Origin of the sequence: Microbispora triticiradicis, from assembly GCF_005864065.1 — a bacterium.
GTDB lineage: Bacteria > Actinomycetota > Actinomycetes > Streptosporangiales > Streptosporangiaceae > Microbispora > Microbispora triticiradicis.
In genome coordinates, this window is record NZ_VANP01000003.1 from 459149 (window position 1) to 514353 (window position 55205).

Annotated in this window: 64 protein-coding genes (2 of these 64 running past the window's edge); 12 read left to right on the plus strand and 52 right to left on the minus strand. The window is 69.9% G+C overall.

What is annotated here, in order from left to right; all coding sequences use genetic code 11:
* The 8 genes from tsaB to FED44_RS10135 form a co-directional block, all read right to left on the minus strand.
* On the minus strand, window positions 1–300 hold the start of the coding sequence (gene tsaB / locus FED44_RS10100) for a tRNA (adenosine(37)-N6)-threonylcarbamoyltransferase complex dimerization subunit type 1 TsaB (RefSeq protein ID WP_111699975.1). The gene continues 423 nt to the left of window position 1, outside the view; only the first 300 of its 723 coding nucleotides appear in the window; its start codon is at window positions 298–300; its stop codon lies beyond the left edge, outside the window.
* A 43-nt stretch (window positions 301–343) separates the two neighbouring features.
* A complete protein-coding gene (locus FED44_RS10105) occupies window positions 344–898 on the minus strand; it encodes a class F sortase (protein WP_111699868.1) in 555 nt (184 codons plus the stop codon).
* Between the two features lie 2 nt (window positions 899–900).
* The gene (locus tag FED44_RS10110; protein WP_138460489.1) at window positions 901–1548 is read right to left on the minus strand and encodes a hypothetical protein; all 648 of its coding nucleotides are present in this window, start codon (window positions 1546–1548) and stop codon (window positions 901–903) included.
* Between the two features lie 237 nt (window positions 1549–1785).
* The gene (gene tsaE / locus FED44_RS10115; RefSeq protein ID WP_396699477.1) at window positions 1786–2292 is read right to left on the minus strand and encodes a tRNA (adenosine(37)-N6)-threonylcarbamoyltransferase complex ATPase subunit type 1 TsaE; all 507 of its coding nucleotides are present in this window, start codon (window positions 2290–2292) and stop codon (window positions 1786–1788) included.
* The gene (locus FED44_RS10120; RefSeq protein ID WP_111699870.1) at window positions 2289–3341 is read right to left on the minus strand and encodes an alpha/beta fold hydrolase; all 1053 of its coding nucleotides are present in this window, start codon (window positions 3339–3341) and stop codon (window positions 2289–2291) included. Before FED44_RS10120 ends, tsaE begins: the two co-directional genes overlap by 4 nt.
* A 26-nt stretch (window positions 3342–3367) precedes the next feature.
* Window positions 3368–4513 carry an alanine racemase gene (gene alr / locus FED44_RS10125; RefSeq protein WP_138460490.1) on the minus strand — a complete coding sequence of 382 codons (1146 nt, stop codon included), beginning with the start codon at window positions 4511–4513 and terminating at the stop codon, window positions 3368–3370.
* A gap of 52 nt (window positions 4514–4565) precedes the next feature.
* A complete protein-coding gene (locus FED44_RS10130) occupies window positions 4566–6080 on the minus strand; it encodes an NAD(P)H-hydrate dehydratase (RefSeq protein ID WP_138460491.1) in 1515 nt (504 codons plus the stop codon).
* Window positions 6081–6238: 158 nt separating this feature from the next.
* Window positions 6239–7099, minus strand: a complete 861-nt coding sequence (locus tag FED44_RS10135; RefSeq protein ID WP_138460492.1) for a haloalkane dehalogenase — start codon at window positions 7097–7099, stop codon at window positions 6239–6241.
* Between the two features lie 92 nt (window positions 7100–7191).
* On the opposite strand from FED44_RS10135, the gene FED44_RS10140 reads away from it, so the two are divergent.
* A complete protein-coding gene (locus FED44_RS10140; RefSeq protein ID WP_138460493.1) occupies window positions 7192–7689 on the plus strand; it encodes a MarR family winged helix-turn-helix transcriptional regulator in 498 nt (165 codons plus the stop codon).
* Window positions 7690–7808: 119 nt separating this feature from the next.
* On the opposite strand, the gene FED44_RS10145 is transcribed toward FED44_RS10140, so the two are convergent.
* On the minus strand, window positions 7809–8159 hold the full coding sequence (locus FED44_RS10145) for a holo-ACP synthase (protein ID WP_111699875.1): 351 nt from the start codon (window positions 8157–8159) through the stop codon (window positions 7809–7811).
* A 124-nt stretch (window positions 8160–8283) separates the two neighbouring features.
* Between FED44_RS10145 and coaA the strand changes: the two genes are divergently transcribed.
* The 8 genes from coaA to FED44_RS10185 all read left to right on the plus strand — a co-directional run bounded on the left by coaA (window position 8284) and on the right by FED44_RS10185 (window position 14636).
* Window positions 8284–9207, plus strand: a complete 924-nt coding sequence (gene coaA / locus FED44_RS10150) for a type I pantothenate kinase (protein WP_167521440.1) — start codon at window positions 8284–8286, stop codon at window positions 9205–9207.
* A gap of 10 nt (window positions 9208–9217) precedes the next feature.
* Window positions 9218–10147 carry a DUF389 domain-containing protein gene (locus tag FED44_RS10155; protein WP_111699877.1) on the plus strand — a complete coding sequence of 310 codons (930 nt, stop codon included), beginning with the start codon at window positions 9218–9220 and terminating at the stop codon, window positions 10145–10147.
* A 78-nt stretch (window positions 10148–10225) separates the two neighbouring features.
* The gene (locus tag FED44_RS10160; RefSeq protein WP_111699878.1) at window positions 10226–11167 is read left to right on the plus strand and encodes an ABC transporter ATP-binding protein; all 942 of its coding nucleotides are present in this window, start codon (window positions 10226–10228) and stop codon (window positions 11165–11167) included.
* A complete protein-coding gene (locus FED44_RS10165) occupies window positions 11164–12030 on the plus strand; it encodes an ABC transporter permease (RefSeq protein ID WP_111699879.1) in 867 nt (288 codons plus the stop codon). Before FED44_RS10160 ends, FED44_RS10165 begins: the two co-directional genes overlap by 4 nt.
* Window positions 12027–12980, plus strand: coding sequence for an ABC transporter ATP-binding protein (locus FED44_RS10170; RefSeq protein ID WP_244301823.1), 954 nt, complete (start codon window positions 12027–12029; stop codon window positions 12978–12980). The genes FED44_RS10165 and FED44_RS10170 overlap by 4 nt, the downstream gene beginning before the upstream one ends.
* Complete coding sequence (locus FED44_RS10175; protein ID WP_111699880.1) at window positions 12977–13693, plus strand: ABC transporter permease; 717 nt, start codon at window positions 12977–12979, stop codon at window positions 13691–13693. The genes FED44_RS10170 and FED44_RS10175 overlap by 4 nt, the downstream gene beginning before the upstream one ends.
* A gap of 41 nt (window positions 13694–13734) precedes the next feature.
* The gene (locus FED44_RS10180; RefSeq protein ID WP_138460495.1) at window positions 13735–14016 is read left to right on the plus strand and encodes an AAA family ATPase; all 282 of its coding nucleotides are present in this window, start codon (window positions 13735–13737) and stop codon (window positions 14014–14016) included.
* Between the two features lie 47 nt (window positions 14017–14063).
* Window positions 14064–14636, plus strand: a complete 573-nt coding sequence (locus FED44_RS10185) for an AAA family ATPase (RefSeq protein WP_138460496.1) — start codon at window positions 14064–14066, stop codon at window positions 14634–14636.
* Window positions 14637–14980: 344 nt separating this feature from the next.
* On the opposite strand, the gene glmM is transcribed toward FED44_RS10185, so the two are convergent.
* Genes glmM through rplM form a run of 3 tightly spaced genes read right to left on the minus strand, consistent with a single transcriptional unit; the run spans window position 14981 to window position 17363 of the window.
* On the minus strand, window positions 14981–16366 hold the full coding sequence (gene glmM, locus FED44_RS10195) for a phosphoglucosamine mutase (RefSeq protein WP_138460497.1): 1386 nt from the start codon (window positions 16364–16366) through the stop codon (window positions 14981–14983).
* Between the two features lies 1 nt (window position 16367).
* A complete protein-coding gene (gene rpsI / locus FED44_RS10200; protein WP_111699884.1) occupies window positions 16368–16889 on the minus strand; it encodes a 30S ribosomal protein S9 in 522 nt (173 codons plus the stop codon).
* Window positions 16890–16919: 30 nt separating this feature from the next.
* A complete protein-coding gene (rplM, locus tag FED44_RS10205) occupies window positions 16920–17363 on the minus strand; it encodes a 50S ribosomal protein L13 (protein ID WP_111699885.1) in 444 nt (147 codons plus the stop codon).
* Window positions 17364–17701: 338 nt separating this feature from the next.
* On the opposite strand from rplM, the gene FED44_RS10210 reads away from it, so the two are divergent.
* The 3 genes from FED44_RS10210 to FED44_RS10220 all read left to right on the plus strand — a co-directional run bounded on the left by FED44_RS10210 (window position 17702) and on the right by FED44_RS10220 (window position 23413).
* Window positions 17702–18430 (plus strand): CAP domain-containing protein, encoded by a 729-nt coding sequence (locus FED44_RS10210; protein ID WP_111699886.1) that lies wholly within the window; start codon window positions 17702–17704, stop codon window positions 18428–18430.
* A gap of 41 nt (window positions 18431–18471) precedes the next feature.
* Complete coding sequence (locus FED44_RS10215) at window positions 18472–19641, plus strand: chromosomal replication initiator protein DnaA (RefSeq protein ID WP_138460498.1); 1170 nt, start codon at window positions 18472–18474, stop codon at window positions 19639–19641.
* A gap of 922 nt (window positions 19642–20563) precedes the next feature.
* Window positions 20564–23413, plus strand: a complete 2850-nt coding sequence (locus tag FED44_RS10220; RefSeq protein WP_138460499.1) for a hypothetical protein — start codon at window positions 20564–20566, stop codon at window positions 23411–23413.
* 8 nt (window positions 23414–23421) lie between these two features.
* Here the strand turns inward: FED44_RS10220 and truA are convergent, their stop codons facing one another.
* The 40 genes from truA to FED44_RS10420 form a co-directional block, all read right to left on the minus strand.
* Window positions 23422–24312 carry a tRNA pseudouridine(38-40) synthase TruA gene (gene truA, locus FED44_RS10225; protein WP_138460500.1) on the minus strand — a complete coding sequence of 297 codons (891 nt, stop codon included), beginning with the start codon at window positions 24310–24312 and terminating at the stop codon, window positions 23422–23424.
* An 87-nt stretch (window positions 24313–24399) separates the two neighbouring features.
* Window positions 24400–24936 carry a 50S ribosomal protein L17 gene (gene rplQ / locus FED44_RS10230; protein WP_111699891.1) on the minus strand — a complete coding sequence of 179 codons (537 nt, stop codon included), beginning with the start codon at window positions 24934–24936 and terminating at the stop codon, window positions 24400–24402.
* A gap of 146 nt (window positions 24937–25082) precedes the next feature.
* On the minus strand, window positions 25083–26099 hold the full coding sequence (locus FED44_RS10235; RefSeq protein WP_030508347.1) for a DNA-directed RNA polymerase subunit alpha: 1017 nt from the start codon (window positions 26097–26099) through the stop codon (window positions 25083–25085).
* 157 nt (window positions 26100–26256) lie between these two features.
* Window positions 26257–26883 carry a 30S ribosomal protein S4 gene (gene rpsD / locus FED44_RS10240; RefSeq protein ID WP_111699892.1) on the minus strand — a complete coding sequence of 209 codons (627 nt, stop codon included), beginning with the start codon at window positions 26881–26883 and terminating at the stop codon, window positions 26257–26259.
* 20 nt (window positions 26884–26903) lie between these two features.
* A complete protein-coding gene (gene rpsK, locus FED44_RS10245; RefSeq protein WP_020542285.1) occupies window positions 26904–27308 on the minus strand; it encodes a 30S ribosomal protein S11 in 405 nt (134 codons plus the stop codon).
* Window positions 27309–27402: 94 nt separating this feature from the next.
* Window positions 27403–27783 carry a 30S ribosomal protein S13 gene (gene rpsM / locus FED44_RS10250; protein WP_111699893.1) on the minus strand — a complete coding sequence of 127 codons (381 nt, stop codon included), beginning with the start codon at window positions 27781–27783 and terminating at the stop codon, window positions 27403–27405.
* 224 nt (window positions 27784–28007) lie between these two features.
* A complete protein-coding gene (gene rpmJ / locus FED44_RS10255; RefSeq protein WP_003956441.1) occupies window positions 28008–28121 on the minus strand; it encodes a 50S ribosomal protein L36 in 114 nt (37 codons plus the stop codon).
* 46 nt (window positions 28122–28167) lie between these two features.
* On the minus strand, window positions 28168–28389 hold the full coding sequence (gene infA, locus FED44_RS10260; protein ID WP_030508344.1) for a translation initiation factor IF-1: 222 nt from the start codon (window positions 28387–28389) through the stop codon (window positions 28168–28170).
* A gap of 249 nt (window positions 28390–28638) precedes the next feature.
* Window positions 28639–29091: a DUF1707 SHOCT-like domain-containing protein gene (locus tag FED44_RS10265; protein ID WP_111699894.1), complete on the minus strand. Its 453-nt coding sequence runs from the start codon at window positions 29089–29091 to the stop codon at window positions 28639–28641.
* Window positions 29092–29156: 65 nt separating this feature from the next.
* Window positions 29157–29999 (minus strand): type I methionyl aminopeptidase, encoded by an 843-nt coding sequence (gene map, locus FED44_RS10270; protein ID WP_111699978.1) that lies wholly within the window; start codon window positions 29997–29999, stop codon window positions 29157–29159.
* Window positions 30000–30085: 86 nt separating this feature from the next.
* A complete protein-coding gene (locus tag FED44_RS10275) occupies window positions 30086–30739 on the minus strand; it encodes an adenylate kinase (protein WP_111699895.1) in 654 nt (217 codons plus the stop codon).
* Window positions 30739–32046 carry a preprotein translocase subunit SecY gene (gene secY / locus FED44_RS10280; protein ID WP_138460501.1) on the minus strand — a complete coding sequence of 436 codons (1308 nt, stop codon included), beginning with the start codon at window positions 32044–32046 and terminating at the stop codon, window positions 30739–30741. Before secY ends, FED44_RS10275 begins: the two co-directional genes overlap by 1 nt.
* A 181-nt stretch (window positions 32047–32227) precedes the next feature.
* Window positions 32228–32683, minus strand: coding sequence for a 50S ribosomal protein L15 (gene rplO / locus FED44_RS10285; protein WP_111699898.1), 456 nt, complete (start codon window positions 32681–32683; stop codon window positions 32228–32230).
* Window positions 32684–32685: 2 nt separating this feature from the next.
* Window positions 32686–32868, minus strand: a complete 183-nt coding sequence (rpmD, locus tag FED44_RS10290; RefSeq protein WP_111699899.1) for a 50S ribosomal protein L30 — start codon at window positions 32866–32868, stop codon at window positions 32686–32688.
* Window positions 32869–32870: 2 nt separating this feature from the next.
* Complete coding sequence (rpsE, locus tag FED44_RS10295) at window positions 32871–33503, minus strand: 30S ribosomal protein S5 (protein ID WP_030508336.1); 633 nt, start codon at window positions 33501–33503, stop codon at window positions 32871–32873.
* 64 nt (window positions 33504–33567) lie between these two features.
* Window positions 33568–33951 (minus strand): 50S ribosomal protein L18, encoded by a 384-nt coding sequence (gene rplR, locus FED44_RS10300; RefSeq protein WP_111699900.1) that lies wholly within the window; start codon window positions 33949–33951, stop codon window positions 33568–33570.
* A gap of 2 nt (window positions 33952–33953) precedes the next feature.
* Entirely contained in the window at window positions 33954–34496 is a 543-nt protein-coding gene (gene rplF / locus FED44_RS10305; protein WP_111699901.1) for a 50S ribosomal protein L6, read from the minus strand.
* Between the two features lie 18 nt (window positions 34497–34514).
* Complete coding sequence (gene rpsH / locus FED44_RS10310; protein ID WP_111699902.1) at window positions 34515–34913, minus strand: 30S ribosomal protein S8; 399 nt, start codon at window positions 34911–34913, stop codon at window positions 34515–34517.
* 111 nt (window positions 34914–35024) lie between these two features.
* Complete coding sequence (locus tag FED44_RS10315) at window positions 35025–35210, minus strand: type Z 30S ribosomal protein S14 (protein ID WP_030451489.1); 186 nt, start codon at window positions 35208–35210, stop codon at window positions 35025–35027.
* A 2-nt stretch (window positions 35211–35212) separates the two neighbouring features.
* Entirely contained in the window at window positions 35213–35782 is a 570-nt protein-coding gene (rplE, locus tag FED44_RS10320; RefSeq protein ID WP_111699903.1) for a 50S ribosomal protein L5, read from the minus strand.
* Window positions 35782–36081 carry a 50S ribosomal protein L24 gene (rplX, locus tag FED44_RS10325; RefSeq protein ID WP_133305957.1) on the minus strand — a complete coding sequence of 100 codons (300 nt, stop codon included), beginning with the start codon at window positions 36079–36081 and terminating at the stop codon, window positions 35782–35784. Before rplX ends, rplE begins: the two co-directional genes overlap by 1 nt.
* 8 nt (window positions 36082–36089) lie before the next feature.
* Window positions 36090–36458, minus strand: a complete 369-nt coding sequence (gene rplN, locus FED44_RS10330; protein WP_030508330.1) for a 50S ribosomal protein L14 — start codon at window positions 36456–36458, stop codon at window positions 36090–36092.
* 187 nt (window positions 36459–36645) lie between these two features.
* Complete coding sequence (gene rpsQ / locus FED44_RS10335) at window positions 36646–36951, minus strand: 30S ribosomal protein S17 (protein ID WP_111699905.1); 306 nt, start codon at window positions 36949–36951, stop codon at window positions 36646–36648.
* The gene (rpmC, locus tag FED44_RS10340; protein WP_030508328.1) at window positions 36944–37180 is read right to left on the minus strand and encodes a 50S ribosomal protein L29; all 237 of its coding nucleotides are present in this window, start codon (window positions 37178–37180) and stop codon (window positions 36944–36946) included. Before rpmC ends, rpsQ begins: the two co-directional genes overlap by 8 nt.
* Window positions 37180–37599, minus strand: a complete 420-nt coding sequence (rplP, locus tag FED44_RS10345) for a 50S ribosomal protein L16 (RefSeq protein ID WP_030508327.1) — start codon at window positions 37597–37599, stop codon at window positions 37180–37182. Before rplP ends, rpmC begins: the two co-directional genes overlap by 1 nt.
* A gap of 2 nt (window positions 37600–37601) precedes the next feature.
* Complete coding sequence (gene rpsC / locus FED44_RS10350) at window positions 37602–38450, minus strand: 30S ribosomal protein S3 (protein WP_111699906.1); 849 nt, start codon at window positions 38448–38450, stop codon at window positions 37602–37604.
* Window positions 38450–38803, minus strand: a complete 354-nt coding sequence (gene rplV / locus FED44_RS10355) for a 50S ribosomal protein L22 (RefSeq protein ID WP_111699907.1) — start codon at window positions 38801–38803, stop codon at window positions 38450–38452. Before rplV ends, rpsC begins: the two co-directional genes overlap by 1 nt.
* 33 nt (window positions 38804–38836) lie before the next feature.
* Window positions 38837–39115: a 30S ribosomal protein S19 gene (gene rpsS / locus FED44_RS10360; RefSeq protein ID WP_055506384.1), complete on the minus strand. Its 279-nt coding sequence runs from the start codon at window positions 39113–39115 to the stop codon at window positions 38837–38839.
* A gap of 11 nt (window positions 39116–39126) precedes the next feature.
* Entirely contained in the window at window positions 39127–39963 is an 837-nt protein-coding gene (gene rplB, locus FED44_RS10365) for a 50S ribosomal protein L2 (protein ID WP_111699908.1), read from the minus strand.
* Window positions 39964–40093: 130 nt separating this feature from the next.
* A complete protein-coding gene (gene rplW, locus FED44_RS10370; protein ID WP_111699909.1) occupies window positions 40094–40396 on the minus strand; it encodes a 50S ribosomal protein L23 in 303 nt (100 codons plus the stop codon).
* A complete protein-coding gene (gene rplD, locus FED44_RS10375) occupies window positions 40396–41046 on the minus strand; it encodes a 50S ribosomal protein L4 (RefSeq protein WP_111699910.1) in 651 nt (216 codons plus the stop codon). Before rplD ends, rplW begins: the two co-directional genes overlap by 1 nt.
* Entirely contained in the window at window positions 41043–41699 is a 657-nt protein-coding gene (rplC, locus tag FED44_RS10380; protein ID WP_111699911.1) for a 50S ribosomal protein L3, read from the minus strand. The genes rplD and rplC overlap by 4 nt, the downstream gene beginning before the upstream one ends.
* 13 nt (window positions 41700–41712) lie before the next feature.
* Window positions 41713–42021: a 30S ribosomal protein S10 gene (gene rpsJ / locus FED44_RS10385; RefSeq protein WP_012887830.1), complete on the minus strand. Its 309-nt coding sequence runs from the start codon at window positions 42019–42021 to the stop codon at window positions 41713–41715.
* 244 nt (window positions 42022–42265) lie between these two features.
* Window positions 42266–43459 carry an elongation factor Tu gene (gene tuf / locus FED44_RS10390; protein ID WP_036328531.1) on the minus strand — a complete coding sequence of 398 codons (1194 nt, stop codon included), beginning with the start codon at window positions 43457–43459 and terminating at the stop codon, window positions 42266–42268.
* A 97-nt stretch (window positions 43460–43556) separates the two neighbouring features.
* Complete coding sequence (gene fusA, locus FED44_RS10395; protein WP_244301837.1) at window positions 43557–45605, minus strand: elongation factor G; 2049 nt, start codon at window positions 45603–45605, stop codon at window positions 43557–43559.
* Between the two features lie 84 nt (window positions 45606–45689).
* Window positions 45690–46160: a 30S ribosomal protein S7 gene (gene rpsG / locus FED44_RS10400; RefSeq protein WP_030508317.1), complete on the minus strand. Its 471-nt coding sequence runs from the start codon at window positions 46158–46160 to the stop codon at window positions 45690–45692.
* A gap of 1 nt (window position 46161) precedes the next feature.
* Window positions 46162–46536, minus strand: a complete 375-nt coding sequence (rpsL, locus tag FED44_RS10405; protein ID WP_030508316.1) for a 30S ribosomal protein S12 — start codon at window positions 46534–46536, stop codon at window positions 46162–46164.
* A gap of 548 nt (window positions 46537–47084) precedes the next feature.
* Entirely contained in the window at window positions 47085–50960 is a 3876-nt protein-coding gene (locus tag FED44_RS10410; protein ID WP_138460502.1) for a DNA-directed RNA polymerase subunit beta', read from the minus strand.
* A gap of 19 nt (window positions 50961–50979) precedes the next feature.
* Window positions 50980–54453, minus strand: coding sequence for a DNA-directed RNA polymerase subunit beta (rpoB, locus tag FED44_RS10415; RefSeq protein ID WP_111699914.1), 3474 nt, complete (start codon window positions 54451–54453; stop codon window positions 50980–50982).
* A 422-nt stretch (window positions 54454–54875) separates the two neighbouring features.
* On the minus strand, window positions 54876–55205 hold the 3' portion of the coding sequence (locus FED44_RS10420) for a hypothetical protein (protein WP_138460503.1). 177 nt of this gene lie beyond the right edge of the window; the window shows 330 of its 507 coding nt (coding positions 178–507); its start codon lies beyond the right edge, outside the window; it ends in the stop codon at window positions 54876–54878.

Here is a 55205-nt window from a genome sequence, read left to right on the forward strand (position 1 = left end):
CGCGAGGGCGTCGAGCGTGCACACCCCGAACGCCGGGACGCCCGCGGTCAGCGCCAGCGCCGTCGCCGTCATCAGGCCGACCCGCAGGCCGGTGTACGGCCCGGGCCCGGTCCCCGCGACGATGGCGGTGACGTCCCTGAGCGTCGCCCCTGACTCACTCAGGACCTGCTCGACGGCGGGCGCGAGAAGCTCCCCGTGCCGGCGCGCGTCGATCGTCGTCGACTCTGCCACCACACGCTCGCCGTCGTGCAGCGCGGCGGTGACGGCGGGAGTGGCGGTGTCGAAGGCCAAGACAAGCACGAAGGTCAAGCGTAGTCGCTCTGCGCAGGCGCCCGGACACCCGTCAGGCGGAGCGGACCAGGGAGGCGTAGACGATGACGTTGTCGCGGTACTCGTGCTGTTTCCAGTCGAAGTCGCCGCCGCAGGTGATCAGGCGCAGGCCGTCCTCGGTGTAGACGCGCTCGGCCGGGAAGTCGTTCTTGGGCACGCGCTCCACGGAGTCCACGCGGTAGGACGCGGTCTTGCCGTCGCTGCGCACCACCTTGACGACCGCGCCCTCGCGCAGGTCGCGCAGGCGGTAGAAGACGGCGGGAGCGGTCTTGGTGTCCACATGGCCGATGATCACGGAGGCGCCGGGGTCGCCCGGCACGGCGCTGCCGGTGTACCACCCCGCCGTGGCCGGCTTGTCGAACGGCGGCAGCTCCACGTCGCCCTCGTCGGAGAGGCCGAGCTTCATCAGCGGCGCCTTGAGGCGCAGCGCCGGGATGTCGATCCGCTTGGGGACGACGGAGGTCCTGACCTCCGCCTGGTCGCCCGTGTCCCCGCCCCCGGTGATCACGGCGAAGACGAGCCCGGTGACCACCCCGGCGACGATCACCCCCCGGGTGGACAGCGCCAACGTCAGGCTCCGGAGCGCCTGCGGGCCACCCCGACGCCGACGCCCAGCGCGGCCAGCAGCACGACGACGGTGACGCCCACCGGCGGACCGGACGCGTCCTCGGGGCCTCCGGCGGCCGTGCCGCCGCCGCCCGCGTGCGGGGCCCTGGTGGGAATCCTCGTGTGGTCCTCGGTGCGGTCGGGCTCCTCCTGCGGCGCCACGATCCGGAACGACGCCTCGCCGACGTCGTTGGTGGCCTCGCAGCGGACCTGCACGCGGTAGCCGCCCGGCTTCGCGCCGGACCGTACGGTGGCGCTGCCGGTCACCAGCGGCATGGCGGTGGCCGAGGCCGGGGTGCCGGACTTCGCCGGCGGCGGCACCAGCGTGACGAGCCCCGTGAACGCGTCGGAACGCGCGGTCGCGCGGTATTCCGGACCGCCCTCCGACAGGGGGCAGCGGGCGGTGACGCGGACGCTCCTGGTCGCGCCTCCGGTGATCCGCTTCGGCTCGATCGTCACCCGGATGTCCTGCCGCGCGATCGAGACGAGCGGCGTCGGCAGGGCCGGGGTCAGCGTCATGGTCGGTTCGGCCTGCACCGCGGCCTGCGCGGTGCAGCCCATCGCCCCGACCATGAGGGCTCCGGCGACGGCGACCTGCGTGACCCTGCTCAACGGCACACCTCTTCCACCCAGGTCCCTTACCCAGAAAATCCTGACCGATTCATGACCGAGGATCTTCCGTCGCCCCGATGATCCACAGGATCGCGGACGGGCGTCAAGGACTGCGTGGCGGACCGGTCTGAATCGCGCACGGACGACGCCCGGCTTGTCCCCGGGCGTCCTTGTCGCACGTCAGAGTCTGGGTTGCGGTCGTTTGTGGTGAGAACGGCCGTGCTCGGCGGAGGCGGCTCAGGCGAGGGAGACGGCGGACCACCGCGGGCCCACGCCGGACAGCCGTACGAGCCGCTCCTCGCCCTCGGCGCCGCGCTCGATGTGGACCTCCAGGCGGTCCTCCGACAACCCCTCGACCAGGCCCTCGCCCCACTCGACCACGGTGACCGACTCCTCCAGCGAGGCGTCGAGATCGAGGTCGTCCACCTCAGGGAAGCCGCCGAGCCGGTAGGCGTCCACGTGCACCAGCGCCGGCCCGCCCGACAGGGACGGGTGGACCCTGGCGATCACGAAGGTGGGCGAGGTGATCGGCCCGCGCACCTTGAGGCCCTCGGCGAGGCCCTGCACCAGGGTGGTCTTCCCCGCGCCGAGCGGCCCGCTCAGCACGACCAGGTCTCCCGGCCCGAGCAGCGCGGACAGCCGCGCGCCCAGCGTCCGCGTCTCCTCGGCGGTCACGGCCCGGAACTCAGCGGTCCGGAGCTCGTCAACCCCGGACGCGGCGGCCCGGGACTCACCCGTCGTCACGTGTTCTCCCTCTCGGCTCGCTTCAGCAGCTCGCGCAGCGCCTCGTTCACGGCGTCGGGCCGTTCGAGCTGCACGAGATGCGACGTCTCCGGCACCGTCGTGAGCTGGGCGGTCGGCACCGCGGCCGCGATCGCCCTGCTGTGGTCGAGCGGCGTCAGCCAGTCGCCCTCACCGACGATTATGGCGGTCGGCACCTTGTTCAGCACGTCGAGCGCGGTCAGCTTGTCGTGCGACATGAGGGCCGGGTAGAAGTCGGCGATCACCTCGGAGGGAGTGGCCCGGATCATCGACTCGACGAAGTCCACGACGGTCGGGCTGACGCTCTTGGAATCGCCGAACGCGAGGTGGCGCAGCGCGAGGAACGACAGGTCGGTGCCTGCCTGCCGGCCTCGGTCGACGAGCGCGCCGCTCCGGCGCATGACCGAGACGGCCGGCGGCACCGCGAGGTTGACCACCTTGGAGACCAGGGCGGGCAGGCCCAGGGTGATCTCGGCGAGCTTGCCGGCCGAGGTCGCGATCAGGGACACACCGCGGATCTTGTCGCCGAACAGCTCGGGCCGCCGCTCCGCCAGAGCCATGATCGTCATGCCGCCCATCGAGTGGCCGACCACCACGCAGGGCCCGGGGACGAGCTCGTCGAGCACCAGCGCGAGGTCCTCACCGAGCCGCTCGATCGTGCAGTCGCTCGCGGGCGCGCGCGCCGACAGCCCGTGGCAGCGCTGGTCCCACACCACCAGGCGGTAGGAGTCGCGCAGGACGCGCCGCTGGTAGTGCCAGGAGTCGGAGGACAGGCAGTAGCCGTGGCACAGCACCACGGTCAGCGGCGCGTCCTCCACGCCGTCGACCTCGGCGTGGATCTGGAGGCCGTCGGAGGTGGTGAGCGTCACCGGCCGTCCGCGCAGCTCGCCGAAGGGCTCGCCCGCCTCCAGGTCAGGCCGCAGGCGGATGCGGCCCACGGCGTACCTCTTGGCGAGCGTGGCCGCCGCCACCCCCGCCGACGCCGCGCCGAAGACCGCGCCGGCGATCCCGACCTTGCGACGTGTTCTCATGCCTGCCCTCCTCGCAGCCGCGTTGCTCAGCGTCCGTCCGTGTGGACGCGAGGCACGCGGGATCCGATCCTCGTCACGATCTCATGAGTAATCGTGCCCAGGGAATCCGCCCACTCCTGACAAGTCGGCTCGCCGTCGTCCCCGGGACCGAAAAGGATCACTTCGTCCCCCGATTCCGCCGCGTCGTCGCCCAGGTCGATGACGAACTGGTCCATGCACACCCGGCCGGCGATCCGCCGTCGCCGGCCCGCCGCCAGCACCTCCGCCCGGTTGGTCCCGTTCCGCAGAATGCCGTCCGCATACCCGAGAGGAACGAGGCCAAGCGTGGTTTGCCGGTCGGTGACGTACAGGTGCCCGTACGACACGCCCGTCCCGGGGGTGACCCGCTTCACGCTCGCGAGCCTGGCCGTGAGGGTCATCGCGGGCCGGAGCCCGAAGTCGCCGAGCTCGGGGATCGGGCTCAGCCCGTAGATCGCGATGCCGGGGCGGACCATGTCGTACCTCGCCTGCGGCAGCGTGACGGCCGCGGCGGAGTTGGCGATGTGCCGAACGGCGTCGCCCGGCACCCCTGCCTTGTCCGCGACGGCGAGCGCCTCGTCGAACGTGGCGAGCTGGGCGTCGACGGAGGGATGGCCGGGGATGTCGGCGCACGCGAGGTGCGACCAGACGCCCGCGATCTCGACGGCGCCGCTCGCCCGCGCGGCGAGGGCGTGCTCGACCAGCCACGGCCAGTCGGCGACGGTGGCGCCGCCCCGGGAGATGCCGGTGTCGATCTTCAGGTGCACCCGGGCGGTGCGCCCCGTCCGGCGGGCGGCCGCGACGATCTCGTCCACGACCCAGGGGGCGCCGGCGGACAGGTCGACGTCCGCGAGCAGCGCCGCGTCCAGCGGCTCGCCCGGTGTGATGAGCCACGACATGACCGGCGCCGTGATCCCCGCCTCGCGCAGCGCCAGCGCCTCGCGGACGAAGGCGGTGCCGAGCCGGGCCGCGCCCGCCTCCAGGCACGCCTTCGCGACCGGCACCAGGCCGTGCCCGTACGCGTCGGCCTTGACCACGGCCATCATCTCGGCGCCGCCCGCACGCTCGGCCAGCAGCCGCACGTTGTGCCTGATCGCGGACAGATCGACCCGTGCCTCAGCCGGGGTGGCCGCACCCGCCGTCGAGAAGCTCATTTTCCCAGTGTGTCAGGTGGACCCGGGTGGATGCGCCGATGGACACCGCACGTCAGAGCATGCGCAGGGCCTCGGGGACCGCCTCGGCGACGTCGAGGGCGGCGATCGGAGCCTCCCCGCGCCTCCCGTCGCCTCCGCCCGCGGCGCCGCCCCTGGCGGCGATCCGCGCGGCCAGGCCGTGGACGTACGCGGCGCACGAGGCCGCGTCGTATCCGGAGAGGCCGGCGGCGAGCAGGGCGCCCGTGATCCCGGACAGGACGTCGCCGGTGCCGCCCGTGGCGAGCCAGGGCGTTCCGGTGGTGTTGACCCGCACCGGCCGGTGCTCCTCCGCGACGAGGGTGGTGGAGCCCTTCAGGAGCACCGTCGCCCCCAGCTCCGCGGCGGCCCGCCGCACGTGGTCGAGCCGCGCGGCCTCGATGCGCTCCCTCGGCACGCCGAGCAGCCGCGACAGCTCGCCGGCGTGCGGCGTGAGCACCGTGGGGGCGGCCCTGCGCAGCAGCGTCCGGTCCTTGGCGACCAGCGTGAGCCCGTCGGCGTCCACCAGCACCGGCACGTCGGCCGCGAGCACGGCGCGGGCCACGGCGTGCGCCTCCGGGCCGGTGCCGAGCCCGGGCCCGAGCACCCACGCCTGCACCCTGCCCACCTCGTCCAGCAGGCCCTCCGGCGCCGAGGGGTCGAGCACGGTCGTGACCGCCTCGGGCCAGCGGGCCCTGACCAGCCGCACCGGCTCGACCGTGCTCGCGAAGCGGACCATGCCCGCGCCGGCGCGCACCGCGCCGCCGGCCGAGAGCACGGCGGCCCCCGTGTACGTGTCGCTGCCCGCGGCGATCCCGACGACCCCCCGGCGGTACTTGTCGCTCTCCGCGCCAGGCCGGGGCAGCAGACCGGCCACGTCGTCGCCGGTCGGCGCGGCCACCTCGGGATCCGGCAGGTGCGGCCCGAGGCCGATGTCCACCAGCTCGACCGATCCCGTGTGGGAGGCTCCCGGATCGACGAGCAGACCGGCCTTGTAGGCACCGAACGTCACCGTCAGGTGCGCGCGGACCGCCGGTCCCTCGACCCGTCCGCTGCTCGCGTCCACCCCGCTCGGCACGTCGACCGCCACGACGAGACCGGCGGCCCCGGCGGTCAGCTCGGCGAGCGTGCCGTACGGCTCCCGCAGCGCCCCGCCGCCCCCGATGCCGACGAGGCCGTCGAGCACGATGTCGGCCCGCGCGAGCAGGTCACCGGCCCGCGCGGCGTCGAAGGGGCGCGCCCGGCCGCCGGCCGCGAGCAGCGCGGCGAGGCCGCCCTCGTGGGCGCGTGAGCCGGCCAGCACGGCCTCCACCCGGGCTCCCCTGCTCGCCAGGCGGGCCCCGGCGTACAGGGTGTCGCCGCCGTTGTCCCCGCCGCCGACCAGCAGCGCCACGTGGGAGCCGTACACCCGGCCGCGCACGCCCTGGAGCAGGTTGGCGCAGACCATGGCGAGCCCGGCGGCGGCCCGGCTCATGAGGGTCCCCTCGGGGAGCCCCGCCATCAGCGCCGTCTCGGCGGTCCGGATCTGGTCGGAGGTGTAGGCGGTCCGCATGCGTCCGACCGTAGCCTCCCGCGACCCCGATCGCGATCACCGGTCGAGCCACCGCACGCCCGGGACGGCTGGCACGGACAGCGGGACGGCTGGCACGGACAGCCGGACGGCTGGCACGGACAGCGAGAACGGGCCGCCACCGCACGGGCGGCGGTCTCTCAGACGGTCAGGCCGTGCCGCTCGGCCCATGCGCCGATCGCCGCGGCGATGGCCTCGGGCCGGTCCTCCGGCGCGTGATGGCCGGCCGGGCCGCAGTGCTCGACCTCCAGCCCCGCGATGTTCTCCGCACACCAGGCGGCCGTCTCCGGCCCGATGAGCAGGGTCGGGGAGGAGTCGAAGGTGAGCAGCAGCTTGGGGACGTCGTGGCTGCTCGCGAGCCACCCTCCGTACTTCTCGACGCGCTCGGCGACGTCGGCCGGCTCGCCGTTGAGCGGCATCGAGCGCGCCCACTCCAGCAGCGGGCGGCGGCTCTCCCGCGTGGGATAGGGCTCCAGGTAGGGCCGCATCTCCTCCGCGCCGAGGGGCGTCAGCACTCCTCCGGTGAAGGCGGTCTCCACCAAGAAGTTCCGGTCGAGCACCAGCGACTCGCCCCCGGGGCCGCGGATGGTCTCCGCGCGGGCGCGGGGCGCCTCGCCGAGCTCGCTCCACGACATCGGCCGCACGATCGTCTCGAAGAAGGCGACGCCGCGGACGCGGCCAGGGTGGCGGGCCGCCCAGTCGAAGGCGAGCGACCCGCCCCAGTCGTGCCCGACGAGTATCACGTCCTCCAGCCCCAGCCGCTCGAACCACGCGTCGAGGTAACGGGCGTGGTCCGCGAACCGGTACGGCACAGCGGGCTTGCCCGAGCGGCCCATGCCGATGAGGTCGGGGGCGAGCAGGCGGGAGCCGGCGCGGATCCGGGGCAGGACCTCGCGCCACAGGTGGGACGAGGAGGGGTTGCCGTGCAGGAAGACGATGTGAACGCCACTGCCGGTCTCCTCGAAGTACATCTCCGAATCGAGCACCTTGATCGAAGGCATGGAGGTCCTCAAATTTCGTTCGTCTGACTAACGTTAGTTACACGAACAGATTGGACTGTTAGTCGGACTAACACAACCGGTAGGATGGCCGCATGAGCAGCAGCGAGTCCGACCCGGCCTTCCCCACGGCCCCGCCCATGGACGGGAGGACCGGACCGGCCCGGTTGCGGAGCCTGCCGACCCGCCTTCTGTCGCTGGCGGCGACGCACTCGGACCGGCTCGTCAACGAAGGGCTCGCCGCCGACGACGCCCGCAAGTGGCACTACGCCGTGCTCGCGACGCTGGAGGAGTCCGGCCCGGCCAGCCAGGCCGAACTGAGCCGCCGCACCGGCATCTACCGCAGCGACCTGGTCGCCGTCATCAACGAACTGACCGATCGGGGCCTGGTGGAGCGTGCGCCGGACCCCGGCGACCGGCGCCGCAACGTCATCACGGTGACCGAGCGGGGACGCGCCCGCTTCGCCCGGCTCGACGAGCTGATCACCGAGCTCGAAGACGTGGTGCTGGCCCCCCTCAGCCGGCCCGAACGCGACCAGCTCGCCGGGCTGCTCGCCCGTCTGGTGGACCACCACGGGCGCCGGGACGGGTGACGGCGCCGCGAAGGGCCTCAGGCTCCCGTTCAGGGCTCCCGTTCAGGACCTCCGCTCGGGACAACCGCTCAAAACTCCCGGCCAGGGCTTCGCGCGCCTGGCTTCCGCGCGACTTGCGCTCAGGACTCGGCGATCACGTAGGCGACGGCCATGCCGCCGTCGTGCGACAGGGAGACGTGCCACCGGCGCACGCCGAGGCCCCGCGCCACCTCGGCGGCCCTGCCGGTGAGCCGCACCTCGGGACGGCCGTGCGCGCCGCGCACCACCTCCGCGTCGAGGTGCCCCAGGCCCGGCGGGCCTCCGAGCGCCTTGGCCACCGCCTCCTTGGCGGCGAACCGCGCAGCCAGCGACTCCGGCGGCAGGACGGCCTCGGCCTCGGTGAACAGACGGCGCCGCAGGCCGGGCGTGCGCTCCAGCGCCGCGCGCAGACGCGCGACGTCGACCACGTCCACCCCGATGCCCACGATCACCCCGCCAGCGTACGGGGCGTCATTCCTTCCCCGTCACGCGCGAAAGTAATCCATCGATTTTTGTCCACAGCCTGTGCACGACCCCGCGCGGACGCGGTGAACGGCCGTGGCTACGCTTGCCGACGTGGCAGATGGGGACCCGTACGTCGAGCTCAGCCGGGAGCAATGGCGTGACCTGCGCAGGAACACGCCGCTCACGCTCACCGAGGCGGAGCTGCGGGAGCTGCGCGGCGTCCACGACCCGATCGACCTGTCCGAGGTCACCGACGTCTACCTGCCGCTCACCCGGCTGCTCAACCTGCACTTCACCGGCTCACGGCAGCGCGGCGCCGCCGTCGGCGCGTTCCTCGGCGAACACGAGCCGCCCCCACCGTACGTGCTGGGCATCGCGGGCAGCGTCGCGGTCGGCAAGTCGACCACGGCGCGGCTGCTGCACGCGCTGCTCGCCCGCTGGCCCGAGCACCCCCGCGTCGACCTGATCACCACCGACAGCTTCCTCCACCCCAACAAGGTGCTGGAGGAGCGCGGCATCATGCACCGCAAGGGCTTCCCGGAGAGCTACGACCGGCGGGCGCTGGTGGGCTTCGTGGCCGACGTGAAGGCGGGCCGTCCCTCGGTCGAGGCTCCCGTCTACAGCCACCTGGAGTACGACATCGTGCCCGGCGCGACCCACGTCGTCGACCGGCCGGACATCCTGATCGTGGAGGGGCTCAACGTCCTGCAGCCCGCGCCGCCGGACGCCCTCGCCGTCTACGACTACTTCGACTTCTCCATTTACGTCGACGCCCGGATGGAGGACATCCGCACCTGGTACGTCGAGCGCTTCCACAAACTGCGCCGTACGGCCTTCGCCGACCCGAAGTCCTACTTCCGGCACATCGCGGCGCTCTCGCACGAGGAGGCGACCACGTTCGCCGAGAACGTCTGGCGGGACATCAACGAGCGCAACCTGGTGGAGAACATCGCGCCGACGCGCGAACGGGCCGGTCTGATCCTCCACAAGGGCTCCGACCACTCGGTCACCCACGTACGGCTCCGCCGTACCTGATAATCGTCCGGTGCTGCATCTGCGGGTGATCGCCCCTTATGAGCGTACGGACCGGGTCGTCGAGGCGCTCGACCGCGCACCGGGCGTCACCAACGTGGTCGTCCTGGCCAAGGCGGCCCGGCGGCCGGAGGGCGACGTGGTCCTCGCCGACGTCGCCAGGGAGGCCGCCAACGCCGTCATCGAGGACCTCAAGGCGCTCGGCCTGGAGGAGGACGGCTCGATCACGGCCGAGGAGATCGAGCTGTCGATCTCCCGTGGAGCCGTCGAGGCGGAGGAGCGGGCCCCCGGCGAGGGCGACGACGCGGTGGTGTGGGACCAGTTCGAGGCGCGGGTCGCCCTCGACAGCCGCATCACCTGGGCCTTCCTGGCGTTCCTCACCATCGCCACGCAACTGGCGGCCATCGGCGTGCTCATCCCCTCGCAGATCCTCATCGTCGGCGCCATGGTCCTCGGCCCTGAGTTCGGCGCGGTCGCGGCGGTCTCCTTCGGCCTGCTCGGCCGCCACTGGGCGCTCATCGGCGCGGCGGTCCGCACGCTCGCGGTCGGTTTCGCGGTCGCGACCGCCGTCACCCTGGCCTGCGCGCTGGTCTCGCGCGGGATCGGCATGATCACCCCGGACATGCTCCGACACAACGACGAGGTGCACTTCATCGTCAAGCCCGACCGGTGGTCGTTCATCGTGGCGCTGCTCGCCGGGGCCGCCGGCGTGCTGTCGATCACCGCGGGCAAGTCGTCCGCCCTGGTCGGCGTCTTCATCTCGGTCACCACCGTCCCGGCGGCGGGCTACATGGCGGCGGCCCTCGCGCTGGGCCGCTGGGACGACGTCGGCGGGTCGGCGCTGCAGCTCGTCGTCAACATCGCCGGGATGGTCGTCGCCGGGACGCTGACGCTGTTCCTCCAGCGCCGCCTGTGGACCCGGTACGGCGGAAGTCGCGCGTGACAGGCATACCTGAGACGTAGATCGGCTCCTCCATCAGACGGAGGCCCGGCGGCCACCCCGCCGGATAGGGTGCCAGTCATGACAGCGAGCGCGACTCCCTGCTTCGCGACCGAGGGGCTGACCAAGCGGTTCCCCCGCGTCACGGCGCTCGACCACCTCACCGTCGCGGCCGGGACCGGCGTGACCGGCCTGGTCGGCGCCAACGGCGCGGGCAAGTCCACCCTGATCAAGATCCTGCTCGGCCTGGTGCCGCCCACCTCGGGAAGCGCCTCGGTGCTGGGCCTGGACACGGCCACCCAGGGCCTGGAGATCCGGCGGACCGTGGGCTACATGCCCGAGCACGACTGCCTGCCCCCGGACATCTCGGCGACCGAGTTCGTGGTCCACATGGCCCAGATGTCCGGCCTGCCGCGCACCGCGGCCCGCGAGCGCGCCGCGGACACGCTGCGCCACGTCGGGCTGGACGAGGAGCGCTACCGCCCGATGGGGGGCTACTCCACCGGCATGCGGCAGCGCGTCAAGCTCGCCCAGGCCCTCGTCCACGACCCTCGGCTCGTCTTCCTCGACGAGCCCACCAACGGGCTCGACCCGCAGGGCCGCGACGACATGCTGGCGTTGATCCGGCGGGTCGGCACCGAGTTCGGCATCAGCGTCCTGGTCACCTCCCACCTGCTCGGCGAGCTCGAACGGGTGTGCGACCACGTGATCGTCATCGACGGGGGGCGGCTGCTGCGCTCCTCGGCGATCCGGGAGTTCACCCGGGCCGAGCAGACGATCGCGGTGGAGGTCGAGGAGGGCCAGCGGCAACTGGCCGACCGCCTCACGGGCGGCGGCGAGACGGTGGCGGTGCAGGGCAGGCTGCTGACGGTGCAGGTGTCCCCCGACGACCCCGGCCGCACCTACGACGCGGTCCGTGACGCCGTCAGCGACCTCGGCCTCAGCCTCCTGCGACTGGAGCAGCGCCGGGGCCGCATCGAGGACGTCTTCAAGGAGTCCACAGCCAAGGAGCCAGTGGCATGACGATCGAGCCGACGGCGGTCATCCACGACATCGGATACCGCCACTACGACGGCGTACGGCTCGGGCGCGGCCGGGCGACGCTCGCCCTCGGCGTGCAGAGCCTGCGCGGCGTGTTCGGGCTCGGCCGCACGATTCGCGCCAAGATCATGCCGCTGCTGCTGGCCGCGATCATGCTGATGCCGACGGTCGTGTCGATCGGTGTGATGGCGCTCGCCAAGCAGTTCGTCATGCCCTATTCGCAGTACGCCGTCTTCATGCAGGCGGTGATCGCCGTCTTCCTGGCCGCGCAGGCGCCGTACCTGGTCGCGCCGGACCTGCGGTTCCGCGTGCTGCCGCTGTACCTGTCCCGCCCGCTGACCGTGAACGACTACGTCGTGGCGAAGCTGGCCGCGCTGGCGGTCGCGCTGTTCTGCCTGATGGCGCTCCCGATCACGATCGAGTTCGTCGGCGAGATGCTGATCGACATGCCGATGCCGCTGCACACGGGCGACTTCCTCGGCGCGCTGGGCGGCACGGTCCTGCGCGCGGTGCTGCTGGCCGCCCTGGGCGTCGCGCTGGCGTCGTTCACCCCGCGCCGCGGCCTCGGGGTCGCCGTGGTGATCGCGTTCTACATGTTCACCGCCGCCGTCTCCGGGCTCTTCTACGCCGTGCTCGCCTCGACCGGCCGGGACGACGTGGCCCCCTGGGCCCTGCTCCTCAATCCGTTCTTCCTCGTCGACGCCGTCCAGTCGGCGCTGTTCGGCACCGATCCGGCGACCGGCGAGGGATATCCCCCGGGCGTCGCCTCGTGCCTGATCCTGCTGGCCGTGATCGCCCTGGCCGTGACGGGCGTCCTCCTGCGCTACCGGAAGGCGGCGTCGTGACCACCACGAGTCCCCCCGTGACCACCCGCCAAGGCGTGCTGGAACTGGCCCAGGTCTCCCGCTGGTACGGCAACGTCGTGGCGGTCAACGACGTCACGATGACGATCGGGCCCGGGGTCACCGGCCTGCTCGGCCCGAACGGCGCCGGCAAGTCGACGCTGCTGCACATGATGGCCGGGTTCCTCGCGCCGTCGAACGGCACGGCGACCCTCGACGGCCAACAGATCTGGCACAACCACGACATCTACCGGCAGATCGGCCTGGTGCCCGAGAAGGAGGCCGTGTACGGCTTCCTCACCGGCCGGCAGTTCGTGCTGTCGGCGGCCCGGCTGCACGGCCTGCCGTCCCCCGCGGACGCGGCCCGCCGGGCCCTCGACCTGGTGGAGATGACGGAGGCCTCCGGCCGCCGCATCGAGACGTACTCCAAGGGCATGCGGCAGCGCGTGAAGGTCGCCGCGGCCCTCGTCCACGACCCGCAGGTGCTGCTGCTGGACGAGCCGTTCAACGGCATGGACCCGCGGCAGCGGCTCCACCTGATGGACCTCGTCCGCCGGATGGGCGAGGAGGGCCGGACGATCCTGTTCAGCTCGCACATCCTCGAAGAGGTCGAGCGGGTGGCCCACCACATCGAGGTCCTGGTCGCGGGACGGCACGCCGCGTCGGGGGACTACCGGGAGATCCGGCGGCGCATGGCCGACCGGCCGCACCGGTTCCGGGTCAGGTCGAGCGACGACCGGCGGCTCGCCGCCGCGCTCATCGCCGATCTGTCCTCCAGCGCCGTATCGCTGACGGAGCAGGGCATCGAGGTGCAGGTCACCGACTTCGCGCGCTTCACCGCGCTGCTGCCCCGGACCGCCCGCGACCTCGACGTCCACCTGTGGCAGGTCTCCCCCACCGACGAGGACCTGGAAAGCGTCTTCTCCTACCTCATCTCCGGGAGCGCCCGATGAACACGGTGGTGGCCGACATCACGTACCGGGCCATGCTCGGACGCAAGCGGATCTGGCTGCTGGTGCTGCTGCCGGTGGCGCTCGTCGCGATCGCCGCGCTGCTCAGGCTCCTGAACGGCGAGTCCGAGCAGACGGCGGTGACGCTGATGAAGACCTTCGCGATCGGCACGATGCTGCCGCTGCTCGGTCTGATCGGCGGGACGGGCGTCATCGCCCCGGAGATCGAGGACGGCACGATCATCCACCTGCTGTCCAAGCCGATCTCCCGCCCGGTGATCGCCGTGACGAAGTTCGTGGTCGCGGCCTCCCTGATCGCGGTATTCGCGGCGGTCTCCACGTTCGCCGCCGCCTACCTCCTGACCGGCACGGAGTCGGGCGTCGCGACCGGGTTCACGCTCGGCGCGCTGTTCGGCGGGGTCGCGTACGCGGCCGTGTTCCTGCTGCTGGGCGTGCTCACCCGGCACGCGGTCGCGATCGGCGTGATCTACGCCCTCGTCTGGGAGGGCGTCGTCGGCGGCTACGTGCCCGGAGCGCGCAAGTTCTCCATCCAGCAGTGGGCCCAGTCTCTCGCCGACCAGATCTCCTCCTCGGCCTTCTTCTCCACCGAGGTCACGCTGGGCTTCGCCGTACCGGCCATGGTCATCGTCACCGTCGGGGCGGTCCTGTGGACCGGCCAGCGCCTGCGCTCCCTCTCCCTCACCGGCGACGACTGACCACACGGCCGACACCCCTCGTCGTCGCTACGGTGGGACGCATGACACCGCGCCTGGCGCAACTTCGCCTGATGGAGTTCAAGTCCATTCGCAGCGATTCGGTACTGCGGATGGGCGGCATGACCGTGTTCATCGGGCGGAACAGCAGCGGAAAGTCGAACGCCCTCGACGGGCTGGAAGTGCTCTCCCGGCTTGCCGCGGGCGCGGACCTCGTCGATGCGGCAGCATCGAGGCCACCCGGTACCGGGGTACCCGCGGGCGCGACCGCGCGGCCGCCTTCCGCTCCACCCGGCTGCTCACGGCTCAGCTTCCGCTCCTCCTGACGCAGGACACCGAGACGGAAAGGCATGTCGTCCAAGCGGCCGAGGACATGATCGAGGCACTCCAGGGCGTGTTCCGGGATCTCGTCGAACACGAGGTCACCGGCATCGAGGTCATCCGGTCCGAGTTGAACGACGTCATGCTCGCGCTGCGGGAGGGCCGTGCTGTCACCCCCGCCAGAGAGATGAGCGACGGCCTGCTGCGCTTCATGGCCATCGCGACGACCCTGATCACTCGTGGCCGGGACGTGGATCTCGGCGGCATGCCGGACCGCGAGCGCCCTGTGACCGTGGTCATCGAGGAACTGGAGAACGGGCTGCATCCGTCACAGGCCGGCAAGGCCCTCCAACTCGTACGCAGGGCGGTCAAGGACGACGGAGCGCAGGTGTTGTTCACCACGCACAGTCCCGCGCTGCTGTCGGGACTGTCCGCCGAGGACCACAAGTCCGTCATCGTCTGTTCCCGGGACCGGGAGACACAGGAGTCGACGCTCACACCCCTGCCCGAGCTGGACGGATACCCGCGGCTGATGGCCCAGGGAGACCTCGGCTCCGTCGTCACCGCGGGATTGGCACCAGCGGGAGATCGCGGAAGAGCTGCTGCTCAAGCGACGCCAGTGTGATCTCATCCTGCCCGTCACGGCGGTCATCGAGACGGGCAACCACATCGCGCAACTCGGGAACGGCCATGACCGGCGGGATCGGGCGAAGAAGCTGCACGCTCTCCTCGACCTGGTCATCAGACGCGAGGCACCTTGGGTGCTGCACATCGTGGAGGGGGGCGAGCCTTTTCTGCGCGAACTCCTCGGAGGCGGCGGTACGGGGATCGGGCTCGTGCCGTGCGTGAGAAGGGCACTCGTCGAGCAGCGACGGTATACGCCGAGGACCCCGCCGGGCGGGTGCCCGGCGGGGTCCTCGGAGTGTCGTGGTGTCAGGCGCGTCAGCGCGCCGTACGCACCGGCAGGGGTCAGCCGCAGACCTCTCGGACGACCCGCGCGAGGCGGTCCGCCACGGTCCTGGCCTGCTCCTGCGACGCGGCCTCGACCATGACCCGGATCATGGGCTCGGTGCCGCTCGGCCGGATGAGCACCCGGCCGGTCTCGCCGAGCCCGGCCTCCGCCTCCGCGACGGCCGCCCGCAGCTCGGGCGCCGAGGCCTTGGACTTGGCCACGTCCCGCACGTTGACGAGCACCTGCGGCAGCTTCGTCATCACCGACGCCAGTTCGCCGAGAGAGCGGCCCTGCCGTGCCACCTCCGCCAACAGGTGCAGCGAGGTGAGCAGGCCGTCGCCGGTAGTGGCGTGATCCAGCATGATCACATGACCGGACTGCTCGCCGCCGAGGTTGTAGCCGCCGTCCTGCATCGCCTCCAGGACGTACCGGTCGCCGACCGTGGTCTCCACCACGGACAGGCCGGCCTCCCGCAGAGCGATCTTGAACCCGAGGTTGGACATCACCGTGGCGACGACCGTGTCCTTGGCGAGGCGGCCGTCGGCGTGCATCGCCAGGGCCAGGATCGCCATGATCTGGTCGCCGTCGATCTCCTCGCCCTCGGCGGTCACCGCGAGGCAGCGGTCGGCGTCGCCGTCGTAGGCGATGCCGAGGTCGGCGCCGCGTTCGACGACGGCCTCCCGCAGGGGAGTGAGGTGGGTCGAGCCCACACCGTCGTTGATGTTCAGCCCATCGGGTGCGGCGCCGATGGTCTCCACGGCCGCGCCCGCGCGCAGCAGCGCCTCCGGGGCGACCATGTGCGCCGCGCCGTGCGCGCAGTCGACGACGATCCGCAGCCCGTCGAGACGGTGGGGCAGGGTGGTCAGCAGGTGCGAGACATACCTGTCCGCCTCGCCGTACGCCTCCCGGACCCGGCCCACGGCCGGACCCACCGGGCGGTCCCACTTCTCCCCGAGCCGCTGCTCGATCTCGTTCTCCACCGCGTCGGGCAGCTTGTAGCCGCCCCGTGTGAAGAACTTGATGCCGTTGTCGGGCGCGGGGTTGTGCGACGCCGAGAGCATGACGCCGAGGTCGGCGCCCAGGGCGTTGGTCAGGTACGCGACCGCCGGGGTGGGCAGCACACCGAGTCGCAGGACGTCCACGCCGGACGACGCGAGGCCGGCGACCACGGCGGCCTCCAGGAACTCTCCTGAAGCCCGCGGGTCCCGGCCTACGACGGCGATCGGGCGGCCGCGCCGCCCGACACTGGCGTGAAAAGCCCCGGCGTCTCCGAGCACGTGCGCGGCGGCCACAGACAGATCCATGGCCAGTTCCGCGGTGAGGTCGCGCCCGGCGACCCCACGTACCCCGTCGGTGCCGAAGAGGCGCCCCCCGGAGGAGGCGCCTACGGGCTCCCGCGACACGTTAGCGCTTGCTGTACTGCGGAGCCTTGCGGGCCTTCTTGAGGCCGTACTTCTTCCGCTCCGTGGCGCGGGCGTCACGGGTGAGGAAGCCGGCCTTCTTCAGCGGCGGGCGGTTGACCTCGGCGTCCAGGATGGCGAGCGCGCGGGACAGGCCCATGCGCAGGGCGCCGGCCTGGCCGGTCACGCCACCGCCGTCGATGCGGGCGATGACGTCGAACGCGTCCTCGGCCCCGAGGACGACGAACGGCTCGTTGACGAGCTGCTGGTGCACCTTGTTCGGGAAGTAGTTCTCCAGCGAGCGGCCGTTGATGGTCCACTTGCCGGTGCCCGGCACGATGCGGACCCGGGCGATGGCCTCCTTGCGGCGGCCGGTGCCGTACGAGTTGCCCGTGGTGACGGGCTTGCGCGCGGCGCCCTCGCCGGCCGGGGCCGACTCGGTGGTGTACTCGGAGGGGAACTCCTCCGGGGAGTAGTCTTCCGGCTCGCCCTCGACGAGCGTCTCGATACCGGTGGGCTCGGCCACGGTTCTCCTCTTAACTTTCCTGGCTCGCGATTACTGGGCGATCTGGGTGATCTGGAAGGGCACGGGCTGCTGGGCCTGGTGCGGGTGCTCGGCACCGGCGTAGACCTTCAGCTTCTTGGCCATCTTCCGGCCCAGGGAGTTCTTGGGAAGCATGCCCCGGACGGCCTTCTCGACGGCCCGGTCGGGACGCTTCTCCATGAGCTCGCCGTAGCTGACGGCGCGCAGACCGCCGGGGTAACCCGAGTGGCGGTACGCCTTCTTCTGCTCCAGCTTGTTGCCGCTGAGAGCGACCTTGCCGGCGTTGATGACGATGACGAAGTCACCCGTGTCGACATGCGGGGCGAAGATCGGCTTGTGCTTCCCGCGGAGCAGGGTCGCCACCTGACTGGCCAGCCGGCCGAGCACGACGTCGGTCGCGTCGATGACGTACCACTGACGTTCGACGTCGTTGGGCTTCGGTGAGAACGTGCGCACGGCAGTGCCTTCTGTCGGAATGTGAACTCTCGGTAGGTTGCGCAGGCACGGCGACAACCTCCGTCTCCACATGTACGGGAGAAGACGCCGGACGCGCCGTGCACCGGTCTGCGGGCAGACCGATCCACACACAACGAACTCGCAGACTACCGCCCTCGTTCCGCGTGGTCAAAACAGCGGCGGGAGGGGGTGTCTGGAACGACACAATTGAACGTTCATCAAATCCATCCCCACGCGCCCCTTCTTCCCCCATACCGCAGGTCCCTATATTTGGCTGCGGCATGTGGCAGACCCCTCACAAAAGGAATACCCTTCGGGGCCCCTTCCGGGTGACTCAGATGGGTTTGCTGGCATGCGCCGTCGCCGTCCTTCTCACCGGCGTCGTCATCGGCCGGGTGACCGCCGCCGCGGACCGCGCCGGGAGCGTCTACCTTCGCGAGTCGCACCCGGGGCCGCCGTCCCCCCGTGTGGAGGCCCTCGCGCCGGCGCGGCGGGACCGGCCGCCCCTCGATCACGTGCGGCGCACCGAGGCGCCCCAGGTGACCACTGAGACGACTCCGGTGCCCAGGTCCCGGCGGGACCGGCCGTCGACCATGATCGGCGGCTCCGGCGGCGGCTCGTCGTACACCACGCTCACCCCGGAGACGGGCGGGGAAGGCGGCTCCTACGGCGGGGACCCGATGCGCTTCGCCTCGATGGAGGCCGAGCTCGTGCGCCTGGTGAACGTCGAGCGCCGCAGGCACGGATGCCGGCCGCTGCGCGTGGACCCCCGCCTGGTCGGATCCGCCCGCGCGCACTCGGAGGAGATGGCGGCGGGCAACCGGTTCCGGCACACCTCTCCGGGAGGAGCCACCCCCTGGGACCGCATGGGCGCCGCGGGTTACCGCGACGGCGGGGCCGAGACGATCGCGCGCGGCTACGACACCGCCGAGCAGGTCGTACGCGGCTGGATGGCCGGGCCCACGGACCGCGCCACGCTGCTCAACTGCCGCCTGGTCGCGACCGGGGTCGGCGTGAGCGCGGGCCCCGGAGGCCCCTGGTGGACCGAGGACTTCGGTTATTCCTGACCCTTCCTCATCTGTCCAGATCGCCGACTAATCTCAGCGCCATGGGTTATCCCGGCGACCAGCAACCACCTCGCCAGCCGCACTTCCCCCCCGATCCCCGCAGGCGGGACCTGCCGCCGTACGGGGCCGGGGACGACTCGCCCCGCTCCCCCTCCCGCCGCGAGGCGCCCTACGGCGGCGAGCAGCCTCCGTACGGGAACCGCGAGCAGCCCACGAACGCGGGGCGGGAGCAGCCCCCTTACGGGAACCGCGAGCAGCCTCCGTACGGGGGACGGGAGTCTTCGCCGTACTCCGGCCGCGACCAGTCGCCGTACGCCGCGCCGCGAGAGGCAGGTCCCGGCGGGCCGGGCGGGCGGTACGACGCCGGGAGCACGCCTTGGGCGGGCGAGATCGGCCCGGACCCGGACCAGGAGAACCGGGAGATGCGGCGTGAGGCCCCCATGCCGCGAGTGGCGCCCCCGCCGGAGCCCCAGTGGGACCCCGACGACCGCGGTCCCCTGTGGCGTCGTCCCTGGGTGCTCGGCCTCGCCCTGCTGGCCCTGATCGGCGCGCTCCTCACCGGCCTGTGGTACGCCGCCCACAACGAGGAGCCGCCCGCGCCGGACCCGGGCCCCGCGGCCCGTCCCGCACCGCTCGTGTCCGACCGTCCGATGACCAAGTACGGCTACGCGGCCTCGCGGGCGACCGACAAGAGCCCGCTGTCGCTGCGAGAGGTCTTCGGCAAGCCGAAACCGGTCAACAACAAGCGGGCGTACGTCCGCACGGTGACGCGCAAGGAGAAGAAGTGCGCGGACGGCGTCACCGGCGAGAAGATCACCAAGGCGCTCAAGACGGGCGGCTGCACGCAGTTGCTGCGCGCGAGCTTCGCGGACGCCAAGGGCACGATCATCGGCACCGTGGGGGTCGCCAACCTCAGGACCTCGGCGATGGCGAAGAAGGTCGCCTCCGCCGGAGCCGGCGACGAACGCAAGGACTTCCTCAAGCCGCTCCCCGGCAAGGACGAGGCCACCAAGCACCTCGGCAGCGGCGAGGCGTCCGCGGGAGGCTGGACTTACGGGCACTACGCGGTGCTGTTGTGGTTCCAGTTCAAGGACGGCCACAAACCCACCAAGAGCGAGCTCAAAAAGCTGTACCAGGCGGCGACGGACGTCACCGACGCGTCTGTTTACCCTGCCCTCGACACGCGTGCGCTCACCGGCGGCCCCAGCTGAGACGACACGTTCACTGAGGTGAGCGCGGCGCGGGCTCGTCCGGGGAGGCAGACCGAAACACCCATGGAGGCACGCCGATCGGGTCCGCGCCGTTACGCTTCCGGCTATGCGTGGCAAGGATTCCGGTTCCGAGCACGAACATGACACGGCGTGGGCGCACAGCGAGGCGGACGCCGAGGGCTCGGCGGCGGCACCCGCGACGCCACCGCCGAGCTTCGGGCAGACGACGCCGCCCGGCCACGGCCGGCCGCAGCCGGACGAGGACACCGCCTGGGCGCCCGACGCCGCCCGGGCGGCGGGCGAGGCGAACCCGTGGACGCCGCCGACCGTTCCCTATCCCACCCGGTACGGCTTCCAGGGCGGCCTGCGGGCGCCGGACGGCTACGACGATGACGACCCGGAGAACACGAACAGGTTCAGGGCCATCCCAGCGCATGACGCCCCACCGGCCGAGAGTGGGGGCGTGCCCCCGCAGGGCGCCTATCCGCCCCCGCCGGGTAATCACTCCGCCCCTCCCGGCCCGCCCGGTGCTTACTCCGCTCCACCCGGCCCACAGCCCGGCGCTCACCCCGTCCCTCCTGGTCCGCACAGCTCGCCTGGCCCCCAGCCCGCCCCGCCCGGCGCTCACCAGCTTCCGCCCGGCCCCCATCCGGGCCCGCAGCCGGGCGGACAGTCCGGCCCGTACGGTGCGCACCCTCTTCCGCCGGGGGCGCAGCCCGGCCTACCCGGCCCACAGCCCGGCCTGCCTGGTATTCGGCATGTCCCGCCCGGTCCTCAGCCGGACGCGGGGTCTCTCCCCGCGCCGCGCCGCCCGGGCGACGCCGAGGAGGACCTGGGCCGCCCCGGTCCCGGCGGTCCGTACGCGGGCCAACACCCGGACCCGCACCCCGGCCCACAGACGGGCCCACAGACGGATCCGAGGATGGGGCCGTACGCGGGCAGCCCGGCGGCGCCGCACCCGGAGCCGGACCTCGGCTGGGTCCCGCGGCAGCCCGCGCCGGGGGCGGATCTGCCGCCGTGGCAGCAGAGCGGCGGCACACCCCCGTGGCAGCCTCCCGCCCAGGGCGGGCCACCGGCCTGGCAGCCCCCCGCGCAGGGCGGGGGCACACCCCCTTGGCAGCCTCCCGCCCAGGGCGGGCCACCGGCCTGGCAGCCCCCCGCGCAGGGCGGGGGCACACCCCCTTGGCAGCCTCCTGCTCAGGGCGGGCCACCGGCTTGGCAGCAAACGGCCCACCCCGGTCCGGTCCCACCCCAGCAGAACCCCGGCACCCCCGGATGGCAGCCTTCGCAGGAGGCACCGCCCCCGTCGTCGTGGCAGCCGCCGCAGGAGTCCCAGGCGCCCTGGTGGCGGCAGGTGGGCCCGGACGGGACGCAGGCGTACCCGCCGGAGGCCCCGCGATCCGACGAGCCCTCACCCGGGGTGCCGTCGTTCGCCGCGTGGGCGCCGGGCTCTGCAGAGGAGCAGTCGGCGGAGGACGCGACGTGGACGCCCGGAGACCCCGGTCAGCCGGGAGCCCGGAGCGCGACCTCTCATCCGGCCCACCCGGCCGACTCTCGGCAGGCGCAGCCGGCGGAACCGGCGCGGGACGTCAGCGGCGGCGCCGCACCCGTCCCCTCGCCGCCCCGGGACGCGCCGGCCGCCCCCATGCCCATGCGTCCCGGCGACGCGCTCCCGGCACCGGACGAGCCGGGCGACGCGTACGGCGAGGCCCACGCCTCCTCCGCCGCGCCCGTCCGCCCCGGGGAGCCCGGTGACATACCCGTGTGGCCGCCGAGGCTGCCGGGTGAGCCCGATCCCCAGGGCGAGGGCCGGGCCGGAACCTCGTGGCCGCCCTCAAGCGTCTACCGCGGCTCTCATGAAAGCGGCGAAAACGACCCGTCAGGCGGCCACGACCGCGATCAAAGCGGTGATCGGAGCGGCGGGAGCGGATCGGCCGGCGCCTCCGCCGTCACCGAGCGAACCGGCGGTTCGGGTGACCGGACCAGCACTTCCGGCGAGCACGGTGCGGAGGCCACGGCATCCGGTGAGCAGGCCGGAGTGCCCGGCGAGCTGGGCGGACGGGCCGGTCGGCACTCCGGCGGGCCGAGCGACCAGCACCATGCCGCCGTACCCGGCGACGCCCCCGGCCATTCGGACGGCTGGGCAGGCGACGCGTCCGGTGAGCTGAGCGGGCCGGGCGACCAGCACCATGCCGCCGGACCCGGCGACGCCCCCGGCCACTCGGACGGCCCGGCGGGTCACTCGGCGGAGGGCGCTGTCACCCTGCCCGGTGATCCGGGCTCCGCCTCGGGCGGCGGGGACGCCTCGCATCCCACGCCGTACCCCGAACGCACCGGCGACCGGCCGTCCGCTGAAGGCCCCCATGGCACCCTGCCGCCCGGAGCCTCCGACGACGGCGCGGGTGCCGAACCGGGCCCGTACGCCCTTCCGGCCGGGCCGCCCGCGGGCTTCGGCGCGGAGATCGCCCAGGCGGTGACCCCGATCGAGGGGTTCCAGGTGCCGGGCGGACCGTACGAGCCCGGCCCGCAGGTCGCGCACCCCGGGCAGCACGTCGCGCACCACGACCAGGGTGGCCCCTACGGCGGCCCGCCGCCCTCCCCGCAGAAGGGGACGTGGCCGGTGCCACCGCCGTCCCCCGAGGGCCCCTACGCCCCGCCGTCGCAGCCGCCCGGCCAGGCGCCGAACCACCTCCCGGGCCAGATCCCCGGCCAGTTCCCGGGCCTGCCTCCGGGCTACGCACCGTCCGGAACGTCCCCCGGGGACGCTCCGCCCGCCGCGCCGGACCCCGGCACGGCACCCTACGACGCGCCGCCCGCGAGCCCGTCCGAGACCGGCGACGCTCCGCGGGCGGCCTCCCCCGACACCGATTCAGGACAGATGCCAACGACCTCCCCTACAACCGGCTCCTCCACTCAGCCGAACGGCGAGACGCCGTTCGCGTTCACGCCGGTGACCCCGGCCAAGGCGGGCAGGCCCGCCCCTCCTCCCGGCTTCGGACCGGCCCCGGCCGCCCCCGGCGGCGCGCTGCCCGCGACGCTCGGGTCCACCACCCCTCCCGCCCAGGGCGGGAAGGTCAAGCGGATCCTGGTGATCGCCGGCGCGGCGGTCGTCGTGGGCGCGATCGGCACCGCGGCCTACTTCGCGTACGCGGGCGAGCCGGACAGCGGCCCGCCGCCCCGCACGGCGCCGACCGGCGCCGCTCCGTCCTCCGTCGCGCCGCAGCCGAGCACGGCGGCCGCCTCCACCATCCTGGACACGGAGCAGACCGACCCCCGGACCCTCAAGCCCGGCGAGGCGTTCCCCGACGAGAAGGTGACGCTGGACGGACGCACCTACCGCCGCGTCAAGATCGACGTGACCGACGACTGCGGCAAGGCGGCCACGGGCGCGTTCGCCACCGCCCTCACCGAACAGCAGTGCCGGCGGGTGCTCAGGGCCACGTACGTGGACGGCAAGCGCGACTACGCGATCACCGCGGGGATCGCGGTGCTGCCCAGCAAGGTGGCGGCGCTCACGGTGGACCGGGAGAAGAACCTCGGCGCCAACGTCTGGTTCCGCGGCCTGAACGGCACGCAGGCGAGCGGGGCCGACAAGGTGACGATCTCCGGCGGCTACGCGGCGGCGACGGTCTGGGGACGCTACATCGCCTTCAGCTACGCCACCTACGCCGACGGCCACATGCCGGACGCCAAGGACAAGGACCTCGGCCCGATAAGCGGCGCCTTCCGCGACCACATGACCAAGATCATCCAGAAGCGCGCCACCCGCTGAGCCCGGCTTCAGGCGGTCGGCGTACGCACCCGGCGCGTGGCGGCGGCGCGCCGGGCCAGCTCCCCGGGCTCCGGGTAGCGCACCTCCTCCAGCGTCAGCCCGTGCGCGGGCGCGACGTGCACCCCGGAGTCCCGTACGGCTCTCGCCAGCACCTCGCCGGGCCACCCGACGGGCCGCCTGCCCTCCCCCACGGTCAGCAGCGAGCCGACCAGCGCGCGGACCATCGAGTGGCAGAAGGCGTCGGCGACCACGGTGGCGAGCAGGATCCCGTCCTCGCCCCTGACCCAGTCGAGACGCTGCAACTCGCGGATCGTGGTCGCGCCCTCGCGCCTCCGGCAGAACGCGGCGAAGTCGTGCTCCCCCAGCAGGCGGGCGGCGGCGGCGTTCAGCAGGCCGACGTCGAGCGGGCGGGCGTACCAGAGCACCTCGCGCCGCCGCAGCGGGTCGACCCCGCCCGGCGCGTCGCCGACGCGGTAGCCGTACCGGCGGGACAGCGCGGAGAAACGGGCGTCGAAGCCCTCGGGTGCCACGCTGACGGCGTAAACCCGCACATCGGGGGGCAGGACACCGGCCAGCCGCCGCGTCAGCGTAGCGAGCAGCTCAGCGCCGCGCTCACGCCACGCCTCCTCCGGGTCCTCGGGGGCGGGCTCGCGCCCGGACGCGAACGCCACGGTCGCGGCGAGCGGCACGTCGACGTGCGCCACCTGTCCCCGCGCGTGGACGCCCGCGTCGGTGCGGCCCGCGACGGTCAGCGACGGCGCGGGGTCCAGACGCAGGATCCGGCCGAGCGCGTCCTCGATCTCCCCCTGCACGGTCCGCCGCCCCGGCTGCCGGGCCCATCCCGAGAAATCGGTGCCGTCGTAGCCGAGGTCCAGCCTCAGCCGTAGTTCTCGCTCCACGACATCCCTTGTACCGGTCCGGAAAACGAAGAACGGGCCCAGCGTCCCCCGGAAGGGAAACTGAGCCCGCTCACGGAGCCTGTGGGATCAGGCCTCGTCCTTCTTCTCAGCCTGCGCCGTCTCCTCCGACGACTCGGCGGCGGCCTCGGGAGCCTCGGCGGCCTCGTCCTGCGCCGCGGGCGTCTCCTCGGCTTCCGCCTCCACCGGAGCGGCGGCGGGCGCGGCCTGCGCGGCCGGAGCCGTACGGGTGGTCCGCACCGGGTTGAGCTGCTCGGTCACCAGCTCGATGACCGCCATGGGGGCGGCGTCGCCCTTGCGCGGGCCGAGCTTGGTGATCCGGGTGTAGCCACCGGGACGCTCGGCGAACGTCGGCGCGACCTCGGTGAAGAGGTGGTGGACGACGCCCTTGTCGCGGACGACCGTCAGCACCTGGCGACGGTTGTGGATGTCGCCCTTCTTCGCCTTGGTGATCAGCTTCTCGGCGAGCGGGCGGAGGCGCTTCGCCTTGGCCTCGGTGGTGCGCACCCGGCCGTTCTCGAACAGCGCGGTGGCGAGGTTCGCCAGGATCAGCCGCTCGTGGGCCGGGCTGCCGCCGAAGCGGGGGCCCTTGGTGGGCTTGGGCATTTCATGCTCCTCATGGATAACCCGCCCCGGCCGTGTCAGGTACCGGGGTCGGGCCGACCGGCGTGCCGGTCGTAACTGTCATCGCCGTTTCGTGCCGCCTCGCGGGGCGGCACGAAACGGTGGTGCCGCTGCTCGAAGACGAACGATCAGTACTGCTCGGTCTCGATGAATCCGCCGTCCTCGTCGTCGTACCCGCCGCCGGCCACGGCGGAGGGGTCGAACCCGGGCGGGGAGTCCTTGAGAGCGAGGCCCATCTCGTGCAGCTTCTGCTTGACCTCTTCGATCGACTTGGCGCCGAAGTTGCGGATGTCCAGCAGGTCCTGCTCGCTGCGGGCGACGAGCTCACCCACGGTGTGGATGCCCTCGCGCTTGAGGCAGTTGTAGGAGCGAACCGTGAGGTTGAGCTCCTCGATCGGCAGCGCCAGGTCGGCCGCCAGGGCGGCGTCCGTCGGCGACGGGCCGATGTCGATGCCCTCGGCCTCGACGTTGAGCTCGCGAGCCAGGCCGAACAGCTCGACCAGGGTCTTGCCGGCCGAGGCCACCGCGTCGCGGGGCTTCATGGACGGCTTGGTCTCGACGTCGAGGATCAGGCGGTCGAAGTCCGTGCGCTGCTCGACACGGGTGGCCTCGACCTTGTAGGTGACCTTGAGGACCGGGGAGTAGATCGAGTCGATCGGAATCCGCCCGATCTCCTGGCCCGGCTGCTTGTTCTGCGCGGCGGAGACATAGCCGCGACCGCGCTCGACGGTCAGCTCCATCTCCAGCTTCGCCTTGCCGTTCAGCGTGGCGATGTGCAGGTCGGGGTTGTGCACCTCGACGCCGGCCGGCGGCGCGATGTCGGCCGCGGTCACCTCACCGGGACCCTGCTTGCGCAGGTACATCACCACGGGCTCGTCGTGCTCGGAGGAGACGACCAGCGACTTGAGGTTCAGGATGATGTCGGTGACGTCTTCCTTGACCCCGGGCACGGTCGAGAACTCGTGCAGCACGCCCTCGATGCGGATGCTGGTGACGGCCGCCCCCGGGATGGAGGACAGCAGCGTGCGCCGCAGCGAGTTGCCGATGGTGTAGCCGAAGCCCGGCTCCAGCGGCTCGATGATGAACCTGGACCGGTGCTCCTCGAGCGACTCCTCCTGGAGGCTCGGGCGCTGTGCGATGAGCATGTGGTTACTCCTGACCGGGATCCCCCGTGTCGCTCCGAACGAGGGGTCCCTCGGTTACGGCGACGCCCGCTATTTGACGCCGCTCGCCTACAACCAATGATGCCGTACGGCCGGGAATGCGCCGGGCCGTACGGCGTCACGAGGTCGCCGGGCTCTGTTACTTCGAGTAGAGCTCGACGATGAGCTGCTCCTGGACCAGCGTGTCGATCTGCTGGCGGACCGGGAGCTGGTGCACGAGGACGCGCAGGTTCTCGGCGGAGGCGCCCAGCCAGGCCGGGACGGTCTTGTCGCCGGCGGTCGCGCGGGCCACCTCGTACGGGAGCAGGTTGCGCGACTTCTCGCGGACCTCGATGATGTCGTGCTCGCGCACGCGGTACGACGGGATGTCGACCTTCTTGCCGTTCACGAGGAAGTGGCCGTGGCGCACCTGCTGGCGGGCCGCGTCCCGCGACTCGGCGAAGCCGGCGCGGTAGACCACGTTGTCGAGACGGCTCTCCAGGATCTGGAGGAGGTTCTCACCCGTCTTGCCGGCCTTGCGGTTGGCTTCCTCGTAGTAGTTGTGGAACTGCTTCTCGAGGACGCCGTAGATCCGGCGGGTCTTCTGCTTCTCACGGAGCTGGAGCTGGTACTCCGACTCCTTGGGACGGCCGCGGCCGTGCTCACCCGGCGGGTACGGGCGGATCTCGATGGGGCACTTGGCGGACTCGCACTTCTTGCCCTTGAGGAAGAGCTTCGTCTTCTCACGACGGCAGAGCTTGCAGTCCGGACCCGTGTAACGAGCCATTTCTCTCTACTCTCCTGAGCTCAGACGCGGCGGCGCTTGGGCGGACGGCAGCCGTTGTGCGGGACCGGGGTCACGTCCTGGATGGACCCGACCTCGAGGCCGGTCGCCTGCAGCGAACGGATCGCGGTCTCACGGCCGGAACCGGGGCCCTTGACGAAGACGTCGACCTTCCGCATGCCGTGCTCCATGGCGCGGCGGGCGGCGTTCTCGGCCGCCATCTGCGCGGCGAACGGGGTGGACTTGCGGGAGCCCTTGAACCCGACGTGGCCGGCGCTGGCCCAGGAGATCACGTTCCCGTTCGGGTCGGTGATCGAAACGATCGTGTTGTTGAACGTGCTCTTGATGTGGGCGTGCCCGTGAGCGACGTTCTTCTTTTCCTTGCGGCGCACCTTCTTCGGTGCGCCCTGGCGGCTCTTCGGCGGCATTTAAGCGCTGTCTCCTGGAATGTGGCTGCTTGCCCCATCCCGTGGACCTTCCAACCGGTGTCACCGGCGAGATCCTCGGGCCGGGGCCTAAGGACTACTTCTTGCCGGGCTTCTTCTTGCCGGCGACGGTCTTCTTCTTGCCCTTGCGGGTGCGCGCGTTCGTCTGCGTCCGCTGACCGTGGACGGGCAGGCCCTTGCGGTGCCGGATGCCCTGGTAACAGCCGATCTCGATCTTGCGCCGGATGTCGGCCTGGACCTCGCGCCGGAGGTCACCCTCGATCTTGTAGTTCGCCTCGATGTAGTCACGCATCGGGATGATCTCGGCGTCCGTGAGCTGGTGGACGCGCAGATCGGGGCTGATTCCGGTCGCGTCAAGGATCTCCTTGGCGCGGGTGCGGCCGATTCCGAAAATGTAGGTGAGAGCGATCTCCAGCCGCTTGTCGCGGGGGAGGTCGACGCCAACCAGGCGAGCCATGGTCGGGCATTCTCCTTCGATGTGGCGGAGGTCTTACGCCTCGCTTCCCCTCCCATGCCCGGGCGAGGGCCCCGGCCTCCGACCGGGGGTCTCCCGCGTGGTACGGCTTTCGCCGCCTGCGCGGGTGCGAGACGCGACTACAGTGTTCGGCCCTCACGCGGGTCGAGCCCGTCACGTGGACGGACTCACCTGCGGGCCTGGTGGCGACGTGTCTGAGCGGAAACTCAGCCCTGGCGCTGCTTGTGGCGCAGGTTGTCGCAGATCACCATGACGCGACCGTGCCGGCGGATCACCTTGCACTTGTCGCAGATCTTCTTGACGCTCGGCTTGACCTTCATAGTCCTTATTCGTTCCGCATACGGGCCCGTCCACAGACGGAGGGGCCTACTTGTACCGGTAGACGATCCGCCCACGGCTGAGGTCGTAGGGGCTCAGTTCCACGACCACCCGGTCATCGGGAAGGATCCGGATGTAGTGCATCCGCATCCGCCCGCTGATGTGGGCCAGGACCTTGTGACCGTTGTCGAGCTGCACCCGGAACATCGCGTTCGGGAGCGACTCAATAACAGTGCCCTCAATCTCGATGGCGCCGTCTTTCTTGGCCATGGCCCTCGCGTTTCGCTGATCGGATCGTCAGAGGCTTCGGAACACTAAGCAGCCGCGACCTTCGGGCGCTTCCAGAGAGCGGCGACCAGCCAGGTCGCCTGAGCGCGAAAGGTCATAGTGAACCGACAAAGGAGTGTACGACAACCCGGGCCGAAATGCGAAACGACGGCAGGGGTCCCGACACAACCAGATCACAGCGTACCCCGGCGAGGGCGTGCGGCCAATGCCCGGCGGGACGCCGGGCGCGGCTCAGCGACGCCGCCGGGGCTTCGCGGCGACGCCGATGAGAGTGCCGGCGAGGAGGACGGTGCCCCACGGGCCCATGACCCAGAGCGGCCAGGGATAGACGAAGTGCCCTGAGGTGACCCCGATGGTCAGCCAGACCATCCAGTTCACGGCGGTGATCCCCGCCCAGCCGGCCCACGCCGCCTTCAGCGCGGTCCGCGCCTTGTCGTCACGCCGGGCGGGCAGGGGCCTGTCGCTCTCCGCCGCCGCGGCGGCGGGCAGGCGGTGCAGGTCGATCTCGGGCAGGTCGGCGGTCAGCGTGGCCAGTTCGCCGTACGTGCGGCTCCGGTAGAGCTGCTCAAGCCGATCGTTGAACTCCTCGACGCTGAGCCTGCCCTCGGCCACGTGCTCCCGCAGAGCCGCGGCGACCCGGTCCCGGTCGCCGTCCGAAGCCCGCATCTCGGGCGTAGCCGCCATCACCATCTCCCGGTCATCGGAACGTTACGCCCCATTATGGTTCACGCGCCGTCCCGGCGGGCCGATCAGGGAGTGGTGTCTCCGGTCTCTGGGGTAACCCCTGCCTCCGCCCGGGGGAACCGCGAGGCGCCGCCGTCCAGTGCGGTGAGCACGAGCGGGCCGTCCTCCGTCACCGCGACGCTGTGCTCGAAGTGGGCGGAGGGCCTGCCGTCGATGGTGACGACCGTCCAGTCGTCGTCGAGCACCCGGGTCCTGTCGGTGCCGAGGTTCACCATGGGCTCGATCGCGAAGCACATGCCCGCCTCGAACCTGGGACCGCGCCCGGGACGGCCGTGGTTGGCCACCCAGGGGTCCATGTGCATCTCCGTGCCGATCCCGTGCCCGCCGTACTCCTGGGGGATGCCGTAGCGGCCCTGGGAGCGCACGTAGCGCTCGACCTGGAAGCCGATGTCGGACAGGTGCCCGCCGACCCGCAGGGCGGCGATGCCGCGCCACATGGCCTCCTCGGTCACCCGCATGAGCTCGGTCAGCGCCGGGTCGACCGCACCGATCCCCACGGTGATCGCGGAGTCGCCGTGCCACCCGTCGAGGATCGCGCCGCAGTCGATGGAGATGATGTCGCCCTCGCGGAGCTTGCGGCGGTCGGTGGGGATGCCGTGGACGACCTCGTCGTTCACCGAGGCGCAGATCGTGGCGGGAAAGCCCTGGTAGCCCTTGAACGACGGGATCGCGCCCTCGTTCCGGATGGCCTCCTCGGCGACGACGTCGAGATCCAGCGGCGTCATGCCGGGCTGCACGGTCGTCCGCAGCAGCTCGAGCGTACGGGCGACGACCAGGCCGGCCGCCCGCATCTTCTCCACCTGCGCGGCGCTCTTGAGTTGAATGCCGTGTCTGTTCTTCTTGAACACGTAACGCACCCCCTCTCGAAATTGTCCCATATAAGCCTGAACGCCACCCCATGATGTGGGGTGGCGTTCCCGGCCGTGGTAACGACTCAGTCGGCGAACCGCCGCAGCGCCGACATCGCCCGTTGCGTGATCTCCTCGACCGGGCCTGTCGCGTCGACGCCCTGGAGGATGCCCTCGTCGGCGTAGAAGGAGATCAGTGGCGCCGTCTGCTCCTGGTAGACCTCCAGGCGCCGCCTGATGGTCTCCTCGCGGTCGTCGTCCCGCTGGAAGAGCTCGCCCCCGCAGGCGTCGCAGACGCCCTCCGCGGCGGGCGGGTCGAACACCAGGTGCCACACCTTCCCGCAGGAGCGGCAGGTGCGGCGGCCCGCCAGGCGCCGTACGACCTCGTCGTCCTCGACGACCAGGTTGAGGACGACGTCCAGCGTGGTGCCGAACTCCGCCAGCATCTTCTTGAGGACCTCGGCCTGGGGCACGTTGCGGGGGAAGCCGTCGAGGAGGAAGCCCTCCTTGGCGTCGTCCTCGGAGAGCCGGTCACGGACCATGGCGACCGTCACCTCGTCGGGGACGAGGTCGCCGCGGTCCATGTACTCCTTGGCGAGCCTGCCGAGCTCCGTGCCGCCGGAGACGTTGGCACGGAAGATGTCGCCTGTCGAGATTTTCGGGATCGACAGGTGCGATGCGATGAACTGGGCCTGCGTCCCCTTACCCGCTCCGGGGGGCCCTACCAGGACGACGCGCACTATCTCAGGAAGCCCTCGTAGTTGCGCTGCTGGAGCTGGCTCTCGATCTGCTTGACCGTGTCCAGACCCACACCAACCATGATCAGAATGCTGGTCCCTCCGAACGGGAAGTTCTGGCTCGCTCCGGCCACCGCCAGCGCGATGATCGGGATGAGCGAGATGACACCCAGATACGGAGCGCCGGCGGCCGTGAGCCGCGTGAGCACGTAGTTGAGGTACTCGGCGGTCGGCCGGCCCGGACGGATGCCCGGGATGAACCCACCGTACTTCTTCATGTTGTCAGCCACTTCCGGGGGGTTGAAAGTGATGGACACGTAGAAGTACGTGAAGAAGATGATCAGCAGGAAGAACACGGTCATGTAGATCGGGTGGTCGCCCCGCACCATGTTCTGGGCCAGCCACTCGATCACCGCGTTCGGCTGGCTGCTGTTGCCGAACAGCGTCACCAGGAGCTGCGGAAGGTACAGCAGCGACGAGGCGAAGATGACCGGGATGATGCCGGCCTGGTTCACCTTGAGCGGGATGTAGGTCGAGGTGCCGCCGTACATCCTGCGGCCGACCATGCGCTTGGCGTACTGCACCGGGATGCGGCGCTGCGCCTGCTCGATGAAGACGACGACGCCGATCATCACGACACCGACGACCATCACCACGACGAACTTGAACGGGCTGAGCCGGTAGATGTTGATCAGCTCGGACGGGAAGACGGCGATGACCTGAGTGAAGATCAGGATCGACATGCCGTTGCCGACGCCCCGGTCGGTCACGAGCTCGCCCAGCCACATGATCACCGCGGTACCGGCGGTCATCGTGATGACCATGGTCACGAGGGGGAAGATCTCCTGGCTGAGGAGGACCTGCTCCTTGCAGCTCGGGAAGAGCTGCCCGCTGCGGGCCAGCGCGATGAACGCGGTCGACTGCAGCACCGCGAGCCCGATGGTCAGGTACCGCGTGTACTGCGTGATCTTCGCGGTGCCCGCCTGGCCCTCCTTCTTCAGGGCCTCGAGCCGCGGGATGACCACGGTCAGCAGTTGCAGGATGATGCTGGCGGTGATGTAGGGCATGATGCCCAGTGCGAAGACTGAAAGTTTCAGCAGGGCTCCGCCGCTGAACAGCTGCACCATCCCGTAGATGTTGCCGGCGTCCCCTGCCTGGGCCTGGTCGAGACACAGGGCGACGTTCTGGGCGTTGACGCCCGGAGTGGGAAGCACCGAGCCCAGCCGGAACAGCGCGATGATGCCCAAAGTGAAGAGCAGCTTCTTGCGCAGGTCCGGCGTCCGGAAAGCCCGGGTAATCGCGGTCAGCACGGTCCCTCCTGCGCGCCTGTGACGCGGTAACGGTCGGCGATGGCCCGCGAGGCGTCCATCGACGAAACTTCTTGCCAAAGAGCTTGTTCGGCCACGGTCGGAGCCGTGTGCCAGGCGAACTCTAACGCACTACGGGCGCGGAGGCTCATAACGAACCTCCGCGCCTCGTGCAGCCTCATGCCTACAGCTCGGAAACCGAGCCACCGGCCGCGGCGATCTTCTCCTTCGCGCTGGCGGAGAAGGCGTGCGCCTGCACGTTCACCGCCACGGAGATGTCACCGGTGCCCAGCACCTTCACGGGCTGGTTCTTGCGAACCGCGCCCTTGGCCACCAGGTCGTCGAGCGTGACGTCGCCGCCCTGGGGGAACAGCTCCCCGAGCCTGTCCAGGTTGACGACCTGGTAGGTCGTCTTGAACAGGGAGTTGGAGAAGCCCTTCAGCTTCGGCAACCGCCGCTGGAGCGGAACCTGGCCACCCTCGAAGCCCGGCATCACGGAGGTGCGGGCCCTGGTGCCCTTGGTGCCGCGGCCGGCCGTCTTGCCCTTGGACGCCTCGCCGCGGCCCTTGCGGGTCTTGGCCTTGTTGGCGCCGGGGGCAGGACGAAGGTCGTGGATCTTGAGCGGAGCGTTCTCGGTCATGACTAGTCGACCTCCTCAACCTCGACGAGGTGCGACACCTTGGCGACCATGCCCCGGATCTCCGGGCGGTCCTCCTTGACGACGACGTCGCCGATTCGCTTCAGGCCCAGCGAACGCAGCGAGTCACGCTGGTTCTGCTGGCCACCGATCTTGGACCGGGTCTGAGTGATCCTCAGCCGTGCCATCGTCAGCTCACCGCCTTGGCGGCCGCCGCGGCCTCGGCGAGACCCTCCGCGCGGGCCTTGAGCATCGCCTTGGGGGCGACGTCCTCGATCGGCAGGCCACGGCGGGCGGCGATCTCCTCGGGCCTGCTGAGGCCCTTCAGAGCCGCCACGGTGGCGTGCACGATGTTGATCGGGTTGTCCGAGCCGAGCGACTTGGACAGCACGTCGTGGATCCCGGCGCACTCCAGGACCGCGCGCACCGGACCACCCGCGATGACACCCGTACCGGGCGAGGCCGGACGCAGGAGGACGACGCCGGCGGCGTCCTCGCCCTGCACCGGGTGCGGGATCGTGCCCTGGATCCGCGGGACCTTGAAGAAGTGCTTCTTGGCCTCTTCGACGCCCTTGGCGATCGCCGCGGGCACCTCCTTGGCCTTGCCGTAGCCGACCCCGACGAGGCCGTTGCCGTCGCCGACGATGACCAGCGCGGTGAAGCTGAAGCGCCGGCCGCCCTGGACGACCTTGGCCACACGGTTGATCTTTACGACGCGCTCGATGTACGAGACGCCCTTGTCTGCGGCGCCACCGCGGCGGTCATCACGACGGTCACGCCGCTCGCCACCGCCGCCGGCACCGCGACGCGGAGCTGCAGCCATCAGTGGTTCCTCTTCTCGTTGCTCTTGGGACGGGCCGCCGGTCGCGGCCTCCGGACCGGAGCCATCAGAACTCCAGCCCGCCTTCACGGGCGCTGTCCGCGAGAGCGGCGATACGCCCCGCGTAGCGGTTGCCACCGCGGTCGAACACGACGGCGGTGATCCCGGCGCTCTTGGCCCGCTGAGCGAGAAGCTCGCCGACCTTCTTCGCCTTCTCGGTCTTGTCACCCTCGGACCCGCGCAGCGAGACGTCCATGGTGGACGCGCTCACCAGCGTGTGGCCCTGGGTGTCGTCGACGATCTGCACGAACAGGTGACGCGTGGACCGGTTGACGACCAGACGCGGACGCTCGGTGGTGCCGAACACGTTCTTGCGGACGCGGTTGTGACGGCGGGCCCGGGAGACCGTGCGGGCGGCCGTGTGCTTGCCGAACGCAGTCTTTCCAGCCATGCCTACTTACCAGCCTTTCCGACCTTGCGGCGGACAACCTCGCCCTGGTAGCGCACGCCCTTGCCCTTGTACGGGTCCGGCTTGCGCAGCTTCCTGATGTTGGCGGCGACCTCGCCGACCTTCTGCTTGTCGATGCCGTCCACGTGGAACAGGGTCGGCCTCTCGACGCGGAAGGTGACGCCCTCGGGAGCGTCGATGATCACCGGGTGGCTGAAGCCAAGCGAGAACTCCAGCTGCGTCGGGCCCTTGGCCGCGACGCGATAACCGACGCCGACGATCTCCAGCGTCTTCGTGTAGCCCTGCGTGACACCCGCCACCATGTTGGCGATGAGCGTGCGGGACAGACCGTGCAGCGCCCGGACCCGGTTCTCGTCGTTCGGGCGGGAGACGGCGATGTTGCCGTCCTCACCGCGCGAGACCTCGATGGGCTCGGCGACCGTGTGCGTGAGCGTGCCCTTGGGTCCCTTGACCTGGACCGCCCGGCCGTCGATCGTGATGTCGACACCCGCCGGTACGGGGATGGGCAGCCGTCCGATTCGCGACATGCTGGGTTCCTCCCCTCGTTACCAGACGTAGGCGAGGACTTCCCCGCCCACTCCACGCTTGCTCGCCTGCCGGTCCGTCATGAGACCGCCGGACGTCGAGATGATCGCGACGCCCAGACCGCCCAGAACGCGGGGCAGGTTGTCCTTCTTTGCGTAGACCCGCAGACCGGGCTTCGACACCCGGCGCAGGCCGGCGATGGAGCGCTCGCGGGTGGGGCCGAACTTCAGCTCCATCACGAGGTTCTTGCCAACCTTCGCGTCCTCGACGCTCCAGCCCTGGATGTAGCCCTCCTGCTGGAGGATCTCCGCGATGTGTGCCTTGATCTTCGAGTAAGGCATGCTCACGGTGTCGTGATAGGCCGAGTTCGCGTTCCGCAGACGCGTCAGCATGTCTGCGATCGGGTCGGTCATCGTCATGGCCGGTGGCCTTCCTCACCGCGGTTTCCCCGATGGGACCTTCGGTGCGGTCGTGGGCGCTGTGGTCAGCGCCCGGTTGATAAGACTTCTGTACGGCTGGCCCGCGAGGGCTTACCAGCTGGACTTGGTGATGCCGGGCAGCTCGCCCCGGTGCGCCATCTCGCGGAAGCACACGCGGCAGAGCCCGAACTTGCGGTAGACAGCGCGGGGACGGCCGCAGCGCGAACACCGAGTGTACGCCCGGACCTCGAACTTCTGCTTGCGCGCTGCCTTGACCTTCAGCGACGTCTTCGCCATGATCAGGCCTCCTTGAAGGGGAAACCGAGGAGCTTCAGCAGCGCCCGGCCCTGCTCGTCGTTCTTCGCGGTGGTCACGACCGTGATGTCCATGCCCCGCTGCCGGTCCACCTTGTCCTGGTCGACCTCGTGGAACATGACCTGCTCCGTGAGACCGAAGGTGTAGTTGCCGTTGCCGTCGAACTGCTTCGGCGACAGGCCCCGGAAGTCCCGGATACGCGGCAGCGCCAGAGACAGCAGACGGTCGAGGAACTCCCACATGCGGTCGCCGCGCAGCGTGACGTGCGCGCCGATCGGCATGCCCTCGCGCAGCTTGAACTGCGCGATGGACTTGCGGGCGCGGGCGACGGCCGGCTTCTGGCCGGTGATCGCGGTCAGGTCGCGCACGGCGCCCTCGATGAGCTTCGAGTCGCGAGCGGCCTCGCCGACGCCCATGTTCACCTTGATCTTGGTGATCGTGGGCACCAGCATGATGTTCTCGATGCCGAACTCCTCGCGCAGCTTCGCGATGATCTCTTCGCGGTAGCGCTGCTTGAGGCGCGGAACGGTGCGCTCTTCAGTCGTGGCGGTCATCAGCTGTCCTCACCCGTCGCCTCGGCGTCGCCCTTCGCGGCGGCCTTCTTCTCGGGCTTCTTCTCGTCATCCTTGAGCTTCTTGACGTTGCTCACGTGGATGGGAGCCTCCATGGTCTGCACGCCGCCTTCCTTGGCGCCGCGCGGTCCCTGGTTGGTGACCTTGGAGTGCTTTTTGATCATGTTGACGCCCTCGACCACCACGCGCTCCCTGTCGGGGTACGCGGCGATGATCCGGCCCTTGGCGCCCTTGTCCTTGCCGGCGATGACCTGGACGAGGTCGCCCTTCTTCACGTGCAGCTTCGGCATCACAGCACCTCCGGCGCGAGCGAGATGATGCGCATGAACTTCTTGTCGCGCAGTTCACGGCCCACCGGGCCGAAGATGCGGGTGCCCCGCGGGTCGCCGCTGTCCTTGATGATGACCGCGGCGTTCTCGTCGAAGCGGATGTAGGAGCCGTCGGGGCGGCGGCGCTCCTTCACGGTGCGCACCACGACAGCCTTGACAACGTCGCCTTTCTTAACGCCTCCGCCGGGAATGGCGTCCTTCACCGTGCCCACGATGATGTCGCCGATTCCCGCGTAGCGCCGACCCGAGCCGCCGAGCACGCGGATGCAGAGAATCTCCTTGGCACCCGTGTTGTCGGCGACCTTGAGCCGCGACTCCTGCTGGATCACGTCTACTCCTGTGTGTCGTGCCGGTTCTCACCCTGTGGTGAGCCTGGCCGAACCCGATGTGGTCTTTTTCCCCCGGCGACAGCCTGTGACCGCCGCCGCGGGCGGACCGGGCCGATGAACGGCCCCGCCCCTTGGACACCGTCGTGGGGGGTGGTCTCCCACCCCCCACGAGGCGCGTCTGTGTGTGTTACTTGGCCTTCTCGAGGATCTCCACGACCCGCCACCGCTTGGTGGCGGACAGCGGCCGGGTCTCCATCAGGAGGACGCGGTCGCCGACGCCGCAGACGTTCTGCTCGTCGTGGGCCTTGTACTTGGTCGTCCGACGGATGACCTTGCCGTACAGCGGGTGCTTGACGCGGTCCTCGACGGCGACGACGACGGTCTTGTCCATCTTGTCGCTGACGACCAGGCCCTCACGGGTCTTGCGGTAGTTCCGCGCCACGGTGGCGTCGGTGCTCGCGTCGGTGGTCTGGGTCTCGGTTGCTTCAGACATCGCTCGGCTCCTTCTCGACCGTGACGATGCCGAGCTCACGCTCGCGCATCACGGTGTAGATACGGGCGATCTCGCGGCGGACGGCGCGCAGCCGCCCGTGGCTCTCCAACTGCCCCGTCGCCGACTGGAAGCGGAGGTTGAACAGCTCCTCCTTGGCTTCCTTCAGCTTCTGGACCAGGACCTCCTGGTCCTCGACACGCAGCTCCGCGGCGGTCAGACCCTTAGCCATCACGCCTCACCCACTTCACGCTTGACGAAACGGCACTTCATGGGGAGCTTGTGCATCGCGCGCCGCATGGCCTCGCGGGCCACGGGCTCGGCGACGCCGGAAAGCTCGAACATGACACGGCCGGGCTTGACATTGGCGATCCACCACTCCGGAGAGCCCTTACCGGAACCCATGCGGGTCTCGGCCGGCTTCTTCGTGAGGGGGCGGTCCGGGAAGATGTTGATCCACACCTTGCCGCCACGGCGGATGTGCCGGGTCATGGCGATACGCGCGGCCTCGATCTGGCGGTTGGTCACATAGCTGTGCTCAAGCGCCTGGATGCCGAACTCGCCGAAGACGACCCTGGTGCCGCCCTTGGCGGCGCCGCTGCGGTCGGGCCGGTGCTGCTTGCGGTGCTTGACCCTGCGCGGGATCAGCATGGTCAGCTCCCTTCAGCACCCGGCTGCTCCGCCGGGCCGGTCTCGGGGGCGGCCTGCGCGGCCGCCTCGGTCCTGGGTGCGCGGTCGGGACGACCGGCACCGCCACGACGGGGACGGTCGCCGCCACCGCGACGGGGACGGTCGCCCGCGCCACCACGACGGTCGTCACGCTCACGACGCTGGCCCGCACGGGCGCCGGCCGCGGCCGCCTCCCGCTCGGAACGGCTGGTCGGAGCCTCGCCCTTGTAGATCCACACCTTCACGCCGATACGGCCGAAGGTGGTACGGGCCTCGTAGAAGCCGTAGTCGACGTCCGCGCGGAGCGTGTGCAGGGGCACGCGGCCCTCGCGGTAGAACTCCGAGCGGGACATCTCGGCGCCGCCCAGACGGCCGGCGCACTGCACCCGGATGCCCTTGGCGCCGCTCTTCATGGCGGACTGCATGGCCTTGCGCATGGCCCGGCGGAACGAGACGCGGCTGGACAGCTGCTCGGCCACGCCCTGCGCGACGAGCTGCGCGTCGATCTCGGGGTTCTTCACCTCGAGGATGTTCAGCTGGACCTGCTTCTTGGTCAGCTTCTCCAGGTCGCCGCGGATGCGGTCGGCCTCCGCGCCGCGGCGGCCGATGACGATGCCCGGCCGGGCGGTGTGGATGTCGACCTGGACGCGGTCGGTCGTGCGCTCGATCTCGACCTTGGAGATACCGGCCCGCTCCATGCCCTTCTGCAGCATGCGACGGATCGCCACGTCCTCGGCGACGTACGACTTGTACAGCTTGTCGGCGTACCACCGGCTCTTGAAGTCGGTCGTGATGCCGAGGCGGAACCCGTGCGGGTTAACCTTCTGGCCCACTAGCGGGTCCTTCCCTTCGGCTCGCGGGACTCCACGATCACGGTGATGTGGCTGGTCCGCTTGTTGATCCGATAGGCACGACCCTGGGCGCGCGGGCGGAAACGCTTGAGGGTCGGCCCCTCGTCGACCCACGCGCGGCTCACGAAGAGCGTCTCCCGGTCGAGCTTGAAGTTGTGCTCAGCGTTCGCGATCGCGCTCGAGAGCACCTTGTAGACGGTCTCGCTCGCCGACTGGGGAGCGAACTGCAGCACGGCCTGCGCCTCCGAAGCGGGCAGCCCGCGAATGAGGTCCACCACACGGCGGGCCTTCCGGGGCGTGTGGCGCGCGAACCGCGCCTGTGCCCTGGCTTCCATCGCTTTCTCCTCTAACTGCTGGCTTGAAGGCGCTTACCGCCGGCTGCGGCGGTCTTCCTTGACGTGGCTGCGGAACGTCCGCGTGGGGGCGAACTCACCGAGCTTGTGACCGATCATCGAGTCGGTGACGAACACCGGGACGTGCTTACGGCCGTCGTGCACGGCGATCGTGTGGCCGATCATGTCGGGCACGATCATGGAGCGCCGCGACCACGTCTTGATGACGTTCTTGGTGCCCTTCTCGTTCTGGGCGTCCACCTTCTTCTGCAGGTGGTCGTCCACGAAGGGACCCTTCTTAAGACTACGTGGCATATCGGCTGCTCCTACCGCTTCTTCCTCTTGCTCCGACGACGGATGATCAGCCGGTCGCTCGGCTTGTTCGGCTGGCGCGTGCGGCCCTCGGGCTTGCCCTTCGGGTTCACCGGGTGGCGACCACCGGAGGTCTTGCCCTCACCACCACCGTGCGGGTGGTCGACCGGGTTCATGGCGACACCGCGGACCGTGGGGCGCTTGCCCTTCCAGCGGTTGCGGCCGGCCTTACCGATGTTGATGTTGGACTGCTCGGCGTTGCCCACCTGGCCCACCGAGGCCCGGCACCGCACGTCGACCTGGCGCATTTCTCCGGACGGCATACGCAGCGTGGCGTACATGCCCTCCTTGGCGAGCAGCTGGATCTGCGCGCCGGCGCTGCGACCGAGCTTGGCGCCGCCACCGGGGCGAAGCTCCACCGCGTGGATGAAGGTACCGGTCGGGATGTTGCGCAGCGGCAGGCAGTTGCCCGGCTTGATGTCGGCCGTGGGGCCGTTCTCGACCTGGTCACCCTGCTTGAGGCCGGCCGGGGCGAGGATGTAGCGCTTCTCGCCGTCGGCGTAGTGCAGCAGCGCGATGCGGGAGGTGCGGTTCGGGTCGTACTCGATGTGCGCGACCTTGGCCGGGATCCCGTCCTTGTCGTGGCGGCGGAAGTCGATGATCCGGTAGGCGCGCTTGTGCCCGCCTCCCTGGTGCCGGGCGGTCACCCGGCCGTGGACGTTGCGGCCGCCCTTGCTGTGCAGTGGGGCAAGCAGCGACTTCTCCGGCGTGCTGCGCGTGATCTCGGCGAAGTCCGAGACGCTCGCGCCGCGCCGACCCGGAGTCGTCGGCTTGTACTTACGGATGCCCATCTTTTTCGTTCATCCTTCGTCGGTTCGTACCGGTCGGGGTCCGCCTCACGGCGGTCCCCCCGGTGCTCTCTTTCCCGGGGCCGGTCCCTCGCACGGTGGCGAGGGGCCCCTCTCCCCGCTGCGGCAGGTGCTAGCCGATCTGACCGAAGATGTCGATCCGCTCGCCCTCGGCCAGGCTCACGATCGCGCGCTTGGTGGTCGGGCGCTGGCCGTAGCCGTACTTGGTCCGCTTGCGCTTGCCCTGGCGGTTGATCGTGTTCACGCCGGTCACCTTGACGCCGAAGATCTGCTCAACGGCGATCTTCACCTGCGTCTTGTTGGCACCCTTGCGCACCAGGAACGTGTACTTGTTGTGCTCATCGATCAGGCCGTAGCTCTTCTCGGAGACGATCGGCTTGAGGATGATGTCACGCGGGTCGGCGATCTTCTGCATCAGGCCTCTTCCTTCCCGCTGTTCGCCAGACGCGCCACGACCTGGTCGTAGGCCTCACGGGTGAAGACCACGTCGTCGTGGCAGAGCACGTCGTAGGTGTTGAGCTGCCCCGAGTCCAGCAGGTGGACCTCGGGGGCGTTGCGCAGGCTGAGCCAGGTGAGCTCGTCGTTCTCGTCGACCACGACGAGAACGCTGCGGGCCTGCGTGATCTTCCGCAGCGCCTCCAGGGCGGCGCGGGTCCCGGGCGTGTCACCCGTGACCAGACCGCTCACCACGTGGACGCGGCCGCCGCCGGCGCGGTCGGACAGCGCGCCCTTCAGGGCCGCCGCCTTCATCTTCTTGGGCGTCCGCTGCTCGTACGAGCGCGGCTGCGGGCCGTGGACGACGCCGCCACCGGCGAACTGCGGAGCGCGGGTCGAACCCTGGCGCGCGCGGCCGGTGCCCTTCTGCCGGTACGGCTTCTTGCCGCCGCCGGAGACGTTGCCGCGGGTCTTGGTGGCGTGGGTGCCCTGCCGGCGCGCGGCGAGCTGGGCGACGACCACCTGGTGGATCAGCGGGACGTTGACCTTGGCGCCGAAGACCTCCTCGGGGAGGTCGACGGTCCCCGCCTTGGCGCCGCTGGCGTCGAGGACGTCGATGGTCGTGGTCACTTGGCAGCAACCCCCTTCTTGGCGGCGGTGCGGAGGAGAACCAGGCTGCCGTTGGCGCCGGGGATCGCACCCTTGATCAGGATGAGGCCCTTCTCGGCGTCCACGGCGTGCACCTTGAGGCTCTGGACCGTCGTGCGCACGTTGCCCATCCGGCCGGCCATGCGCAGGCCCTTGAAGACGCGGCCCGGGGTGGCGCATCCGCCGATGGAACCCGGGGAGCGGTGCTTGCGCTGGGTACCGTGCGAGGCGCCGAGACCGCGGAAGTTGTGGCGCTTCATGACACCGGCGAAGCCCTTGCCCTTGCTCTTGCCGGTGACGTCGACGTACTGCCCGGCCTCGAAGGCGTCGGCGAGGATCTCCTGGCCGAGCGTGTACTCGGAGGCGTCGTCGGTGCGGACCTCGGCGAAGTAGCGGCGCGGCGTGATGTCGTGCTTGCGGAGGTAGTCGCCCAGGGGCTTGTTGACCTTACGAGGGTCGATCTGCCCGTAGCCGAGCTGGACGGCGGAGTAGCCGTCCTTCTCCGGAGTGCGGACCCGGGTCACCACGCACGGACCGGCCTCGACGACGGTGACCGGGATCACCCGGTTCGTCTCGTCGAAGACCTGGGTCATGCCGAGCTTCTTGCCCAGGACGCCCTTGATCTGCTTAGCCATGTCAGTGCGTTCCTTAGAGCTTGATCGAGATGTCGACACCGGCGGGAAGGTCGAGACGCATGAGCGAGTCGACCGTCTTCGGCGTCGGGTCGATGATGTCAATCAGCCGCTTGTGCGTACGCATCTCAAAGTGCTCGCGGCTGTCCTTGTACTTGTGCGGCGACCGGATGACGCAGTACACGTTCTTCTCGGTCGGCAGCGGCACCGGGCCAGCGACCTTGGCGCCGGTCCGCGTCACCGTCTCGACGATCTTCTTGGCCGAGCTGTCGATGACCTCGTGGTCATACGCCTTGAGCCGGATGCGGATCTTCTGTCCCGCCATAATGGCCTCGGTGTCCTTCGCTGTCGTCCTATAAAGCTTCACGCGGCCTGGTGCCGCAGGTCGTTTCCACGCGACCGACGCCCCGGAATTTGTCCGGTGTTCCGTGATCTGGCAGTGGCTTCGGTCGAAGTGCGGCCGAAAGCACTGCGAGATCACGGTCTCGTCGTCCGTGGGGGGCCGTTTCCGGCCCCTCGTGGTGCGGCGGTCAGGCCCTCACGGGCCCGACCGCCACCCAGCGGTGCTACTACTTGATGATCTTCGTCACACGGCCGGCGCCGACGGTGCGGCCACCCTCGCGGATCGCGAACTTGAGGCCCTCCTCCATCGCGATCGGCTGGATGAGCTGGACGGTCATCTCGGTGTTGTCACCGGGCATGACCATCTCGGTGCCCTCCGGCAGGTTCACGACACCGGTCACGTCCGTGGTACGGAAGTAGAACTGCGGCCGGTAGTTGTTGAAGAACGGCGTGTGGCGGCCGCCCTCGTCCTTGGACAGGATGTAGACCTGCGCCTCGAACTCGGTGTGCGGGGTCGTCGTGCCCGGCTTGATGACACACTGGCCGCGCTCGACGTCCTCGCGCTTGATGCCACGGAGGAGCAGACCGACGTTGTCACCGGCCTGGCCCTCGTCGAGGAGCTTGCGGAACATCTCGACACCGGTGACGGTGGTCGTGGTGCTCTTCTCCTTGATGCCGATGATGTCGACGGTCTCGTTGACCTTGACGACACCGCGCTCGATACGACCGGTGACGACGGTGCCGCGACCGGTGATCGAGAACACGTCCTCGATCGGCATGAGGAACGGCTTGTCGGTGTCACGAACCGGCTCGGGGACGTTCTCGTCCACGGCGTTCATGAGCTCGATGATGGAGTCGCCCCACTTCTCGTCGCCCTCGAGGGCCTTGAGAGCGGACACGCGCACGACCGGCAGGTCGTCGCCCGGGAACTCCTGGGCGGACAGCAGCTCGCGGACCTCGAGCTCGACGAGCTCCAGGATCTCCTCGTCGTCGACCATGTCGGCCTTGTTGAGGGCCACGACGATGTAGGGAACGCCGACCTGGCGGGCCAGGAGGACGTGCTCCTTCGTCTGCGGCATCGGGCCGTCGGTCGCGGCGACCACCAGGATCGCGCCGTCCATCTGGGCGGCACCGGTGATCATGTTCTTCACGTAGTCGGCGTGACCGGGGCAGTCCACGTGGGCGTAGTGGCGCTTCTCGGTCTGGTACTCGACGTGCGCGATGGAGATGGTGATTCCGCGGGCCTTCTCCTCGGGCGCCTTGTCGATCTTGTCGAACGGGGTCGCCTCGTTGAGCTGCGGAAAACGGTCGTGAAGCACCTTGGTGATCGCCGCGGTCAGAGTGGTCTTGCCGTGGTCGATGTGCCCAATGGTGCCGATGTTCACGTGCGGCTTGTTCCGCTCGAACTTGGCCTTGGCCACTGGTCTGTCTCCTTAGAGATTCTGACTTGACTTGCGTCCTGCAACTCAGGCTGTGCGCGGCGGAGGGATCGCTCCCCCCACCGTGCACCGAGCGGAACTATTCGCCCCGAGCCTTCGCGACGATCTCCTTGGCGATGCCCGGGGGCACCTCCGAGTAGGAGTCGAACTGCATGCTGTAGCTCGCCCGCCCCTGGGTGCGGCTGCGCAGGTCGCCCACGTAGCCGAACATCTCAGACAGCGGCACAAGCGCCTTGATGACACGGGCGCCGGACCGTTCGTCCATCGCCTGGATCTGTCCGCGACGACCGTTGAGGTCGCCGATGACGTCTCCCATGTAGTCCTCGGGCGTGGTGACCTCGACGGCCATCATCGGCTCGAGGAGTACAGCGTCCGCCTTGCGCGCGGCCTCCTTGAAGGCCATCGAGCCGGCAATCTTGAACGCCATTTCCGACGAGTCGACCTCGTGGAAGGCGCCGTCCTGGAGCGTGACCTTCACGCCGACCATCGGGTAGCCGGCGAGCACGCCGAACTCGGCCGCCTCCTGCGCGCCCGCGTCCACCGACGGGATGTACTCCCGCGGGATGCGGCCACCGGTGACCTTGTTCTCGAACTCGTAGCCGTCGTTGCCCTCGCCCAGCGGCTCCAGGCTGATGATCACGCGAGCGAACTGGCCGGAACCACCGGTCTGCTTCTTGTGCGTGTACTCGACCTTCTCCACCTTGCGGCGGATGGTCTCGCGGTAGGCGACCTGCGGGCGGCCGACGTTCGCCTCGACCTTGAACTCGCGGCGCATCCGGTCGACGAGGATCTCCAGGTGGAGCTCGCCCATGCCCCAGATGACCGTCTGGCCGGTCTCCTCGTCCCGCCGGACCTGGAAGGACGGGTCCTCCTCGGCCAGCCGCTGGATCGCGGTGCCCAGCTTCTCCTGGTCGCCCTTGGTCTTGGGCTCGATCGCGACGTTGATGACCGGCGCGGGGAACGTCATCGACTCGAGGACGACCTGCTTGGCCGGGTCCGACAGAGTGTCGCCCGTGGTGGTGTCCTTCAGGCCCATGACGGCCACGATCTGACCAGCGGTCGCGGACGGGCGCTCCTCGCGCTTGTTCGCGTGCATCTGGTAGATCTTGCCGATCCGCTCCTTCTTGCCCTTGACCGAGTTCACCACGGTGGTGCCGGTCTCGAGGGTTCCGGAGTAGACGCGGATGTAGGTGAGCTTGCCCAGGTGCGGGTCGCTCATGATCTTGAACGCCAGCGCCGCGAAGGGCTCGCTCGGGTCTGCGTGACGCTCGACGATCTCCTCCTCGTTGCCCACCGCGTGGCCCTTGAAGGCCGGGATGTCGGTGGGGGCGGGGAGGTAGGCGACGATCGCGTCGAGCAGAGGCTGCACGCCCTTGTTCTTGAACGCGGTGCCACACAGGACCGGGTTGATCGCGCCGGAGACCGTGGCCCGGCGGATGGCCGCGACGAGCTGCTCCTCGGTGGGCTCGACGCCCTCCAGGAAGAGCTCCATGAGCTCGTCGTCGTTCTCGGCGACCGTCTCGACCAGCTTGTCGCGCCACTCACGGGCCGCGTCGGCGTGGTCGGCCGGGATGTCGACGGTGTCGTACATCTCGCCCTTGGCCGCCTCGGCGCTCCAGAGCAGGCCCTTCATCTTCACCAGGTCGATGACGCCCTTGAAGTCGGCCTCGACGCCCCAGGGAAGCTGGATGACCGCCGGGGTGGAGCCCAGACGGCTGATCATCATGTCGACGCAGCGGTGGAACTCCGCACCGACCCGGTCCATCTTGTTGACGAAGCAGATCCGGGGCACACCGTAGCGGTCGGCCTGACGCCACACCGTCTCGGACTGCGGCTCCACGCCGGCGACGCCGTCGAACACCGCGACGGCGCCGTCGAGAACACGCAGCGACCGCTCGACCTCGATGGTGAAGTCCACGTGTCCGGGCGTGTCGATGATGTTGATCGTGTGATCAAGCCAGCTGCAGGTGGTCGCGGCGGAGGTGATGGTGATGCCGCGCTCCTGCTCCTGCTCCATCCAGTCCATGGTGGCAGCGCCCTCATGGACTTCACCGATCTTGTAGTTGATGCCGGTGTAGAACAGGATGCGCTCAGTCGTCGTGGTCTTGCCCGCGTCGATATGGGCCATGATCCCGATGTTGCGGACCCTGGCCAGGTCAAGAGCGGTCGTGGTGGCCACTTCTTCGCGTCCTTAACTCGTCGTCGGTGCTCACTACCAGCGGTAGTGGGCGAAGGCCTTGTTGGACTCGGCCATCTTGTGCGTGTCCTCGCGCCGCTTGACGCTGGCGCCGAGGCCGTTGCTCGCGTCGAGAAGCTCGTTCATGAGCCGCTCGGTCATGGTCTTCTCGCGGCGCGCCCGGGAGTACTGGACGAGCCACCGCAGGGCCAGCGTGGTGCTGCGCGAGGCCTTCACCTCGACAGGCACCTGGTAGGTGGCGCCACCGACGCGGCGGCTCTTCACCTCGAGCGTCGGCCGGACGTTGTCGAGAGCGCGCTTCAGGGTGACGACCGGGTCGTTGCCGGTCTTGTCCTTGCAGCCCTCGAGGGCGCCGTAGACGATCGACTGCGCGAGGGAGCGCTTGCCGTCCAGGAGAACCTTGTTGATGAGCGCGGTGACCAGCGGCGAGTTGTGCACCGGGTCAGCGACCAGCTGGCGGCGGCCAGGGGAACCCTTGCGCGGCATGTCAGCTCTTCTCCTTCTTCGCGCCGTAACGGCTGCGGGCCTGCTTGCGGTTGCGGACGGCCTGGGTGTCCAGCGAACCGCGGATGATCTTGTAGCGAACACCCGGCAGGTCCTTCACACGACCACCACGCACGAGCACCATCGAGTGCTCCTGGAGGTTGTGACCCACCCCAGGGATGTAAGCCGTGACCTCGATGCCGTTGGTGAGCCGAACACGGGCCACCTTGCGCAGCGCCGAGTTGGGCTTCTTGGGGGTGGTCGTGTAAACGCGGGTGCAAACGCCGCGCCGCTGCGGGCTCCCCTTGAGGGCAGGAGTCTTGGTCTTGCTGACCTTGTCCTGCCGGCCCTTGCGGACCAACTGCTGAATGGTGGGCACCGCGTCTCCGTTTCGTGCCTAGCCGGTGATACGTCGTCCCGATCCTGGCGATGCCGCCCCTCACGGGTTTGCAGGTGCTGCCGGTGTCATGACCTGCGGATTTTTCATCCCCGCCGACCCACGCGCTCGGGCGTGTCGCGCTCTGCGCGCCCCACACCCGGACAGACCCGGTCGATCTGGAGGATTCACACGGCGCCCCCGCCCGCTTCCCACATGGGAGAACGGCTGTCAAGCGCACGCATGCGAGCCCACGAACCCATGGGCACGAAGGAAAAGACTACCCAGCGGTTCGCAAGTCGTCAAAACGACCGCCGCCGGATCGTCGGGTCCGTGTCATGGTTCCCGCCGCCTGCCTGGTGGCAGACAGCCAGAGGGCTCGGGATGAGTGTACTCGCCCACCACCCCTCCCCTCACCATTTCCGCCCTACCCCACGCCACCTGAGCGGGAAACACCGAGCGCCCCGACGAGCGAAGCGGGGAACACAGAACCGCCCGGAGAGCGGGTGCTCTCCGGGCGGTTCGGCGTTCGGGACTCAGCCGTCCGGGACTCAGCGGCCGTACTGGCCGAAGTCGTACTCCTCCAGCGGGACGGCCTCGCCGCTGCCGGAGCCGAAGGTGTAGTCCGCGGCGGAGCCGTCGTAGCCGCCGACCGTGTACATCGCGGCCTTGGCCTCCTCGGTGGGCTCCACCCGGATGTTGCGGTACTGGGGCATGCCCGTACCGGCCGGGATGAGCTTACCGATGATGACGTTCTCCTTGAGGCCGAGCAGCGAGTCCGACTTGGCGTGGATCGCCGCGTCGGTGAGGACTCGCGTCGTCTCCTGGAAGGACGCCGCCGACAGCCAGGACTCGGTGGCCAGCGAGGCCTTGGTGATGCCCATCAGGACCGGACGGCCGGAGGCCGGCTGGCCGCCCTCCGCCACGGTCTGCCGGTTCATCGCCTCGAAGCGCGGCCGCTCGACCAGCTCGCCGGGCAGCAGCTCGGTGTCGCCCGACTCGAGCACGTTCACGCGCTTGAGCATCTGCCGGACGATGACCTCGATGTGCTTGTCGTGGATCGACACACCCTGCGAGCGGTAGACCTGCTGCACCTCGTCCACGAGGTGGAGCTGGACGGCCCGCGGGCCGAGGATCCGCAGGACCTCGTTCGGGTTGCGCGCACCGGCGATCAGCAGTTGACCGACGTCCACGCGCTGTCCCTCGGAGACCAGCAGCCGCGACCGCATCGAGACCGGGTACGCGATCTCCTCGGAGCCGTCGTCCGGAGTGATGACGATCTTGCGGGTCTTGTCGGTCTCGTCGATCCGCACCCGGCCCGCGACCTCGCTGATCGGGGCGACACCCTTGGGGATGCGCGCCTCGAAGAGCTCCTGGACACGCGGCAGACCGTGGGTGATGTCCGCGCCCGCCACACCACCGGTGTGGAAGGTACGCATGGTCAGCTGGGTGCCGGGCTCACCGATCGACTGGGCCGCGATGATGCCGACGGCCTCGCCGACGTCCACGAGCTTGCCGGTGGCCAGCGAGCGGCCGTAGCAGGTCGCGCAGACACCGATCTTGGCCTCGCAGACCAGCGTGCTGCGGGTCCGGACCGTCTCGATGCCGGCGTTGACCAGCGCGGTGACGATGTCGTCGTTGATGTCGACACCCGCCGCGGCGACGAGCTTGCCGTCCACCTCGACGTCCTCGGCCAGGATGCGGCCGTGCACGTTGCTCTCGGCGTTCTCGGCCTTGACCAGGGCGCCCTGGGAGTCGCGCTCGCCCACGTGCAGCGGGACGGCGCGGTCGGTGCCGCAGTCGATCTCGCGGACGATGACGTCCTGGGCGACGTCGACGAGACGACGCGTCAGATAGCCGGAGTCGGCGGTCCGCAGGGCGGTGTCCGCCAGACCCTTCCGCTGGCCGTGGGTCGAGATGAAGTACTCCAGCACCGACAGGCCCTCGCGGAAGGAGGACTTGATCGGCCGCGGGATCGTCTCGCCCTTGGTGTTGGACACCAGGCCGCGGATGCCGGCGATCTGCCGCACCTGCATGCGGTTGCCGCGGGCGCCGGAGTTGACCATCATCCAGACCGGGTTGGTCGCCGGGAACGCGTTGACCATGTCGGTCTCGACGTCCGCCGTCGCGTGGGTCCAGATCTCGATGAGCTCCTGACGGCGCTCCTCGTCGGTGATCAGACCACGGTCGTACTCCCGCTGGACCTTGTCGGCGCGCCGCTCGTACGACTCCATGATGGCGGCCTTGTTCGGCGGCGCCACGACGTCCTCGATGGAGATCGTGACACCGGCGCGGGTCGCCCAGTGGAAGCCGGCGTCCTTCAGCGCGTCGAGCGCGTTGGCCACGTCCACCTTCGGGTACCGCTCGGCCAGCTCGTTGACGATCGCCGAGAGCTGCTTCTTGCCGACCTGGTAGTTCACGAAGGGGTAGTTGGCGGGCAGCGTCTGGTTGAACAGGCACCGGCCCAGCGTGGTCTCCAGCCGGATCGCGTCGCCGGCCTCCCAGCCCTCCGGGGCCTCCCAGCCGCGCGGCGGCGGGACGTCCTTGAGCCGCACCTGGATCTTGGCCTGGATGTCCAGCTCGTGCCGGTCGTGGGCCATGAGGGCCTCCGACACGGTGGTGAACACCCGGCCCTCGCCCTGGCCGCCCTCCTTCTCGGTGGTCAGCCAGTACAGACCGATGACCATGTCCTGGGTGGGCATCGTCACCGGCTTGCCGTCCGCCGGCTTGAGGATGTTGTTGGTGGACAGCATCAGGATCCGCGCCTCGGCCTGGGCCTCGGCCGACAGCGGCAGGTGCACCGCCATCTGGTCGCCGTCGAAGTCCGCGTTGAACGCGGTGCAGACGAGCGGGTGGATCTGGATGGCCTTGCCCTCGACCAGCTGCGGCTCGAAGGCCTGGATGCCCAGGCGGTGCAGCGTGGGCGCGCGGTTGAGCAGCACCGGGTGCTCGGTGATGACCTCTTCCAGCACGTCCCACACGACCGGCTTGGACCGCTCGACCATCCGCTTGGCGGACTTGATGTTCTGCGCGTGGTTGAGATCGACCAGGCGCTTCATCACGAACGGCTTGAACAGCTCCAGCGCCATCTGCTTGGGCAGGCCGCACTGGTGCAGCCTGAGCTGCGGGCCGACGACGATGACCGAACGGCCGGAGTAGTCGACGCGCTTGCCGAGCAGGTTCTGCCGGAAACGGCCCTGCTTGCCCTTCAGCATGTCGCTCAGGGACTTCAGCGGGCGGTTGCCGGGGCCGGTGACCGGACGGCCGCGGCGGCCGTTGTCGAACAGGGCGTCGACGGCCTCCTGGAGCATCCGCTTCTCGTTGTTCACGATGATCTCGGGCGCGCCGAGGTCGAGCAGACGCTTGAGCCGGTTGTTCCGGTTGATGACCCGGCGGTACAGGTCGTTCAGGTCCGAGGTGGCGAAGCGGCCACCGTCGAGCTGGACCATCGGCCGCAGGTCCGGCGGGATCACCGGGATGCAGTCGAGGACCATGCCGCTCGGCGAGTTGCGGGTGTTGAGGAACGCCGCGACGACCTTGAGCCGCTTGAGGGCGCGGGCCTTCTTCTGGCCCTTGCCGCTGCGGATGGTCTCCCGCAGGTTCTCCGCCTCGGCCTCCAGGTCGAAGCCGCCAAGCCGCTCCTGGATGGCCTGGGCGCCCATGCCACCGCGGAAGTAGCGGCCGAACCGGTCGCGCATCTCGCGGTAGAGCAGCTCGTCGCCCTCCAGGTCCTGGACCTTGAGGTTCTTGAAGCGGCTCCAGACCTCCTCCAGCCGGTCCAGCTCGCGCTGGGCCCGGTCGCGGAGCTGGCGCATCTCACGGTCGGCGCCCTCGCGCACCTTGCGGCGGGCGTCGCCCTTGGCGCCGGAGGCCTCCAGCTCGGCCAGGTCGGCCTCGAGCTTCTTCTGGCGGGCCTCGATGTCGGCGTCACGGCGCTGCTCGACGTGCTGCCGCTCGACGGAGATCTTCGCCTCCAGCGACGGCAGGTCGCGGTCACGCATCTCGTTGTCGACATGCGTGATCATGTAGGCCGCGAAGTAGATGACCTTCTCCAGGTCCTTCGGGGCCAGGTCGAGCAGGTAGCCGAGGCGCGACGGGACGCCCTTGAAGTACCAGATGTGGGTGACCGGGGCTGCCAGCTCGATGTGGCCCATCCGCTCACGGCGCACCTTGGCGCGCGTGACCTCGACGCCACAGCGCTCACAGATGATGCCCTTGAAGCGGACGCGCTTGTACTTACCGCAGTAGCACTCCCAGTCCCGGGTCGGACCGAAGATCTTCTCGCAGAAGAGCCCGTCCTTTTCCGGCTTGAGGGTGCGGTAGTTGATGGTCTCCGGCTTCTTCACCTCGCCGTGCGACCACTGCCTGATGTCGTCGGCGGTCGCGAGGCCGATGCGCAGCTCGTCGAAGAAGTTGACGTCGAGCACTAGATAATCCCCTTTTGAATCAGACCTCGTCGACGGTCATCGCGCCCTCGTGGGGACGCCGGGACAGGTCGATGCCAAGCTCTTCTGCCGCGCGGAAGACATCCTCGTCGGTGTCCCTCATCTCGATCGACATGCCGTCGCTCGAAAGGACCTCGACGTTCAGGCAGAGCGACTGCATCTCCTTGATGAGAACCTTGAAGGACTCGGGAATGCCCGCCTCTGGGATGTTCTCGCCCTTGACGATGGCCTCGTAGACCTTCACCCGGCCCAGGACGTCGTCGGACTTGATCGTCAGCAGCTCCTGCAGGGCGTACGCCGCGCCGTAGGCCTCGAGGGCCCACACCTCCATCTCGCCGAAGCGCTGGCCGCCGAACTGCGCCTTACCACCCAGCGGCTGCTGGGTGATCATCGAGTACGGGCCGGTCGAGCGAGCGTGGATCTTGTCGTCGACCAGGTGCAGCAGCTTGAGGATGTAGATGTAGCCGACCGAGATCGGGTGCGGGAACGGCTCGCCGGAGCGGCCGTCGAAGAGCCGGGCCTTGCCGTTCTCCCCAACCATGCGGGAGCCGTCCCGGTTGAGCAGTGTGCTGTCGAGCAGGCCGACGATCTCCTCCTCGTGGGCGCCGTCGAACACCGGCGTGGCGACCTTGGTCCAGGGCTCGACCCTGTCCATCTCCTTCTCGCGCAGGCGCTCGGCCCAGGCCTCCTCGATGCCGCTGACGTCCCATCCGCGGGCGGCGATCCACCCGAGATGGGTCTCCAGCACCTGGCCGACGTTCATCCGGCCGGGCACGCCCAGCGGGTTGAGGACGATGTCGACAGGGGTGCCGTCCTCCAGGAACGGCATGTCCTCCACCGGAAGGATCTTGGAGATGACACCCTTGTTGCCGTGGCGGCCGGCGAGCTTGTCGCCGTCGGTGATCTTGCGCTTCTGCGCCACGTACACGCGGACCAGCTCGTTCACGCCCGGGGGAAGCTCGTCGCCCTCCTCGCGGCTGAACACCCGGACGCCGATGACCTTGCCGGACTCGCCGTGCGGCACCTTCAGGGAGGTGTCGCGGACCTCGCGGGCCTTCTCACCGAAGATCGCGCGAAGCAGGCGCTCCTCGGGGGTCAGCTCCGTCTCACCCTTGGGGGTGACCTTCCCGACGAGGATGTCTCCGGTCACCACCTCGGCGCCGATGCGGATGATGCCCCGCTCGTCGAGGTCGGCAAGCGCGTCCTCCGAGGCGTTGGGGATGTCCCGCGTGATCTCCTCGGGGCCCAGCTTGGTGTCGCGGGCGTCGACCTCGTGCTCCTCGATGTGGATCGAGGAGAGCACGTCGTCCTGCACCAGGCGCTGGGACAGGATGATCGCGTCCTCGTAGTTGTGGCCCTCCCACGGCATGAACGCCACGAGCAGGTTCTTGCCGAGCGCCATCTCGCCGTTGTCGGTGCACGGGCCGTCCGCGATGACCTGGCCCTGCTCGACCCGGTCGCCCTCGGCCACGATCGGCTTCTGGTTGAAGCAGGTGCCCTGGTTCGACCGCTTGAACTTCGCGACCCGGTACGTCGTACGGGTGCCGTCGTCGTTCATCACGGTGACGTAGTCGGCGGAGACCTCCTCGACCACACCGGCCTTCTCGGCGCTGATGACGTCACCGGCGTCGGTGGCGGCGCGGTACTCCATGCCGGTGCCGACCAGCGGGGCCTCGCTCTTCAGCAGGGGCACCGACTGGCGCTGCATGTTCGAGCCCATGAGCGCGCGGTTCGCGTCGTCGTGCTCGAGGAACGGGATCATGGCGGTCGCGACCGACACCATCTGGCGCGGCGAGACGTCCATGTAGTCCACCTCGGACGGGTGGACGGCCTCGAACTCGCCGCCCTTGCGGCGGGCGAGCACCCGGGACTCGGCGAAGCTGCCGTCGGCGTTCAGGACCGTGTTGGCCTGGGCGACGACGTGCCGGTCCTCCTCGTCGGCGGTGAGGTAGTCGATCTCGTAGGTGACGCGGCCGTCCACCACCCGGCGGTACGGCGTCTCGACGAAGCCGAACGAGTTGACCCGCCCGAAGGACGACAGCGAGCCGATCAGACCGATGTTCGGGCCTTCCGGCGTCTCGATCGGGCACATGCGGCCGTAGTGCGAGGGATGCACGTCGCGGACCTCGAAGCCCGCCCGCTCACGGGACAGACCACCGGGACCGAGGGCCGACAGACGCCGCTTGTGCGTCAGGCCGGCCAGCGGGTTGGTCTGGTCCATGAACTGCGACAGCTGGGAGGTGCCGAAGAACTCCTTGATCGACGCCACGACCGGGCGGATGTTGATCAGGGTTTGCGGCGTGATCGCCTCGACGTCCTGGGTCGTCATGCGCTCGCGGACGACGCGCTCCATGCGGGCCAGGCCCAGCCGGACTTGGTTCTGGATGAGCTCGCCCACCGTGCGCAGACGGCGGTTGCCGAAGTGGTCGATGTCGTCGGTCTCGACGACGACCGACCCGTTCTCGCCCATCGTCTCCTCGCCGGCGTGCAGCCGGACGATGTACTCGATGGTCGCGACGATGTCCTCGTCGGTCAGCGTGCCCTGGGTGATGTCGGAGCCGACGCCCAGCTTCTTGTTGATCTTGTAGCGGCCGACCTTGGCGAGGTCGTAGCGCTTGTGGTTGAAGTACAGGTTCTCCAGCAGCGCCTGCGCCGACTCCTTGGTCGGCGGCTCGCCCGGCCGCAGCTTCCGGTAGATGTCGAGCAGCGCGTCGTCCTGGCCGGAGGTGTGGTCCTTCTCCAGGGTGGCCCGCATCGACTCGTACTGGCCGAAACGCTCCAGGATCTGGTCGCTGGTCCAGCCCAGCGCCTTCAGCAGCACGGTGACCGGCTGCTTGCGCTTGCGGTCGATGCGCACACCGACGCTGTCGCGCTTGTCGATCTCGAACTCGAGCCACGCGCCGCGCGACGGGATCACCCGGCAGCCGAACAGGTCCTTGTCGGAGGTCTTGTCCACAGAGCGGTCGAAGTAGACACCCGGCGACCGGACGAGCTGCGAGACCACCACGCGCTCGGTGCCGTTGATGATGAAGGTGCCCTTCGAGGTCATGAGCGGGAAGTCGCCCATGAACACCGTCTGGCTCTTGATCTCACCTGTGGTGTTATTGATGAACTCCGCCGTGACGAACATCGGGGCGGAGTAGGTCATGTCCTTGTCTTTGCACTCATCTACGGAGTACTTGGGCGGCTCGAACCTGTGATCCCGGAACGACAGGGACATGGTTCCGGAGAAGTCCTCGATGGGACTGATCTCCTCGAAGATCTCTTCGAGACCTGATTGGGTCGGAATGTCCTTGCGCCCGGCCTGGCGAGCCGCCTCGACCCGGCCCTTCCATCTCTCGTTCCCGAGCAACCAGTCGAACGACTCGGTCTGCAGGGCGAGAAGGTCGGGTACTTCGAGCGGCTCCTCGATTCGTGCGAACGACACGGTACGGGGACCGGCGGGTACGGCGGAGGCGTTGCGCGAGGCTGCCAACAGATGTCCTTCCGAGGGCTCGCGGACTGACTACACGCACGCCAGACGACCAAGATCAGAGGTTACTCAGAGAAGCGGTCGTCAAAGGGCAGCGCAAAGGGGCAGTGTAGCCGATCGGCATACACCTGTCCACTCCGCTCTCGCTCTGCGCTCCACGTTGCTGGCAGCATCACCCGTCCGCGCCGAAACGTCAAGCCCGAGAGCCGACATTTCGCCTAACCGACAGGGGTCACGCTGGGTTTTCCCGCCCTCGGGACCATAGCGAACGCCGGGGATCCAGTCCCTACCCGGGACCGGAGACGGGTAACGCTCAGTCACGCGAACGGCCTAACGCTGACCGTGGGTCTACGCTGCCGTGCCCTTGAATACCCATCTACAACCCTGGCTCAAACGCCTTCTTTGCTAACAATTTAGCCACGCGCTCAGGGGGCGGGCGTGTCCCCCAGAAGGGTGGACAGCCGGGAGGCCCGCCAGCCGTCGCCCTGCGTCACCATCACCAGACGCGCCCTGCCCTGGCTGACCTGCTGCTTCGGCTCTTCCTCGCCCCCGCCGGACCGTGTCGTGACCATGTTCACGAACAGCAGCACGCGGACCTCGTCGGGCGTCGCCGACTCCACGCCCGCGGCCGCCACGACGGTCTGCTGGACCGTCCGCCGCTCCCGCGCCTCCGGGCCCAGCGTCGCCGCGAGCGTGCGGTAGTGCTCGGCCAACTCCCCGGTCGCGTGGCCGCCCGCCCGCGCCATGTCCCGGTC

Excerpts from the sequence above, each read along its gene's own strand:
- rpsD (WP_111699892.1), bottom strand. The coding sequence starts at position 26,883 with ATGGCTCGTTACACGGGTCCGGACTGCAAGCTCTGCCGTCGTGAGAAG.
- FED44_RS10265 (WP_111699894.1), bottom strand. The coding sequence starts at position 29,091 with ATGGCGGCTACGCCCGAGATGCGGGCTTCGGACGGCGACCGGGACCGG.
- FED44_RS10220 (WP_138460499.1), top strand. The coding sequence starts at position 20,564 with ATGGGGCCGTACGCGGGCAGCCCGGCGGCGCCGCACCCGGAGCCGGAC.
- rpmC (WP_030508328.1), bottom strand. The coding sequence starts at position 37,180 with ATGGCTAAGGGTCTGACCGCCGCGGAGCTGCGTGTCGAGGACCAGGAG.
- FED44_RS10140 (WP_138460493.1), top strand. The coding sequence starts at position 7,192 with ATGAGCAGCAGCGAGTCCGACCCGGCCTTCCCCACGGCCCCGCCCATG.
- rplW (WP_111699909.1), bottom strand. The coding sequence starts at position 40,396 with ATGCAGAAGATCGCCGACCCGCGTGACATCATCCTCAAGCCGATCGTC.
- rplV (WP_111699907.1), bottom strand. The coding sequence starts at position 38,803 with ATGGAAGCCAGGGCACAGGCGCGGTTCGCGCGCCACACGCCCCGGAAG.
- rplP (WP_030508327.1), bottom strand. The coding sequence starts at position 37,599 with ATGCTGATCCCGCGCAGGGTCAAGCACCGCAAGCAGCACCGGCCCGAC.
- rplF (WP_111699901.1), bottom strand. The coding sequence starts at position 34,496 with ATGTCGCGAATCGGACGGCTGCCCATCCCCGTACCGGCGGGTGTCGAC.
- rpsS (WP_055506384.1), bottom strand. The coding sequence starts at position 39,115 with ATGCCACGTAGTCTTAAGAAGGGTCCCTTCGTGGACGACCACCTGCAG.
- rplB (WP_111699908.1), bottom strand. The coding sequence starts at position 39,963 with ATGGGCATCCGTAAGTACAAGCCGACGACTCCGGGTCGGCGCGGCGCG.
- FED44_RS10135 (WP_138460492.1), bottom strand. The coding sequence starts at position 7,099 with ATGCCTTCGATCAAGGTGCTCGATTCGGAGATGTACTTCGAGGAGACC.
- rpsM (WP_111699893.1), bottom strand. The coding sequence starts at position 27,783 with ATGGCTCGCCTGGTTGGCGTCGACCTCCCCCGCGACAAGCGGCTGGAG.
- rpmD (WP_111699899.1), bottom strand. The coding sequence starts at position 32,868 with ATGGCACGGCTGAGGATCACTCAGACCCGGTCCAAGATCGGTGGCCAG.
- rpsE (WP_030508336.1), bottom strand. The coding sequence starts at position 33,503 with ATGGCTGCAGCTCCGCGTCGCGGTGCCGGCGGCGGTGGCGAGCGGCGT.
- alr (WP_138460490.1), bottom strand. The coding sequence starts at position 4,513 with ATGAGCTTCTCGACGGCGGGTGCGGCCACCCCGGCTGAGGCACGGGTC.
- rplR (WP_111699900.1), bottom strand. The coding sequence starts at position 33,951 with ATGGCTGGAAAGACTGCGTTCGGCAAGCACACGGCCGCCCGCACGGTC.
- rpmJ (WP_003956441.1), bottom strand. The coding sequence starts at position 28,121 with ATGAAGGTCAAGCCGAGCGTCAAGAAGATCTGCGACAAGTGCAAGGTG.
- FED44_RS10315 (WP_030451489.1), bottom strand. The coding sequence starts at position 35,210 with ATGGCGAAGACGTCGCTGAAGGTCAAGGCAGCGCGCAAGCAGAAGTTC.
- rpsH (WP_111699902.1), bottom strand. The coding sequence starts at position 34,913 with ATGACGATGACCGACCCGATCGCAGACATGCTGACGCGTCTGCGGAAC.
- rpsG (WP_030508317.1), bottom strand. The coding sequence starts at position 46,160 with ATGCCGCGCAAGGGTTCCCCTGGCCGCCGCCAGCTGGTCGCTGACCCG.
- rplC (WP_111699911.1), bottom strand. The coding sequence starts at position 41,699 with ATGGCTAAGCAGATCAAGGGCGTCCTGGGCAAGAAGCTCGGCATGACC.
- FED44_RS10235 (WP_030508347.1), bottom strand. The coding sequence starts at position 26,099 with ATGCTCATCGCACAGCGCCCGAGCCTCCAGGAGGAGTCGCTCGAGGAG.
- FED44_RS10175 (WP_111699880.1), top strand. The coding sequence starts at position 12,977 with ATGAACACGGTGGTGGCCGACATCACGTACCGGGCCATGCTCGGACGC.
- fusA (WP_244301837.1), bottom strand. The coding sequence starts at position 45,605 with ATGGCCCATATCGACGCGGGCAAGACCACGACGACTGAGCGCATCCTG.
- rplE (WP_111699903.1), bottom strand. The coding sequence starts at position 35,782 with ATGACCGCCACGACTGAAGAGCGCACCGTTCCGCGCCTCAAGCAGCGC.
- FED44_RS10210 (WP_111699886.1), top strand. The coding sequence starts at position 17,702 with ATGGGTTTGCTGGCATGCGCCGTCGCCGTCCTTCTCACCGGCGTCGTC.
- FED44_RS10165 (WP_111699879.1), top strand. The coding sequence starts at position 11,164 with ATGACGATCGAGCCGACGGCGGTCATCCACGACATCGGATACCGCCAC.
- rpsJ (WP_012887830.1), bottom strand. The coding sequence starts at position 42,021 with ATGGCGGGACAGAAGATCCGCATCCGGCTCAAGGCGTATGACCACGAG.
- rplO (WP_111699898.1), bottom strand. The coding sequence starts at position 32,683 with ATGACCGAGAACGCTCCGCTCAAGATCCACGACCTTCGTCCTGCCCCC.
- rplQ (WP_111699891.1), bottom strand. The coding sequence starts at position 24,936 with ATGCCCAAGCCCACCAAGGGCCCCCGCTTCGGCGGCAGCCCGGCCCAC.
- FED44_RS10215 (WP_138460498.1), top strand. The coding sequence starts at position 18,472 with ATGGGTTATCCCGGCGACCAGCAACCACCTCGCCAGCCGCACTTCCCC.
- FED44_RS10185 (WP_138460496.1), top strand. The coding sequence starts at position 14,064 with ATGATCGAGGCACTCCAGGGCGTGTTCCGGGATCTCGTCGAACACGAG.
- FED44_RS10120 (WP_111699870.1), bottom strand. The coding sequence starts at position 3,341 with ATGAGAACACGTCGCAAGGTCGGGATCGCCGGCGCGGTCTTCGGCGCG.
- rpsQ (WP_111699905.1), bottom strand. The coding sequence starts at position 36,951 with ATGTCTGAAGCAACCGAGACCCAGACCACCGACGCGAGCACCGACGCC.
- infA (WP_030508344.1), bottom strand. The coding sequence starts at position 28,389 with ATGGCCAAGAAAGACGGCGCCATCGAGATTGAGGGCACTGTTATTGAG.
- FED44_RS10180 (WP_138460495.1), top strand. The coding sequence starts at position 13,735 with ATGACACCGCGCCTGGCGCAACTTCGCCTGATGGAGTTCAAGTCCATT.
- FED44_RS10130 (WP_138460491.1), bottom strand. The coding sequence starts at position 6,080 with ATGCGGACCGCCTACACCTCCGACCAGATCCGGACCGCCGAGACGGCG.
- rpsK (WP_020542285.1), bottom strand. The coding sequence starts at position 27,308 with ATGCCGCCGAAGAGCCGCCAGGGCGCACCGAAGAAGGTGCGCCGCAAG.
- FED44_RS10160 (WP_111699878.1), top strand. The coding sequence starts at position 10,226 with ATGACAGCGAGCGCGACTCCCTGCTTCGCGACCGAGGGGCTGACCAAG.